Source organism: Shewanella sp. MF08487 (genome assembly GCF_050848685.1).
GTDB lineage: Bacteria > Pseudomonadota > Gammaproteobacteria > Enterobacterales > Shewanellaceae > Shewanella > Shewanella glacialipiscicola.
On the sequence record NZ_JBOZPB010000001.1, the window covers coordinates 230,686 to 288,356 of the forward strand.

At 42.4% G+C, this 57,671-nt stretch carries 53 protein-coding genes and 2 pseudogenes (2 of these 55 only partly in view); 27 read left to right on the forward strand and 28 right to left on the reverse strand.

Annotated features, from left to right (window positions below; translation table 11 throughout):
* The 4 genes from ACRN9H_RS00955 to dapA form a co-directional block, all read right to left on the reverse strand.
* Positions 1-2,296, reverse strand: the 5' portion of a protein-coding gene (locus tag ACRN9H_RS00955; RefSeq protein ID WP_263189011.1) for an efflux RND transporter permease subunit. The gene continues 800 nt to the left of window position 1, outside the view; only the first 2,296 of its 3,096 coding nucleotides appear in the window; the start codon lies at positions 2,294-2,296; its stop codon lies beyond the left edge, outside the window.
* The gene (locus ACRN9H_RS00960) at positions 2,293-3,375 is read right to left on the reverse strand and encodes an efflux RND transporter periplasmic adaptor subunit (protein ID WP_432312062.1); all 1,083 of its coding nucleotides are present in this window, start codon (positions 3,373-3,375) and stop codon (positions 2,293-2,295) included. The genes ACRN9H_RS00955 and ACRN9H_RS00960 overlap by 4 nt, the downstream gene beginning before the upstream one ends.
* A gap of 205 nt (positions 3,376-3,580) precedes the next feature.
* The gene (bamC, locus tag ACRN9H_RS00965; protein ID WP_432312063.1) at positions 3,581-4,678 is read right to left on the reverse strand and encodes an outer membrane protein assembly factor BamC; all 1,098 of its coding nucleotides are present in this window, start codon (positions 4,676-4,678) and stop codon (positions 3,581-3,583) included.
* A 3-nt stretch (positions 4,679-4,681) separates the two neighbouring features.
* A complete protein-coding gene (gene dapA, locus ACRN9H_RS00970) occupies positions 4,682-5,566 on the reverse strand; it encodes a 4-hydroxy-tetrahydrodipicolinate synthase (protein ID WP_432312064.1) in 885 nt (294 codons plus the stop codon).
* 171 nt (positions 5,567-5,737) lie between these two features.
* On the opposite strand from dapA, the gene ACRN9H_RS00975 reads away from it, so the two are divergent.
* Positions 5,738-6,295, forward strand: coding sequence for a glycine cleavage system protein R (locus ACRN9H_RS00975; RefSeq protein ID WP_432312065.1), 558 nt, complete (start codon positions 5,738-5,740; stop codon positions 6,293-6,295).
* A 3-nt stretch (positions 6,296-6,298) separates the two neighbouring features.
* Positions 6,299-6,766: a thioredoxin-dependent thiol peroxidase gene (gene bcp / locus ACRN9H_RS00980; RefSeq protein ID WP_432312066.1), complete on the forward strand. Its 468-nt coding sequence runs from the start codon at positions 6,299-6,301 to the stop codon at positions 6,764-6,766.
* A gap of 257 nt (positions 6,767-7,023) precedes the next feature.
* On the opposite strand, the gene hda is transcribed toward bcp, so the two are convergent.
* Positions 7,024-7,734: a DnaA inactivator Hda gene (gene hda, locus ACRN9H_RS00985; RefSeq protein WP_432312067.1), complete on the reverse strand. Its 711-nt coding sequence runs from the start codon at positions 7,732-7,734 to the stop codon at positions 7,024-7,026.
* Positions 7,735-7,799: 65 nt separating this feature from the next.
* Positions 7,800-8,891, reverse strand: a complete 1,092-nt coding sequence (locus tag ACRN9H_RS00990; protein ID WP_432312126.1) for a DUF2066 domain-containing protein — start codon at positions 8,889-8,891, stop codon at positions 7,800-7,802.
* A gap of 217 nt (positions 8,892-9,108) precedes the next feature.
* Here ACRN9H_RS00990 and ACRN9H_RS00995 point away from each other — a divergent pair, with 217 nt between their 5' ends.
* Entirely contained in the window at positions 9,109-10,347 is a 1,239-nt protein-coding gene (locus ACRN9H_RS00995; protein ID WP_432312068.1) for a uracil-xanthine permease family protein, read from the forward strand.
* A 166-nt stretch (positions 10,348-10,513) separates the two neighbouring features.
* Here the strand turns inward: ACRN9H_RS00995 and grxD are convergent, their stop codons facing one another.
* Entirely contained in the window at positions 10,514-10,846 is a 333-nt protein-coding gene (grxD, locus tag ACRN9H_RS01000; protein WP_432312069.1) for a Grx4 family monothiol glutaredoxin, read from the reverse strand.
* Positions 10,847-11,060: 214 nt separating this feature from the next.
* On the opposite strand from grxD, the gene sodB reads away from it, so the two are divergent.
* The 4 genes from sodB to ACRN9H_RS01020 all read left to right on the forward strand — a co-directional run bounded on the left by sodB (position 11,061) and on the right by ACRN9H_RS01020 (position 16,711).
* A complete protein-coding gene (gene sodB, locus ACRN9H_RS01005) occupies positions 11,061-11,645 on the forward strand; it encodes a superoxide dismutase [Fe] (RefSeq protein ID WP_076499554.1) in 585 nt (194 codons plus the stop codon).
* A 256-nt stretch (positions 11,646-11,901) separates the two neighbouring features.
* Positions 11,902-13,836 carry a PrkA family serine protein kinase gene (locus ACRN9H_RS01010; protein ID WP_432312070.1) on the forward strand — a complete coding sequence of 645 codons (1,935 nt, stop codon included), beginning with the start codon at positions 11,902-11,904 and terminating at the stop codon, positions 13,834-13,836.
* Between the two features lie 66 nt (positions 13,837-13,902).
* Positions 13,903-15,171, forward strand: a complete 1,269-nt coding sequence (locus tag ACRN9H_RS01015) for a YeaH/YhbH family protein (RefSeq protein WP_432312071.1) — start codon at positions 13,903-13,905, stop codon at positions 15,169-15,171.
* A 13-nt stretch (positions 15,172-15,184) separates the two neighbouring features.
* Entirely contained in the window at positions 15,185-16,711 is a 1,527-nt protein-coding gene (locus tag ACRN9H_RS01020) for a SpoVR family protein (protein ID WP_432312072.1), read from the forward strand.
* Between the two features lie 92 nt (positions 16,712-16,803).
* On the opposite strand, the gene fadR is transcribed toward ACRN9H_RS01020, so the two are convergent.
* Positions 16,804-17,520 (reverse strand): fatty acid metabolism transcriptional regulator FadR, encoded by a 717-nt coding sequence (gene fadR / locus ACRN9H_RS01025; RefSeq protein ID WP_432312073.1) that lies wholly within the window; start codon positions 17,518-17,520, stop codon positions 16,804-16,806.
* Between the two features lie 310 nt (positions 17,521-17,830).
* Between fadR and nhaB the strand changes: the two genes are divergently transcribed.
* Together nhaB and dsbB are read left to right on the forward strand one after the other, a co-directional pair.
* Positions 17,831-19,432, forward strand: coding sequence for a sodium/proton antiporter NhaB (gene nhaB / locus ACRN9H_RS01030; RefSeq protein ID WP_432312074.1), 1,602 nt, complete (start codon positions 17,831-17,833; stop codon positions 19,430-19,432).
* A gap of 90 nt (positions 19,433-19,522) precedes the next feature.
* Complete coding sequence (dsbB, locus tag ACRN9H_RS01035) at positions 19,523-20,050, forward strand: disulfide bond formation protein DsbB (RefSeq protein WP_432312075.1); 528 nt, start codon at positions 19,523-19,525, stop codon at positions 20,048-20,050.
* 155 nt (positions 20,051-20,205) lie between these two features.
* Here dsbB and ACRN9H_RS01040 read toward each other — a convergent pair whose 3' ends face one another.
* The 8 genes from ACRN9H_RS01040 to speA form a co-directional block, all read right to left on the reverse strand.
* Positions 20,206-20,598, reverse strand: coding sequence for an STAS/SEC14 domain-containing protein (locus tag ACRN9H_RS01040; RefSeq protein WP_432312076.1), 393 nt, complete (start codon positions 20,596-20,598; stop codon positions 20,206-20,208).
* A 176-nt stretch (positions 20,599-20,774) separates the two neighbouring features.
* Complete coding sequence (locus tag ACRN9H_RS01045; RefSeq protein ID WP_432312077.1) at positions 20,775-21,131, reverse strand: DUF3802 family protein; 357 nt, start codon at positions 21,129-21,131, stop codon at positions 20,775-20,777.
* A 175-nt stretch (positions 21,132-21,306) separates the two neighbouring features.
* A complete protein-coding gene (locus ACRN9H_RS01050) occupies positions 21,307-21,882 on the reverse strand; it encodes a YceI family protein (RefSeq protein WP_432312078.1) in 576 nt (191 codons plus the stop codon).
* A gap of 155 nt (positions 21,883-22,037) precedes the next feature.
* Positions 22,038-22,490, reverse strand: coding sequence for a YaiI/YqxD family protein (locus ACRN9H_RS01055; RefSeq protein WP_220773828.1), 453 nt, complete (start codon positions 22,488-22,490; stop codon positions 22,038-22,040).
* A gap of 63 nt (positions 22,491-22,553) precedes the next feature.
* Positions 22,554-23,192 carry a pyridoxamine 5'-phosphate oxidase gene (gene pdxH, locus ACRN9H_RS01060; protein ID WP_432312079.1) on the reverse strand — a complete coding sequence of 213 codons (639 nt, stop codon included), beginning with the start codon at positions 23,190-23,192 and terminating at the stop codon, positions 22,554-22,556.
* A 251-nt stretch (positions 23,193-23,443) separates the two neighbouring features.
* Positions 23,444-24,340 (reverse strand): agmatinase, encoded by an 897-nt coding sequence (speB, locus tag ACRN9H_RS01065; protein WP_432312127.1) that lies wholly within the window; start codon positions 24,338-24,340, stop codon positions 23,444-23,446.
* A gap of 63 nt (positions 24,341-24,403) precedes the next feature.
* Positions 24,404-25,375, reverse strand: coding sequence for an adenosylmethionine decarboxylase (locus tag ACRN9H_RS01070; protein ID WP_432312128.1), 972 nt, complete (start codon positions 25,373-25,375; stop codon positions 24,404-24,406).
* Positions 25,376-25,503: 128 nt separating this feature from the next.
* Positions 25,504-27,417 carry a biosynthetic arginine decarboxylase gene (gene speA, locus ACRN9H_RS01075; RefSeq protein ID WP_432312080.1) on the reverse strand — a complete coding sequence of 638 codons (1,914 nt, stop codon included), beginning with the start codon at positions 27,415-27,417 and terminating at the stop codon, positions 25,504-25,506.
* Positions 27,418-28,608: 1,191 nt separating this feature from the next.
* Here speA and ACRN9H_RS01080 point away from each other — a divergent pair.
* The 6 genes and pseudogenes from ACRN9H_RS01080 to ACRN9H_RS01105 all read left to right on the forward strand — a co-directional run bounded on the left by ACRN9H_RS01080 (position 28,609) and on the right by ACRN9H_RS01105 (position 32,969).
* Complete coding sequence (locus tag ACRN9H_RS01080; protein WP_432312081.1) at positions 28,609-29,451, forward strand: CvfB family protein; 843 nt, start codon at positions 28,609-28,611, stop codon at positions 29,449-29,451.
* Between the two features lie 133 nt (positions 29,452-29,584).
* The gene (locus tag ACRN9H_RS01085) at positions 29,585-30,259 is read left to right on the forward strand and encodes a YceH family protein (protein WP_432312082.1); all 675 of its coding nucleotides are present in this window, start codon (positions 29,585-29,587) and stop codon (positions 30,257-30,259) included.
* A gap of 155 nt (positions 30,260-30,414) precedes the next feature.
* Positions 30,415-31,245 (forward strand): ABC transporter permease subunit, encoded by an 831-nt coding sequence (locus ACRN9H_RS01090; RefSeq protein ID WP_432312083.1) that lies wholly within the window; start codon positions 30,415-30,417, stop codon positions 31,243-31,245.
* Complete coding sequence (locus tag ACRN9H_RS01095; RefSeq protein ID WP_432312084.1) at positions 31,242-32,153, forward strand: ABC transporter ATP-binding protein; 912 nt, start codon at positions 31,242-31,244, stop codon at positions 32,151-32,153. The genes ACRN9H_RS01090 and ACRN9H_RS01095 overlap by 4 nt, the downstream gene beginning before the upstream one ends.
* Before the next feature lie 217 nt (positions 32,154-32,370).
* On the forward strand, positions 32,371-32,664 hold the full coding sequence (locus ACRN9H_RS01100; protein WP_432312129.1) for an HU family DNA-binding protein: 294 nt from the start codon (positions 32,371-32,373) through the stop codon (positions 32,662-32,664).
* Between the two features lie 121 nt (positions 32,665-32,785).
* Positions 32,786-32,969 (forward strand): annotated as a pseudogene (locus ACRN9H_RS01105) (hypothetical protein).
* Here ACRN9H_RS01105 and ACRN9H_RS01110 read toward each other — a convergent pair.
* Positions 32,966-33,397 (reverse strand): annotated as a pseudogene (locus tag ACRN9H_RS01110) (TonB-dependent receptor); the annotation flags it as partial. The pseudogenes ACRN9H_RS01105 and ACRN9H_RS01110 sit on opposite strands and share 4 nt — an antisense overlap.
* Positions 33,398-34,009: 612 nt before the next feature.
* Here ACRN9H_RS01110 and ACRN9H_RS01115 point away from each other — a divergent pair.
* Positions 34,010-36,862 carry a TonB-dependent receptor domain-containing protein gene (locus ACRN9H_RS01115; RefSeq protein WP_432312085.1) on the forward strand — a complete coding sequence of 951 codons (2,853 nt, stop codon included), beginning with the start codon at positions 34,010-34,012 and terminating at the stop codon, positions 36,860-36,862.
* Positions 36,863-37,028: 166 nt separating this feature from the next.
* Here ACRN9H_RS01115 and ushA read toward each other — a convergent pair whose 3' ends face one another.
* From ushA to ACRN9H_RS01130, 3 genes are all read right to left on the reverse strand, one after another.
* On the reverse strand, positions 37,029-38,756 hold the full coding sequence (ushA, locus tag ACRN9H_RS01120; RefSeq protein ID WP_432312086.1) for a bifunctional UDP-sugar hydrolase/5'-nucleotidase UshA: 1,728 nt from the start codon (positions 38,754-38,756) through the stop codon (positions 37,029-37,031).
* 363 nt (positions 38,757-39,119) lie between these two features.
* Entirely contained in the window at positions 39,120-39,791 is a 672-nt protein-coding gene (locus ACRN9H_RS01125; RefSeq protein ID WP_432312087.1) for an alpha/beta hydrolase, read from the reverse strand.
* Positions 39,792-39,882: 91 nt separating this feature from the next.
* Positions 39,883-40,110 (reverse strand): DUF3389 family protein, encoded by a 228-nt coding sequence (locus ACRN9H_RS01130; protein WP_076499767.1) that lies wholly within the window; start codon positions 40,108-40,110, stop codon positions 39,883-39,885.
* A gap of 252 nt (positions 40,111-40,362) precedes the next feature.
* Between ACRN9H_RS01130 and ACRN9H_RS01135 the strand changes: the two genes are divergently transcribed.
* Positions 40,363-42,306 (forward strand): M1 family metallopeptidase, encoded by a 1,944-nt coding sequence (locus ACRN9H_RS01135; RefSeq protein WP_432312088.1) that lies wholly within the window; start codon positions 40,363-40,365, stop codon positions 42,304-42,306.
* 209 nt (positions 42,307-42,515) lie between these two features.
* On the opposite strand, the gene ACRN9H_RS01140 is transcribed toward ACRN9H_RS01135, so the two are convergent.
* On the reverse strand, positions 42,516-43,004 hold the full coding sequence (locus tag ACRN9H_RS01140; RefSeq protein WP_432312089.1) for an FKBP-type peptidyl-prolyl cis-trans isomerase: 489 nt from the start codon (positions 43,002-43,004) through the stop codon (positions 42,516-42,518).
* 103 nt (positions 43,005-43,107) lie between these two features.
* Positions 43,108-44,403: a lytic murein transglycosylase gene (locus tag ACRN9H_RS01145; protein ID WP_432312090.1), complete on the reverse strand. Its 1,296-nt coding sequence runs from the start codon at positions 44,401-44,403 to the stop codon at positions 43,108-43,110.
* Positions 44,404-44,813: 410 nt separating this feature from the next.
* Between ACRN9H_RS01145 and ACRN9H_RS01150 the strand changes: the two genes are divergently transcribed.
* On the forward strand, positions 44,814-45,173 hold the full coding sequence (locus ACRN9H_RS01150) for a DUF2750 domain-containing protein (protein WP_432312091.1): 360 nt from the start codon (positions 44,814-44,816) through the stop codon (positions 45,171-45,173).
* Positions 45,174-45,224: 51 nt separating this feature from the next.
* Positions 45,225-45,866 carry a hypothetical protein gene (locus tag ACRN9H_RS01155; RefSeq protein ID WP_432312092.1) on the forward strand — a complete coding sequence of 214 codons (642 nt, stop codon included), beginning with the start codon at positions 45,225-45,227 and terminating at the stop codon, positions 45,864-45,866.
* Between the two features lie 180 nt (positions 45,867-46,046).
* Here the strand turns inward: ACRN9H_RS01155 and ACRN9H_RS01160 are convergent, their stop codons facing one another.
* Together ACRN9H_RS01160 and ACRN9H_RS01165 are read right to left on the reverse strand one after the other, a co-directional pair.
* A complete protein-coding gene (locus tag ACRN9H_RS01160; RefSeq protein WP_432312093.1) occupies positions 46,047-46,991 on the reverse strand; it encodes a chemotaxis protein CheV in 945 nt (314 codons plus the stop codon).
* Positions 46,992-47,217: 226 nt separating this feature from the next.
* The gene (locus ACRN9H_RS01165; RefSeq protein ID WP_432312094.1) at positions 47,218-47,832 is read right to left on the reverse strand and encodes a class I SAM-dependent methyltransferase; all 615 of its coding nucleotides are present in this window, start codon (positions 47,830-47,832) and stop codon (positions 47,218-47,220) included.
* Positions 47,833-47,933: 101 nt separating this feature from the next.
* Here ACRN9H_RS01165 and ACRN9H_RS01170 point away from each other — a divergent pair, with 101 nt between their 5' ends.
* From ACRN9H_RS01170 to ACRN9H_RS01190, 5 genes are all read left to right on the forward strand, one after another.
* The gene (locus ACRN9H_RS01170) at positions 47,934-48,485 is read left to right on the forward strand and encodes an LON peptidase substrate-binding domain-containing protein (RefSeq protein WP_432312095.1); all 552 of its coding nucleotides are present in this window, start codon (positions 47,934-47,936) and stop codon (positions 48,483-48,485) included.
* Positions 48,486-48,628: 143 nt separating this feature from the next.
* A complete protein-coding gene (locus ACRN9H_RS01175; protein WP_432312096.1) occupies positions 48,629-49,291 on the forward strand; it encodes a sigma-70 family RNA polymerase sigma factor in 663 nt (220 codons plus the stop codon).
* Positions 49,284-50,006, forward strand: coding sequence for a ChrR family anti-sigma-E factor (locus ACRN9H_RS01180; RefSeq protein WP_432312097.1), 723 nt, complete (start codon positions 49,284-49,286; stop codon positions 50,004-50,006). The genes ACRN9H_RS01175 and ACRN9H_RS01180 overlap by 8 nt, the downstream gene beginning before the upstream one ends.
* 701 nt (positions 50,007-50,707) lie before the next feature.
* Positions 50,708-50,881, forward strand: a complete 174-nt coding sequence (locus ACRN9H_RS01185; protein ID WP_006082106.1) for a hypothetical protein — start codon at positions 50,708-50,710, stop codon at positions 50,879-50,881.
* Between the two features lie 277 nt (positions 50,882-51,158).
* A complete protein-coding gene (locus tag ACRN9H_RS01190; RefSeq protein WP_432312098.1) occupies positions 51,159-51,419 on the forward strand; it encodes a hypothetical protein in 261 nt (86 codons plus the stop codon).
* A gap of 32 nt (positions 51,420-51,451) precedes the next feature.
* Here the strand turns inward: ACRN9H_RS01190 and ACRN9H_RS01195 are convergent, their stop codons facing one another.
* Positions 51,452-52,459: a 1-aminocyclopropane-1-carboxylate deaminase/D-cysteine desulfhydrase gene (locus ACRN9H_RS01195; protein ID WP_432312099.1), complete on the reverse strand. Its 1,008-nt coding sequence runs from the start codon at positions 52,457-52,459 to the stop codon at positions 51,452-51,454.
* A 250-nt stretch (positions 52,460-52,709) separates the two neighbouring features.
* Here ACRN9H_RS01195 and ACRN9H_RS01200 point away from each other — a divergent pair, with 250 nt between their 5' ends.
* Positions 52,710-53,117, forward strand: a complete 408-nt coding sequence (locus ACRN9H_RS01200) for a YccF domain-containing protein (RefSeq protein WP_432312100.1) — start codon at positions 52,710-52,712, stop codon at positions 53,115-53,117.
* Between the two features lie 79 nt (positions 53,118-53,196).
* Here the strand turns inward: ACRN9H_RS01200 and ACRN9H_RS01205 are convergent, their stop codons facing one another.
* From ACRN9H_RS01205 to ACRN9H_RS01215, 3 genes are all read right to left on the reverse strand, one after another.
* Complete coding sequence (locus ACRN9H_RS01205; RefSeq protein WP_432312101.1) at positions 53,197-53,943, reverse strand: substrate-binding periplasmic protein; 747 nt, start codon at positions 53,941-53,943, stop codon at positions 53,197-53,199.
* A gap of 310 nt (positions 53,944-54,253) precedes the next feature.
* Positions 54,254-55,969, reverse strand: a complete 1,716-nt coding sequence (locus ACRN9H_RS01210; protein WP_432312102.1) for an AMP-binding protein — start codon at positions 55,967-55,969, stop codon at positions 54,254-54,256.
* Positions 55,970-56,137: 168 nt separating this feature from the next.
* On the reverse strand, positions 56,138-56,488 hold the full coding sequence (locus ACRN9H_RS01215; protein WP_432312103.1) for a DUF6508 domain-containing protein: 351 nt from the start codon (positions 56,486-56,488) through the stop codon (positions 56,138-56,140).
* Positions 56,489-56,793: 305 nt separating this feature from the next.
* Here ACRN9H_RS01215 and ACRN9H_RS01220 point away from each other — a divergent pair, with 305 nt between their 5' ends.
* Complete coding sequence (locus ACRN9H_RS01220; protein ID WP_432312104.1) at positions 56,794-57,255, forward strand: EVE domain-containing protein; 462 nt, start codon at positions 56,794-56,796, stop codon at positions 57,253-57,255.
* Positions 57,256-57,345: 90 nt separating this feature from the next.
* Positions 57,346-57,671: the 5' portion of a hypothetical protein gene (locus tag ACRN9H_RS01225; RefSeq protein ID WP_432312105.1), read on the forward strand. It continues 70 nt past the right edge of the window; 326 of the gene's 396 nt are visible here — the first part of the coding sequence; it begins with the start codon at positions 57,346-57,348; its stop codon lies beyond the right edge, outside the window.

Genomic DNA, 57,671 nt, shown 5'->3' on the forward strand with positions numbered 1-57,671 from the left:
GATCGGCGGCGGTATTTTGATTATCACGCTCACCCTCAATGATGACATCATATTCTTCACCATCACGCATAAAGGTCGTGACTAAGCGTGAACCGAGCATAGACTCTAACGTACGGCCAATATTTGAAATCGATACACCAAGACTTGCGGCTCTGTCCCTATCAATCACCACTCTAAGCTGAGGCTTAGTTTCTTTATAGTCGTGATCTAAACCCAATAACTTGGGATTCTCCGCTGCCTTTTGCATCATGATATCGCGCCAACGGGCCAGTTCTTCGTAACTGGGGCCGCCAATCACAAACTGCACAGGTTTAGCCACACCGCGGCCAAAGGCTTGGCGCATCACAGGAAACGCTTGTACTCCGGCAAGATTAGCAAGACGTTTATTGATATCGGTTATCACCTCTTTGACTGGACGACGCTGTCCCCAGTCCTCAAGCACAATAACTGCCATACCATTTGAAAAGTCAACCGAGCGCCCAAAACCGCGAGGAGCACGAATGAGCAAGCGTTTAATATCACCCGTTTCGACCAGTGGCATCAAGCGGTTCTCTACTTCGTTCATGTAGGATTCGATGTATTCGTAACTCGCGCCCTGCGGGCCGTTAACCATCAAAAATAACGAGCCTCTATCTTCCTGCGGCGCAAATTCCTGCGGTACTTTCTGCACTAAATAAGCACTACACCCTAACGCGACTAACACCAGAAGCGACATTAATAACGGATGAGCCATGGCAGACTTTAAGGATAATTGATAACGGTTCGATATCTTGGTCATGATGCCATCGACCTTACGTACCAACCAAGAATCCTGCGAGCTTGGCTTGAGTAACTTAGAGCACATCATCGGCGTGAGTGTTAGTGCTACCACGCTTGAAAACAACACTGCGGCACTCATGGTTACAGCAAACTCTTTGAATAACTTACCTAAGTCTCCCTCTAAGAAACTAATCGGCATAAATACCGCCACCAATACTAAGGTGGTCGCGATAACTGCAAAGGCAACTTCACGCGCGCCTAGAAAAGCGGCTTTAAGCGGCGAGTCGCCTTCTTCAATACGCCTATGGATATTTTCTAGCATAACAATCGCATCATCGACCACCATACCGATGGCAAGGATCATCGCCAATAACGTTAAGAGGTTGATGGTATAGCCAAGTGCATACAATACGATAAACGTGCCGAGTAAAGACACTGGCACAGTGATCGCGGGGATCAACATGGCGCGCACACTGCCAAGGAACAGATAAATCACAATAATCACGAGGACCATGGCGGTGAACAGGGTTTGGTAGACCTCTTTAATCGAGGCTTCAATAAATATTGAACTATCGTAGCTGCGCTTTATCGACATGCCCGCAGGTAAAGTGGGATTAATTTTATCGACCAACGCATTCACCGCGCGGGCGACTTCTAAGGTATTAGCCGTTGACTGTTTGGACACGCCTAAACCAATCATGGCCTCTTTGTTTCCGCGGAACATAATCCGCTCTTCTTCAGAGCCAATTTCTACCCGCGCCACATCGCCCAATTTAACTAAGTAACCATCTTCACCTTGAGTGATCACTAAGTTAGCAAAATCTTCAGCGGTGCGGTAACCGCGCTCAAGCCTTACAGTAAACTGGCGCTCTTTTGATTCTATTGAACCGGCGGGTAACTCGACGTTTTCAGCTCGCAGCGCAGCTTCTACATCGGCAACGGTTAAGCTGCGAGACGCTAAAGCCTGTCTGTCAAGCCAAACGCGCATAGCATACACTTTACCGCCACCAATCCGCATCCGTGCCACACCATCAACAACAGAGAAGCGGTCCGACAAATAGCGGTTGGTATAATCTGTCAACTCTAAGGTGGTCATTTTATCTGACACCAAATTGAGCCACATGATCACTTCATCGCCGCCATTGGCTTTTTGCACTTCTGGGGGATCGGCCTCCTCGGGCAAATTGTCGAGTAAACCGGAAATACGATCACGTATATCGTTAGCCGCATCTTCAATATTACGACTAATATCAAACTCTAAGGTTACCGATGAACGGCCATCACTGCTCGATGAGCTCACATGGCGAATACCTTCGACGCCGCTGATCCTGTCTTCTATCAATTGGGTTATTCGACTTTCGACCACAGCAGCACTGGCACCGCGATAGTTAGTGTCGATAGACACCACCGGCGGATCAATGTTTGGGTATTCACGTAGCGGTAATTTACCGAAAGATACTAGACCAAAAGCCACCAGCAACAAGCTGATTACCGAGGCAAATACGGGCCGCTTTACCGAGAGATCTGTCAGTATCATACCCTTGGCTCCGTACTCGTATCCGCAAGATAACTAAACTTTTCAGCAAACTCCGTTTGCACTTTATCTCCAGGATGGACTTTTAGTAAACCACGAATAACCACGTTTTCGCCTAGGGCTAAACCGTCTAATATTTCCACCCAACCACGGGTACGAATACCAATAGTGACTTGTTTGCGCTCAATCACTTTGTCGGCATTAACGCTGTAAACATAGTGACTATTTTGAATCGGGATAATCGCCGACTCTGGCAGCATCAATGCTTCGCGGCTACGTTTGATGAGTTTCACCTTCATCAACATACCCGGTAATAAACGCAGTTCAGGATTAGGAATTTCAGCGCGGACAATTACAGTGCGCGTCGTTGGGTTCACGCGGCTATCAATCGATGTCACGACTCCCTTAAAAATGACATCAGGAAACGTGACCGCTTTGGCTTCAACATCTTTTCCCGGCGCCAAGTCTTGAATAAAACGCTCTGGTACTGAAAAGTCGAGTTTAATCTTAGAGATGTCATCAAGTGTTGTGATCACAGTCCCGGGAGAAACCAAACTACCTACGCTAATTTGTCGTAACCCTAAACGACCATTAAAGGGCGCCAAAATAGTCCGATCATTGAGTGAAGCTTGCGCCTGTTCAAGCTCCGCGCGGGTAGTATCAATAAGAGTTTGTAATCTGTCACGCTCTAGCTCTGCCACAGTGCGACTCGTCACTAATGAACGAATTCGGGCAAACTCACGCTGGTTATCGCTCACCTTAAATTGCGCGGCTTTCACCTTAGCGATTTGCTCGGCGTTTTGCAGTTGAACAAGCAATGCCCCCTTTTTCACTATGTCGCCATCATCAAACTTAAGTGCGGTGACCATGTCGGTCACTTTAGGCGTTATCGTCACCGACTCAAATGCCTTATTGGTGCCAATAGCTTCGACTTCATCACGAATGGATGCCATGACTGCTGTCGCTATGACCACATTGGGCATAATTTTTACCTGGGCCGTCGCGACCTCTTGCGGTTGCAAAGCTTGGTATCCAAACCAAGCTGCCACCACTAGGGTGATTAGTATCATTATTTTTTTCATCGGGCTTCCAGAAATGACTCGCATAGTTAACGACTAGTTTACTCACTCACATCATCGCAGCAATACGTTTTACTTTTTCTTACAAATTACATTGTTATCGCGGAAGGAATTACTAAGAATCTATTAGGTTAAATAAACCGCAAAAAACTCAAAAATGGCCAATAAAAAAGGGCGATAATTCGCCCTTTTTTAATTATAAATAATATTAACGTAGTTTACGTTCTTCTTTCATCAGGTTTGACAGAGACTGATACACATTAGTCACTATTTCATCACTCAATGGTTTATCTTCACCATCACGTAAGAAGATTTTGGTTTCTTCAGGGTTATCGCCATCTTCAAGCAGTAAGCGGTAACTGCCTTCTTTTAGCGCTAACTTATCTTCGCCCCATAACGAACTCCAGAAACCGGAGTTATCGTCAAATTTGATAAAGTACAATCCTTTACTACTGTCCATATCGGCTATTTCAAAGCCCATTTCTGGCAGCACAATACGCAGACGATCCCACACTTGCTTATAAGGGGCTTTAGCAGACCAGTAAGCTTTGCCGTCTTCCGGGGTAACCAGATCGACATTAATACCTAAGGTTTGTTTCAAACGATTAGCTTGAATCGATTGTTCGCGCTTAATACTGATATACGCAATAGCACTGTTGAGCATATCAATCGTATATCTTTGTTTATCTTCACCGTTTAACAATACTTTTTGCGCTTTATCGTCGAAAAACTCTTCGTGTTCAACTAAATGAATAACGATATTCGCGGTGCGACCATGTGGACGCGCTTCAACATCAAAACGATAACGTTGACGCAGCAAATAAACGTTATCAGAACCCCACATGCTCGATTCGATCACTTCACGGCTTTCGATCCAATCGGTTTCTATCGTGCCTTTATCAAAATCACGACTGCGAATGGCAATGCCTTTTTGCGCAAAGAAGCCATCTAAGTTGGTGAAGAGTTCTTGTTTCAAATCAACAGTATTATCAATAGACTCAATCACGATTTTAATATTATCGCTGCCCTCTTCCACACGAGTACCCTCTGCCATCGGCAGTACTTGCAGTGGTGGACGAATATCTAAATCTTTACCATACAGCGTGGCATTGGCTTTAGACCCTAACGCAGGCACATCGAATTCTTTATTGTAGGGCGGTGTTTTTAATCCTGCGGGGATTTTAAGCAAAGGCGTTTGCTCAGCCTGAACATAGTCTTCACTACCGTTTGCTTGGCGACGCTCAAGTGGTGAACTGCACGCTGCAACTACAGCAACTAAGATCAGTGGAGTGACTTTCTTTAACATTAATTATTTAACCTCTATCTGGGCACGAGTCATTGCTTCTATCAACAGACCATGACATTGCTCAGAAAGTTCAGTCAAAGGTAAACGAATATGGCCACATTCAATCAAACCCATGCGTTGGGCAGCCCATTTTACGGGTATTGGATTGGCTTCACAAAAGAGTGTGCTATATAAACCGCGCAGCGGCGTGTCTATCGTAAGAGCAAGCTCTGCGTTGCCCGCAAGTGCGGCATCACACATTGCTTTAAAAGCTTTTGGCGCGATGTTATTCGCAACTGAGATAACGCCGTTACCGCCCAAGAGTAAAAATTCTCTAGCAGTGGCATCATCGCCGCTGTACAGCAGAAAATCATCACCGCACAATTCGCGCAGGCGTTTGACACGGGATAAGTCACCGGTTGCTTCTTTAACGCCAATAATATTGCTCACGCTGACAAGCTGGGCAACAGTTTCTGGCAACATATCTACGGCAGTACGACCTGGCACATTATAAAGAATTTGTGGGGTATCTGTGCTAGCGGCAACCGCTTTATAATGTGCAATCAACCCTTTAGGGGTTGGCTTATTATAATATGGCGTGACGCCAAGCATAGCGGCGACCCCCACCTTAGATAAGGACTTGGTGAGCTCAACGGCTTCAGACGTGGCATTAGCACCATTACCACCAATAACCGGAATTCGGCCTGCTGCAAATTTAACAGTTTGTGAAACCACCGTTACATGCTCAGACATAGGCAGAGTCGCTGACTCGCCAGTGGTACCAACGGCTACAATGGCATCTGTACCTTGGTCAATATGGAATTCGACTAACTTTTCAAGACTTGCAAAATCTACTGAGCCATCACTGTTCATTGGCGTGATTAAGGCTACGATGCTTCCGTTTATCATCTGACTTTCCCCAAGATTTCAGGATTTGCTATGGTACTGATGCCAACCATTAATGACAAGCATTAACGGGGCTCTCAAATTGAATTAGTTATGGTAGCATTACATCCAGCACAAAAACTCAACTTTAACCCTGAGTTTTCGCTCTATGATATCGAAAAGTGAGGAGAATTCATGACCAATTTCCTGGTCGTAACAGCAATGGGGCTCGACCGTCCTGGGCTCGTAGGTAGACTAGCTCGGCTTGCCAGTGACTGTGACTGTGATATCGTCGACAGCCGTATGGCATTATTTGGTAACGAATTTACCCTAATTATGATGTTATCAGGCTCGTGGGTATCTATAACTAAAATAGAAAGCATGCTCCCAAGCCTTGGTGTCGAATTAGAACTGATGACAGTAATGAAGCGTACCTCTAAACATACGCCACAAAATTACCTCTCTCGCCTTGAAGTATGCTTCACAGGTAAAGACCAACGCGGCACCATTAAACGTATCACGCAATTCTTGGCTGACAGATCATTAGATCTCGCAGCAGTCCGCTCCTACTCTGAAGAGCTCCCCGATGGTGAGCAGACTCAAAATGTCTCATTAACCATTAATATTCCTGAAAAAGTTGAACTAGAAAAGCTTGAACAGAGTATCTATCAACTCGCCCAAGATATGACCTTAAATTGTATTATTCGTCGTATGGAAGGCACCGCAATATTAGAATTAGAGGACAGAGGATAAGACATGAATACCTTAACCCCAGGGGCCAAAGCGCCCCAATTCACCCTTAAAGACCAGCATGGCAATTCAGTGTCATTGGCTGATAGCCTTAAGCAAGGCCCTGTTTTAGTGTACTTTTACCCGAAAGCATCCACTCCGGGTTGTACAGTACAAGCGTGCGGACTACGTGATAGCAAAGCCGCGCTCGATAGCCACAATGTGACAGTATTAGGCATTAGCCCAGATCCTGTAGCTAAATTGGCTAAATTTGCTGAAAAACAAGCACTCAACTTCACTTTACTGAGCGATGAAGACCACAGTGTCGCCGACGATTTTGGGGTTTGGGGCACAAAGCAGTTTATGGGCAAAACCTATGACGGCATCCACAGATTAAGTTTTCTTATCAATACTGACGGTACAATAGCCCATGTATTTGATAAGTTTAAAACCAAAGATCATCATGAAGTTGTACTCGCGAAAATTGCAGATTAATTGATTGTACTGATTAAGTGTAATAGCTAAATATGCTGCTTTTATCGGCACTATGATTGGAAGCTTGTATAGAAATGGCGCATCAACGTTGTTCACTTGAATAAATAATCAGCAAACGATAGCGATAAAGGCCCTAAAACGGGCCTTTTTTATGAAAAAATTTCATGTTGCCATTAATAAAAAGCCCGTCTGCATTCAGCATAACGGGCTTTTATATTATTAACGGTTTGATATAGGTTAAAACACTCATCAGACACTTAAAGATGTAACGTCTCTTTAGCAAAGGGGATAGTAAGCTTACGCTGATGCACTAACGAGGCTTTGTCTAATTTATCCAATACATCAAACAAGGTGCGTAAATCCCGCGCCATACGGTTCAGTAAAAAACGCCCGACGTCTTCCGGTAATTGCAGCCCACGCATGGCCGCCCGGCGTTGTAGTGCGGCAAGTTTTTCATCATCCGCCATAGGTTGCAGTTGATAATTAAGCCCCCATTGCATGCGTGAGACAAGATCGGGTAATAGAAATCCTGCATCAACCGGTGATGAACAGCCACTGACCACTAAGGCGCAATTTTTATGTTCTGCCACTCGATTATAAAGATCAAAAATAGCTTCTTCCCATACGGGATGGCCAGCGATGGCGTCAACATCATCAATACACACTAAATCTAGCTGCTCTAAACCTTCCAGCAAGGCTGTTGAAATACTGGCATGTATGCCTAAGGGGATATAAAAACTACGGCGGTCGACTTCATTGGCATGGGCGCAAGCGGCGTGCATTAAATGCGTTCGGCCAGATTTGACTGGTCCCCAAAAATAAATAGCAGCTTCACCATGCCCTTCAGCACTGGCTCTTAGTTTTTGAATAAGCTCATCATTACCCGAAGCCGGATAATAACTATTAAAGGTTTCGTCATCTGGCAAATGCACAGGTAGCGAGAGTTGTAGAGGTGAGTTTAATGGCACTCGGTCTTCTCAATTCAAATTAACACAAGGCAGTGCTAAGTAAACTTAGCACTGCCAATAATATTCTAGGGTAAACGCCACTCATAAACCGGTTTACCCGCCTTATTTGCGACTGGGTTAAACTCGCCTGCACTCACAGGGGCGACCACAGAAATACGCGGCTCTAAACTCAACAAACGTTCTAAATCGGTTTCTGAACCAAACAAATCTAATGAGAATGTCGCGGTATGGCCTTTGATATGCGTTAACGTGGCATTTTTAACTGCACTGAGCTGTTTTAAATACTTTTCAACTTCAACTAATTGCGCCATTTTTTGTATGTTTACAAAGGTAACACTTGCGCCTTGCTGCGCGCCCGTATCAGCAATGGCATATTTGGTAAAATAATATTCCCCTAGCGCCGCCATCATAGCTGTCAATGCCTGGGCCGAACTCTCAGCCGTGCCGTTAAAGGTAAATATAGGTGGCGTTAAAGAATCAACCGTCGCCTTAGTATATAAATTTAAACGATAACGAACTTGGTTACCGGCGGCATCAATCGCCACTAATGCCAGAAAGTCAGCTTGATAACGGCCAGAGACACTTGCCACAATATCGGCAAACATACCCTTAATATCGTTAGGATTAATACCCATCAACTCATCAAGATCGAGAATCGGTAGTAGTACTGGAATACCGCGGGCATCGGAAAAATCACTAAATTGTTTACGTTCAGCTAAGGTCGACGAATCACTTAAAATGACAGTCTCACCCTCACTAGGCATCGCCACCCAAAACAATGTTAGAGGACGCTGAGTTCCCCATACCGGTAATTGTGCCTGACGGAGCAAAGCCACGATGCGACGGTGTTCAAAGCTGGCCGTTAACAACAGCTGACCATTTTGTTCAATGTAGCCATACTGGCTTAGCAAGGTATCAGGATTACGAAGTTGAGACTGAATAAGACTATTATTAAGCGAACGTGACGTACCTGTATTCTTGATAATCACTTGCTCAAGTGCACTCTTTAAGGCTTTATCACGTTCAGCAACCGCCCGAGAAGACACAGGCACATTGGCCTCATCTAATTTACTCACCTCAACAGCGTTAACGCTATGAAGTGTGGATAGACAATATAGAAATGCAATTAAGCTCGACTTCAGTAGGAATTTCAGCATTTTTTGAGTAGTTGAAGTAACGTCAGATAACGTAAATTGTACCATAGTTAACGCCTTAAGCGAGTCTTGACAAAATTTAGCCCTATTTCCATGCCTGATAGGGTATTGAAAAACTAAACAGTGATCCGAGTCGGTAAAGCAGATTATTTTCCACTGCTCAAATCCCAACAAACTGTTATCATCTCGAGGTTTACCCTAAAATTAATGAGAATAATAAATGAGACGACTTGCTATCCCCCTACAGGGCGCACAAATGCTGTTTGTAGCCTTTGGTGCCTTAGTATTAATGCCGCTGCTGACAGGACTTGATACCAGTGTGGCATTGTTTACCGCGGGTATCGGTACCCTACTCTTCCAATTGATTACTAAACGCCAAGTGCCTATCTTCCTCGCATCTTCCTTCGCTTTTATCGCCCCTATATTGTATGGCGTGCAAACTTGGGGCATTCCCTCAACGATGGGTGGTATTATGGCGGCAGGTGTGGTTTACGTCATGCTCGGCGCATTGGTTAAAGTGCGCGGCACTGAGTTTATTCATAAACTGTTACCGCCTGTGGTTGTCGGCCCGGTAATTATTATTATCGGTTTAGGTTTGGCGCCAGTGGCAGTGAATATGGCTTTAGGTAAAAGTGGTGATGGTAGTGTGACCTTAGTTGCCACAAATATAGCCTTATTTATTTCGCTCGCATCACTGTGCACCACTATCGCTGTGGCTATTTTTGCCAAGGGTTTATTAAAAGTAATGCCAATTTTAGCTGGCATTATAGTAGGTTATGGCCTGAGTCTCGCTTTTGGCATTGTTGATTTTGCCGTTGTGACTACTGCAAGTTGGATCGCCATACCTAAATTTGTCACCCCAGAACTAAATTGGTATGCCATCGCTTTTATGATCCCTGTTGCTATAGCACCTGCGGTTGAACACATTGGCGATATTCTGGCGATATCAAATGTTGCTGGTAAAGATTTTATGAAAAAACCAGGCTTACACCGTACTCTGACAGGCGATGGGATTGCGACCATAGCGGCGGCGGCCTTTGGCGGCCCACCAAACACGACTTATTCTGAAGTGACGGGAGCCGTCACATTAACCCGTAATTTCGACCCTAAAATTATGACTTGGACCGCAATTACCGCCATCACTTTAGCCTTTGTTGGCAAACTAGGTGCGCTGATGCAAACTATTCCAGTGCCTGTAATGGGCGGCATTATGTGTTTACTATTTGGCTCAATTGCGGCAGTAGGATTAAGCACATTAATTCGCAATCAGGTTGATTTATCCGAACCGCGTAACTTAAGTATTGTCGGTGTTACTTTAGTATTTGGTATCGGCGGTATGGCATTTGGCATCGGTTCGTTTAGCCTAACGGGTATCAGTTTATGCGGTATTGTGGCTATTGTAATGAACTTAATATTACCCGCGACTAAAGAGCATGTGCACGATACGCCATCGCACTAATAGTCTGTTTAATGGGATATAGGTTTAATAGAATATTGATTGCGCTGATGATTAAAGCGAAACAAAATACAACGGTTTTTCTCAAGTAATAATCAACTGATATTACCAACAAAAAAGCCGCTACGATTCAATCGTAGCGGCTTTTTTATCGAAAATAAGTTAACGCTTATTCTTCAGTTTTATTCTTAGCGGCTGCCGCTGTAATCAGTGGTTGTAATTCACCTTTTTGGAACATTTCTACGATGATATCACAGCCACCAATCAGCTCGCCTTCGATCCATAATTGTGGAAATGTCGGCCAATTAGCAAACTTAGGTAGTTCTGCGCGAATGTCTGGATGCTGAAGAATATCCACGAATGCAAACTGCTCACCACAGTTGATCATTATCTGAGCTACCTGTGACGAGAAGCCACAGCTCGGTAACTTAGGAGAACCTTTCATATAAACAATGATTGGGTTTTCGGTGATCTGCTGTTTAATTTTATCTACTGTTTCCATTTTGATTCCTAAGTAGGATGACATTGACACAATAGCACTATTGTACGACAGCTAGACACAGAACAAAATCCCATAGTTTGTAAGGTTATGCCAACATTTGTTTTTTTGATGCCGCCATCGAGTAAACAATGATTCACATCACAAATTTTATCGGTACAATAGTCACAAGTGAGCACGTTTAAAAACGATAACCTAAGACCATGGAGAGATACTAATGGCTTTCGAATTACCCGCATTACCATATGCAAAGAACGCACTAGAACCACACATTTCTCAAGAAACTATTGAATACCACTACGGCAAGCATCACAATACTTATGTTGTTAAGCTTAACGGCTTAATCGAAGGGACTGATTTTGCTGGTAAATCTTTAGAAGATATCATCAAAACTTCTACAGGTGGTGTATTCAATAACGCAGCTCAAGTGTGGAACCACACTTTCTACTGGAACTGCCTAGCACCTAATGCTGGCGGCGAACCAACAGGCCCAGTTGCTGATGCGATTAAAGCTGCATTTGGCTCATTCGATGCATTCAAAGCACAATTTACTGATTCGGCAGTAAACAACTTCGGTAGCGCTTGGACATGGTTAGTGAAAAAAGCCGATGGCACTGTTGCTATCGTTAACACTAGCAATGCAGCAACACCACTGACTGACAGCACAGTAACGCCAATCATGACAGTTGACGTGTGGGAACACGCTTACTACATCGATTACCGCAACGTGCGTCCTGACTACCTTGCCCACTTCTGGCAGCTAGTTAACTGGGACTTTGTGAATAAAAACTTCACAGCTTAATTTATTTATCTTCATTAAATAAACCCAGAAAAAGAGCCCTCGCGGCTCTTTTTTTATACATTGCGCTCGCCTCCCGCCATTTATTACATTCAATTCAGCTTATAAATAACAAGTGCAATAATTGCGTTTGCAACTATTTGTTGTTGTTTTATTTAGTATTTTTTATCGCAAGTCTTGAATATGTGTCTAAGATTAGAGTAGGAAGCTGGTTAACCAGTTCCGTTCCATGACATCACTGGCGTTTCAGGGGGTTTATATGGGCATTTTCGAGCATTACCAAAAGCGCTATGAGAAAAAACTCGATGAAGAATATTCTTTGCAGGAGTTTTTGGATATCTGTAAAGCAGATCGCAGCGCTTATATGTCAGCATCGGAGCGACTGCTGCTTGCCATTGGCGAAGCAGAAGTGATTGATACCGCAAAGAACTCAACATTAAGCCGTATCTTTTCGAATCGACTCATATCACGTTATCCCGCCTTTAAAGATTTCTTTGGTATGGAAGATGCCATAGAGCAAATAGTGGCTTACCTTAAGCACTCAGCTCAAGGTTTAGAAGAATCAAAACAAATTCTGTATCTACTTGGGCCTGTCGGCGGCGGTAAGTCATCATTAGCCGAAAAACTCAAAGCCCTGATGCAAAAAATACCCATTTATATCCTGAGCGCAAATGGGATACGCAGCCCAGTTAACGACCACCCTTTTAGCCTATTTGATTTAGAGGAAGATGGTCTGCTATTAAAAGATGAATTCAACATCCCTAACCGCTATCTAAAAACGATCATGTCACCTTGGGCGGTAAAACGCTTACATGAATTTGGCGGAGATATTGCTAAATTCCGCGTAGTAAAAGTATTTCCCTCTATTTTAGACCAAGTCGCTATCGCAAAAACGGAGCCTGGGGATGAAAATAACCAAGATATTTCCTCCCTTGTTGGTAAAGTTGATATTCGTCAACTTGAGCACTTCTCTCAAAATGATGCCGATGCTTACGCCTATTCGGGTGCTTTGTGCCGTGCAAATCAAGGCATGATGGAATTTGTCGAAATGTTTAAGGCGCCCATAAAGGTGCTACACCCCTTACTCACTGCCACACAAGAAGGTAACTACAATGGCACGGAGGGCTTATCAGCCCTGCCCTTTAGCGGAATTATTTTAGCGCACTCAAACGAGTCGGAATGGACAACTTTTAAGAATAATAAAAATAATGAGGCGTTTCTCGACCGAGTTTATATCGTTAAAGTGCCCTATTGCTTACGGGTCTCGGAAGAACTGCAAATCTATCAAAAATTGCTGTTCAACTCAGAGTTATCTAAAGCGCCCTGCGCACCGGGAACCTTAGAAACACTGGCACAATTTAGCGTGCTATCCCGTATGAAAGCCCCTGAAAACTCGTCTATTTATTCAAAGATGCGCGTGTATGACGGGGAAAGTTTAAAAGACACCGATCCTAAGGCCAAGTCTTATCAAGAATATCGCGATTATGCGGGTGTTGATGAAGGTATGAATGGCTTATCTACCCGCTTCGCCTTCAAAATTTTATCGCGAGTATTTAATTTCGACCACTCCGAAATAGCTGCGAACCCAGTGCATTTATTTTATGTACTCGAGCGCCAAATTGAACAAGAACAGTTCCCCGGCGATACCGCCGAGCGCTATTTAGAGTTTCTAAAAGGCTATTTAATCCCTAAATATGTCGAATTTATTGGTAAAGAAATCCAAACAGCATATTTAGAGTCTTACTCTGAATATGGTCAAAATATTTTTGATCGCTATGTCATCTATGCCGACTTTTGGATCCAAGATCAAGAATACCGCGACCCTGAAACAGGCCAACTGTTTGATCGCGCAGCCCTTAACGCTGAACTGGAGAAGATTGAGAAGCCTGCGGGGATCAGCAACCCTAAAGATTTTCGTAATGAAATTGTCAACTTTGTACTGCGTGCCCGTGCAAACCATGAGGGTAATAACCCGCTCTGGACTAGTTACGAGAAACTTCGCACTGTGATCGAGAAAAAAATGTTCTCCAACACTGAGGATTTACTGCCCGTTATTTCCTTTAACGCTAAAACTTCGAACGACGATCAGCGTAAACACGATGATTTTGTCAATCGAATGATGGAAAAAGGCTATACCAAAAAACAAGTTCGACTCTTGTCTGAGTGGTACTTACGGGTTCGTAAATCTTCTTAAACTTACGCGAACTCAGTACAGGGCTTTGGTGCTACCAAAGCCTACGCTAAGTTTTAGGAGGTGCGTATGGCGAACTTTATCGATAGACGTTTGAATGCGAAAGGGAAGAGTACGGTAAACCGTCAACGTTTTATCAATCGATATAAACAACAAATTAAAAAAGCCGTTAGCGATGCGGTCACTCGTCGCAGCGTAACGGATGTAGATAAAGGTGAAAAAATCAGTATTCCCACACGGGATATAAGTGAACCACAGTTTCACCAAGGTAAAGGCGGTATTAAGGATAGAGTGCATCCGGGTAATGATCAATTTACCCGCGGCGATAAAATTGACCGCCCACCTGCGGGTTCAGGTGGCGGTTCAGGTAAAGGTGACGCCTCAAATTCGGGGGAAGGCGACGATGATTTTGTGTTCGATATCTCCAAAGATGAATATCTAGAGTTATTATTTGAAGATTTGGAACTGCCTAATCTTCAAAAGAATCGTCTGAATAAATTGGTTGAGTATCAAATCTATCGCGCAGGTTTTACCAATGATGGTGTGCCTGCCAATATCAATATAGTCCGTTCTTTACGTTCATCATTGGCACGCCGTATTGCGATGTCTGCAGGCAAAAAAAAGCGATTAAAGGAGTTAGAACAAGAGCTGGCTGAACGGGAAGATATTCCAGGTACTAAGGCTGAATTAATCCTAGATTTAAAAGCTCAAATTGAAGAATTAAAGCAAAAAATTGCACGAGTGCCGTTTATTGATACCTTCGATTTACGCTTTAATAACTTTTCTAAACGAGAAATTCCTTCTAGCCAAGCGGTAATGTTTTGCCTAATGGATGTCTCAGGCTCTATGGATCAAGCCACTAAGGAAATGGCAAAACGTTTTTATATTTTGTTGTATCTATTTTTAACCCGTACCTATAAAAATCTAGAAGTGGTTTATATCCGCCACCATACACAAGCCAAAGAAGTCGATGAACACGAGTTTTTTTACTCCCAAGAAACCGGCGGTACTATTGTGTCCAGCGCCTTAAAATTAATGCACGAAATTCAACAGGCACGCTACCCCGCCAATGAATGGAATATCTATGCCGCTCAAGCCTCAGATGGCGATAACTGGGCCGACGACTCCCCCACTTGCAAACAATTATTAGAACAAAAAATACTGCCATTAGTGCGTTACTACAGTTACATCGAGATCACCAATCGCGCCCATCAAACACTGTGGCACGAGTATGAATCCCTGCAACGGCAATACGCCAATATTGCCGTACAACATATACGTCAAGCCGAAGATATTTACCCTGTCTTTAGGGAATTATTTAAGAAACAAGCGGTTTAAGGGGGGAAGAAATATGGGAACACTTAAATCAATACCATGGACACCGCTAAGCGATGGCCCAGACTGGAGCTTTGAGTTACTGCAGGACTATCTCAAGGAAATAGAACGGGTAGCCGCACTTTATAAACTCAGTACTTATCCAAATCAAATTGAAGTCATCACCGCCGAACAAATGATGGATGCTTATGCGGGGATAGGCATGCCTATAGGGTATACCCATTGGTCCTTTGGCAAGCGCTTTATTGAAACAGAACAAGGTTATAAGCGCGGCCAAATGGGACTAGCCTACGAAATTGTGATTAATTCAAACCCTTGTATTGCCTATTTGATGGAGGAAAATACCATCACAATGCAAGCATTGGTGATTGCACATGCCTGTTTTGGACATAACAGTTTTTTTAAAAGTAACTATCTATTCAAAACATGGACCGATGCCAGTTCAATTATTGATTATCTGGTGTTTGCTAAAAACTATATTAGCGACTGTGAACAAAAACATGGCGTAGAACAGGTCGAAAGCGTCATAGACTCCTGCCATGCGCTGATGAATTACGGTGTTGATCGCTATAAGCGCCCCTCTAATATTTCATTCAGCGAAGAACAAGCGAGACAAAAGGATCGTGAAGCTTATCTTCAAAGCCAAGTAAACGATTTATGGCGCACTATTCCAAACCAGCACATGGCACAATCTCAGACAAAAACGCGACGTTTTCCTGCTGAGCCACAGGAAAACATCTTATATTTCATCGAGAAAAACGCACCCTTACTAGAACCATGGCAACGAGAGATCATCCGAATAGTGCGTAAAATGGCGCAATACTTTTATCCACAAAAGCAAACTCAAGTAATGAATGAAGGTTGGGCGACATTCTGGCATTACACGATATTGAATCACTTATATGACGATGGCATGGTCACTGACCGCTTTATGATAGAGTTTTTGCAAAGCCATACTGGTGTCATTGCCCAACCAGACTATAACAGTCGTTATTACAGTGGCATTAACCCTTATGCATTAGGTTTTGCCATGTTTACTGATATTCGACGTATTTGTGAAAATCCAACCGATGAGGATAAAGCCTGGTTTCCCGATATTGCCGGCAGTAACTGGATAGATACGTTACATTTTGCTATGCAAAACTTTAAAGATGAAAGCTTTATTAGCCAATATCTCTCACCTAAAGTCATTCGCCAATTTAAATTATTTGGTATCCATGATGATGAGCAACGTAATTATCTGTCAGTATCCGCGATTCATGACCAACAAGGTTATCAAGATATTCGCCAATTATTATCACAGCAATATAACCTGTCAAATATAGAACCCAACATCCAAGTACATAATGTAGAAGTCAATGGTAATAGATCGTTAACGCTACGTTATGTTCCTAATAATGAGATCCCGTTATCGAATAATCATAAAGAGGTATTAAAACATTTACATCGACTATGGGGGTTCACTGTGACTCTCGAGCAAATAAATGAAGACGGAAGTATTATTACCTTAGCATCCTGCCCTGAAACCGTTAAATTGGAATAATATGCACAATAAAGCCGTTATTATAAATATCTTTATAATAACGGCTTTATACATAGCCTACTTCTGTCTTAATGCGATATTATTGATGACTATTAATTATCTTGTGCAATCGAAGCCGGCATATCTTCACGTAATAATAACCACATTTTCCCACTATTCATGCCGTAAGTACGCATCAATGCGGATACATCAAGATAATTTTTCGCCTGTGCCAGTATCTCTAACTCTTTGTAAAAGTTTAACGCTAATAAACGTGCATCAGAACTTGAAAAATAGTAGCGTCCGACTCTGCTATATAGACCTTTAAAGCCATTTAAAATCAACACGTAAAGTGGATTGCCAGATGAGAAAGCTAAGGTGTGATGCAATAAATAGTCAAATTCGGCATAGGATTCTGCCGTATCTTCTAACTGATGAATTTTGGCGAGTACGTCTACCGCAGTATCAGGATTATAACGCAGCGCACCGCGGAAATAGATGGCACTCACGTTAGTTCTAGCCGATAACAATTGATCAACTAACACCGGAAATCCTTCAGGATTGAGATCGGCAATAGTCTCAAGAATATTCAAACCAGAGGTTTCCCAGAAGTTATTAACTCGAGTCGGTTTACCATGTTGAATTTTCAACCACCCATCACGAGCTAAGCGCTGCAACACTTCGCGTAAGGTGGTACGAGTCACGCCAATCAACTCTGAGAGTTCACGTTCAGCCGGTAAAATGGATCCAGGGGGAAACTTATTGTCCCATATGGATCTCACAATATACTTCTCTGCAAAACTTGCAGGTCCTTTGGCATTGATTATCATCAGCCACTTATCCAGTTGTTGTGTACCTTAATGGTCACTGATCATACCAGAGCCGGAAAAAATGGAAACCATTCACTTAAATTCATCACGTGACCACAGTGTAAAGGTCACATAACTGTTCAAAAAAACAACCAATATCAAGCTAGAATTAATCATTTTGCCGAGTAGCTCCGCTTTTTGAAATGTGATCAATAGTATATCGTTACATTAGCTTTCTCTTTAAGCTAGACTGCTTTCACAAACACAGGTATTAATTAAGCTATTAATACCCATTAGTGCAATTTTTAACATCATGAGAAGGAAGGCGGCCATGCCCGTGACAATGAGTCAGGCGTTTATTGGAAACTTCTTAGGAAATTCTCCTAAATGGTACAAGATCGCGATACTGTCATTTTTAATTATTAACCCAATACTCTTTTTCTATGTAGACCCCTTTGTCGCTGGTTGGGTGTTGGTACTTGAATTTATTTTTACCCTAGCCATGGCATTAAAATGTTATCCATTGCAGCCCGGTGGTTTATTAGCAATTGAAGCCGTCGCAATAGGTATGACTTCGGCAAGTCAAGTGCTGCACGAAATAGAAGCAAACTTAGAAGTATTATTGTTACTGGTCTTTATGGTGGCCGGTATTTATTTTATGAAGCAGTTATTGTTATTTGGCTTCACAAAAATTATTACTAAAGTACGTTCTAAAATTTTAGTGTCATTGATGTTTTGCTTAGCCTCAGCATTTCTATCCGCCTTCTTAGACGCACTCACCGTTATTGCCGTGATTATTGCTGTTGGAGTTGGTTTTTATTCTATTTATCATAAAGTGGCCTCAGGCAAAGATTTTAGTGCCGATCACGATCATACCTCTGAAGGTAAAAACGCAAACGGTGACGATCAGTTAAACGAACAAGAACTTGATGCTTTCCGTGGATTTTTGCGTAATCTGCTAATGCATGCGGGCGTGGGTACTGCACTTGGCGGCGTATGTACTATGGTTGGTGAGCCACAAAACTTAATTATTGCCGCTCAAGCAAATTGGCAGTTCGGCGAATTCGCCATTCGCATGTCCCCCGTAACCGTTCCTGTATTACTGGCTGGTATATTGACCTGTTTCTTAGTCGAAAAATTCCATATTTTTGGTTATGGCGCGAAGCTTCCTAATGCCGTACATAAAATCCTATGCGATTACGCTGCGCATGAGGATTCACGCCGCACCAATAAAGACAATATGAAGTTGATCGTACAAGCCTTAGTGGGTGTATGGTTAATTGCAGGCTTGGCCTTACATTTAGCCTCTGTTGGCTTAATTGGTCTTTCAGTGATTATTTTAACCACCGCTTTTAACGGCGTAACCGATGAACATGCACTCGGTAAAGCCTTCGAAGAAGCATTACCTTTTACCGCCTTATTAGCCGTATTCTTTGCCGTGGTTGGGGTTATTATTGACCAACATTTATTTGCCCCCGTTATCCAGTGGGCGCTGAGCTATCAAGGCAATACCCAGTTAGTGATTTTCTATATCGCTAACGGTCTTTTGTCTATGGTGAGCGATAACGTCTTTGTCGGTACTGTGTATATCAACGAGGTAAAAGCGGCATTGATCAGTGGTCAAATTAGCCGTGATCAGTTTGATTTACTGGCAGTGGCGATTAATACAGGAACAAACCTACCTTCAGTAGCAACACCGAATGGCCAGGCGGCATTTTTATTCCTATTAACCTCTGCTCTGGCGCCACTTATCCGTTTATCCTACGGAAGAATGGTATGGATGGCATTACCCTACACTATTGTTCTCTCCCTCGTCGGAGTGATGGCAATCGAAACCGGTTTCCTTGAACAAGCCACTCAGTATTTTTATGATTCGCAACTAATTATGCATCACAGTACCCAAGAAGTACTGAGGTCTACGAGTAGCCACTAATTTTGTTGATTGACTGAACTTTATTTAATAAGTAGAGTCTAAAAAACGCCCCCATCTTTGAGGGCGTTTTTGCTAATACGGAGTTCCATTTTGACTGTACTGACGCGCTTTGCCCATTCCCGTTCGTCTTGGTTTATTCTTGGTGGCACAGCCCTTGGATTAGAACTAACCGCATTGTATTTTCAGCATGTAATGAAACTCGACCCTTGCGTCATGTGTATTTACCAAAGGCTGGCCGTTTTTGGTCTGTTGGTCGCAGGCCTTATCGGTATGACAGCGCCAAAATATCGCATTATTCGCCTTTTAGCAGCGTTACTCTGGGCGGTGAGTGCAACTTGGGGACTCAAATTAGCCTTATCGCTTGTGGATATGCAAACTAATCCATCCCCTTTCTCAACGTGCTCATTTTTACCTGAGTTTCCAGCTTGGATGCCACTGCATGAATGGTTTCCTTCGATAATGCTTCCTACGGGGATGTGTACTGATACTCAGTGGGGCTTTATGGGCGTAACAATGGCCGAATGGATGGTCGTAGTCTTCAGTGGTTTTTTGGTCGCTTGGCTGCTGTTTATCGTGCCGATTGTAAGTGGTTCTACGAAACCTTCTCTGTACAAATAATAACATTCTGCTTGCTGAACGGGGAAACCCAAGCGCGTTATCTTAGCGAACATGATCATTTAGGCTAGAGCGTTTTAAAAGTCCACACTACAATAACATAAAGGACAGGGCACACCATTCATGTGCCCTGTCCTTTATTCGTTATGACGTCATAATCAACTAAGGGGACTACAAGAACTAAGAGGTGATTGGTCTAACCATGCTTTAGCTTGTATATGCTCATTGCTGGTAAATACTTTTACGGGACACGGTAACATGCAGGCGAGCGTATTGACCATAGTGCTCATTCTGGCGCCATCGACTAGCATCACTACTCTTGAAAAATCACTTAAATGGAATAAACCTAAAACTGCATCATCCCATAAGGCTCCAACAGATATGCCCTCAAATTCTGACGAAAACTCATACCACAGTCGAATACAGGCATGGTCTTGCAACTTGGTTTCAATCGCGGGAATAAGATAGCTTTCAACATCCTCGCGGCTAACACGACCCGATGCCACAATAACCAATATGTCATCAGCATGACCCAAAGCGACTGTTAGCATTGAGGACTCCTTAGCAATCTTTGCGTCTAAAAATAGTTAACGCCATTAAAAAAAGATGCTCAAGCAATAATATAAATGCGAAAAAGGCTAGAGTGGTAACGGTTTTTAAGACTCACAGCGGCAATGCAAGATGAATAAATATATTGAAACTCATCATCACTAACGCATTGTCAAAACTAGGCGATGACTTGTAATTTAGCGATTTCTTGATCGAACAAATTTTTAATCAAACTGGAAAACTCGGTTATAAATAAGGTCTGTGCTGGCGTTGCCTTGTAATTAGCCACTAAAGCTAAGATTTCTTCTAGATCGTAAACGATGGCATCAACTTCACGGATAATGATATTACGCTGTGCGAATGATAATGACGGATTTTGACCGCACACCATAATAATCTGCGCCGATAATTGCTCTTCAAACAACTCCATCACAGTATCATCGGAAATGACCTGTGAACTCGGCGTTTCAAATAAGCCTAGATGTTCAGTTAAATACTGGATCAAATGTATATAACCATCTTTATCTGTAACCATTCTTAACCCTTAAAACTCATTAACTTAGAATATAGCACTATGCTATTAATACCATATTTATCAATATCAAAGAAGCCGATAATTCGGCTTCTTATCGAGCCACCACTGACACTTATTGCTAACTCTATCTCATATTAACGGGTCAACATCGTGATCTACGCCAATATTGTGAAAATTACTGAGTCAAGGTTAGTACAAATGACACTGGTACGGCTTGGCTAATACTCGATAAACCCGCAATTTCACGCAATTTATCCACTCCAGCAACAAGGTCAAACTCATTAGCGTTGACTATTACAGGCTGAAAACTGCTGACTTGCAGTTTATTATCCGTAATTTTAGTGATTAACACTGAAAAAGTCTTAGTTTGAGTCTTACCATGCAGTGAGATTTTACCCTCAATATCCGCTATTTTACTTTCGCCAACGCTCAGTTCTTTGACCAACTTATTATCAACTTGCGACGACAACTTGAGCTCAGGATATAAAGACACTTCAAATAACAAGCTCTGCATCCGCTCGTCGCGAATATCAATGCCGGTTGCCACACCGATTAGCGGGATAGATAACTCAAATTGTCCATTATCTTTAAGCTGGCCTTTGAGTTGTTTAAAGTGATGAACCTCAGCAATATCTCCTTTCTTTATCGAAATAAAACTGACTCGGGAATCCTGTTCGACCACTTGCCATTGAGCAAAGCAGCTAAAGCTGGCAATAGCAGATAAAGCCACTATTCCTATCCATTTTTTCATCGTCTCAGTCCTCTAAAAGTGAGTTTAAAAGTCATGCAGTAAAGTAAATCGACAAGCCTAGCGGATAACAATACTACTCAGTCAAATGTGTTCCACACCACCTAACTGTCGCTAAAGATACTCTTTTTATCCATTAGCGACCAGTAAACTATGATTCATATTCGCACTAGCCATTTATCTAAACTATTGGCAAAAGCCTGTTTATCCGCTTGAGAAAAGGTATCCGGACCACCGGTATGCACACCAGAACCCCGCAAGTCTTCCATAAAATCGCGCATCGTCAGTTTTTGTTTTATATTATCGACCGTATAGAGCTCGCCGCGAGGATTGAGTGCCAACGCCCCCTTTTCAATGATCAACGCCGCCAAAGGAATATCTGCGGTAATCACTAAATGCGTTGGTTCAACATGATCAACAATATATTGATCCGCCACATCAAAACCCGCACCCACGCGAATTTGGCTGATATAGGGCGATGGCGGTATACGGATCATTTGATTGGCCACCAGCACCAGCGGTAAGGCTTTGCGCTCAGCCGCCCGAAACAGCATTTCTTTAATGGGATTGGGACAAGCGTCGGCATCGACCCAAATTTTATAATCACTCAATGTTATTTACTCAATACGTTAATGCTGACTGACAGTGGAGTATCACATTTGGTTTTACCTAAACTATGGCGCTAAACGATCAATATTCCACTCGGTTTGATGAAGGGTGTAAATAAAACGATCATGCAACCGATGCTCCCCGCCCTGCCAAAATTCGATACTTGAGGGACGCACTAAATAGCCCCCCCAAAAACTGGGTAAAGGCACATCGCCTTTGGCGAACTTGGCCTTCATTTCGAAGAACTTCCCCTCAAGCACTTGTCTGGCGCTCAATTTACTTGACTGCTGCGACACCCAAGCGGCAATTTGGCTATCCTTGGGGCGAGTTAAAAAGTATTTAAGCACTTCGGCAGTCGAAAGCGCCTGCGCTTCACCTAATACTGATACCTGACGCTCTAAAGGATGCCAAGGAAAATGCAAACTAATTTTATTGTTCGCGGCGATTTGCTGGGCTTTGCGGCTACCTAAGTTAGTAAAAAACACGAAACCTGTATCATCAAAACGCTTAAGTAGCACAATCCGCTGAAAGGGTTGGCCGTGTTCATCTACCGTCGCTACGCACATGGCGGTTGGATCGCTAAGCTCTGCATCCCTTGCCTGCGCCATCCACAGTTCAAATAAATCCATCGGATTTTGCGGTAAATCGGCACGTCTTAAGCCGCCTTTAGCATACTCGCGGCGGATATCACTCAGATCTGTCATCGGGTTTCCTTAAGTAAACGGGCAGTCCAATCGTGACAATAACCTTAATTACACCCAAAGGTCATCGCATCAATGGCATAAGTTTATCATGCATAATAAAAAAGCTTAGCCTTTCTCAGTATCAATAACCCATAAAAATGTTAATAAAAAAGCCAAGACATACGCCTTGGCTTTTATCATTAACTTTAGCGCGAACATCGACTTATTGATAAATACCCATAGCAGCGATTAATAGTAACCGTTCAGCTTAGTTACTTTTTAACTAAGCCTTTGCCTACGGCCCACACGTGCAGCATTTCAAGGCCCAGCGTTGCGCCGGCTAATGCCGTAATGTCGGCAGAATCATAAGCGGGCGCGACTTCCACCACATCCATACCCACAATGTTCATACCGTGTAAACCCCGGATGATTTTCATCGCTTTATCGCTAGTTAAACCGCCACAGACAGGCGTGCCAGTGCCAGGTGCGAATGCGGGATCTAAACAATCGATATCAAAGGTCACGTATAACGGCATATCGCCTACCCGAGCGCGAATTTGTGCCACTATGTCATCGGCAGTTAAATCATTAGCTATCGCGCCATCAATCACTTGATAAGCGTGGTTTTCACGATCGTACTCGGTTCGAATACCCACTTGCACTGAATGCGCAGGGGCGATAAGCCCTTCACGGGGTGCATGGTAGAACATAGTGCCGTGATCGTACTTGCTACCTTGGCTGTAAGTATCTGTATGTGCATAAAAATGTAATAATGCCATTTTATCGTATTTTTTATAGTGGGCGCGCAGCAAGGGCTGCGTCACAAAGTGATCGCCGAAGCTTAACTGAGTCTTGCCCGCATCGAGTATTTGAGTAGCAAAGGTTTCTAAACGCTGGGTAAAATCTTCAGCATCATCACAGTCAAATACTAAGTCGCCCGCATCAACAATTTTAATACTTTTGCTTAGGCTAAAATCCCAAGGCCAACGCGTATCTTCCCACGCTAAGTTAACCGATGCACGACGAATTGCTTCTGGCCCCATACGGCCGACAGACCGTCCTATCGTTGCCATATCAAATGGCAAACCAATCACAACAATGTCAGCATCACTTTCCAGTGGTTTGAAGTTCAGCGGCTGTCGTAAATAAGCAAACGCATTGGAATACAGTTAATAATCTGGTTTATCAGCAATCGTAGCCATACATATTCCCAAAAAGCAAACGCCAAAAATTTACATAAGTTCAGGGATCAGCACTTCAGTTTGCAGCTGTTGATAGTGACTAAAACCGATATGATAACCTTGCTCGGTCGTTAATGAACCATGTCCTAAGCGTACATGGGCAGGAAACCCCAGCGTTGAATCGTCGGTATTAAAACGGATAATGTCCCAACTCACGGGGGAAAACAGCGTTAATAATCGCCCCAACAAACTCTGAGAATACCGTGCTAAATCAAGATTGGTTTCAAAGCTCACGTAAGAGCTTGCGCACGCATTGTCGCTCTGTGGCGTAATGTGCAAAGTAACATAATATTTGCCCCACAGACCGTTCATCGAAAAGCCTGACGGAGTAAATAGATGCGCATCTATCTCAAATTCAGGGAATAAATGCTTAAATCCCAACACGCTGCAAAGCTCATCACAACTGTGTGGACCACCATTAAGATAGTCGGCAAGCTCGCCACGAATGTGGTACATCAATAGCTCACTCGTGCAGTCATCTTGTGCTGCTTGATAATGGCTATCCGAGCAGAAAAAATAATGATGGTGACTGTCTAAATGCCCCACTCGACATGCCTTGCCTACAATACGTTGCCGCAATTGCTTAATATCATGAGTAAAACTGCTGGTTTGCAAATGTGCTTGGTATTCGTTTTTGCGCTGGTAACTCACCAGTGCCATTGAGGATGAACCAAGCGCATCAATAAAATAACAGGCAGCGTTCACTAAGGTGCTAGTGCCACAGGTAAGCATAAGGAATCTGTCATGCCACACAAACAAGCTGGATTCACTCAATAAATAGGCATCACACTCGGTATTACTGATATGCGACAGTATCTCTGCATGGGCGCAGTTGACTAAGGCTGACCAAAAGCTCACATCGAGTTTGCGTAAATTCGGTGCAGACGCCGTCACGATGATCTCAAGCTTTTTTTCTGAGCCTTCAAAAAACGTCAAATCCTTAACCCCATTCACCGTTGATATTGAGAGCTTACCCTTGTTATCTCTCGCCATTAAAGTAAAACAGCTCCATGGGCGATAAATATTAATAAGCTAGAAAGCAAAAATCAGCCTAAGTGACCTTAGACTGATTTATGTTAACACACTAAATCTTAAGAAAAATCTTCTAAGTAAGTGTAGCCTTTGAGGCCCAATTGCAGTTCTTCTAAAATTTGTGCGCGTTCATCTTCGGCAATATGCTGATTAACTAACTCTTCATAGGTGCGCATAAAGGCCACCGCATCTAAGTTAACGTAACGCAATACGTCGGCAACCGTGTCACCTTCTAATACCGATTCAATGTTAGTCACACCGTTCTCTTCGATGCGAACAACCGCTGAGTTAGTATCACCAAACAAGTTATGCATATCGCCCAAGATTTCTTGGTATGCACCCACAAGGAAGAAACCGATCAGATACGGACTATCGGCGCTCCACGCTGGCACTGGTAGTGTGGTTTCAATCCCTTGACCATCTACGTATTGATCAACAATACCGTCAGAGTCACAGGTAATATCGAGCATCACAGCACGGCGCTCAGGGGCTTTATCTAAACCTGATAACGGCAATACAGGGAACACTTGATCAATACCCCAAGCATCGGGTAATGACTGGAATAATGAGAAGTTAACAAAAAACTTATCGGCTAACTTTTCATTGAGTTCATCAATAATCGGTCTGTGATAACGGTTTTTCGGACTCAATAACCCTTGCACTTCATGGCAAACCCGCAGGTTAGCCTGCTCAGCCCAAGCACGCTCAGCCAAAGTTAATTGACCTAAAGCGAATAATGAATGTGCTTCTTGTAAGTCACTTTGGCTATCGTGGTAAATCTCAATCAAAGCGCGTTGGTCAGCGCGGCCGCTGATCTCAGACCATGAATGCCACATGTTATGTAATAACTGCGGTGATTCTTCTGCTGGCGCTTGAATGTTCTCAGGCTGATAAGCTTCAGTACCGATAACATCAGTGATCAATACCGCGTGATGCGCGGTTAAGTAACGGCCAGACTCTGAAATAATACGTGGCATAGGCTGCTCGTATTCATTACAGATATCAGTCAATACATTAACAATATTGTTAGCGTATTCAGTCAGACCATAGTTCATTGAGTTATTACTTTGGCTACGTGTGCCATCGTAATCCACCGCTAAACCACCACCGACGTCAAAGCAATTAACGCTCGCACCTAATTTACGTAATTCACAGTAAAAACGACCCGCTTCACTCACACCTTGGCGAATATCGCGGATGTTGGCAATTTGTGAACCTAAGTGGAAATGTAACAACTGCAACGAATCCAGCATGTCATTTTGCTTAAGTTGCTCAACAACCAGCAAAATTTGCGCAGCAGATAGACCAAACTTAGACTTCTCGCCGCCGCTCGCCTGCCATTTGCCTTTGCCTTGGAACGCTAAACGTGCACGCAGACCTAAACGCGGTGTTACACCAAGACGTTTAGATTCCGCTAACACCATTTTCAGTTCAGACAGTTTTTCTAAAACGATATAAACCTTATGGCCCAGCTTTTCACCAATCAGTGCTAAGCGGATATATTCGTTATCTTTGTAACCATTACAGACAATGACTGAACTGGCTTTTTGCGCCATGGCTAAAACAGCCATCAGCTCAGGCTTACTGCCGGCTTCTAAGCCCAGTTGTGGTACTTCTTTTGATGCCTGACTCGCAAGTATCTCTTCTACCACAGTTTGCTGTTGGTTTACTTTAATTGGGTAAACCAGCAAATAGTCCGCCTGATACTCATATTTTTGTATCGCTTGGTCAAATGCCTGGCACAAACTGTTCACTCTGTGGTGCAGAATTTGCGGAAAACGAACTAGCACGGGTAAAGCGACGCCCGCTTTAACCATGTCTTTAGCTAGCTCATTTAAGCCAATCTTGTAATCAGGATTTTGAGGATCCGGTGATACTGTCACTTCACCTTGATCGCTAATCCCATAAAAACCTTGGCTCCAGTGAGTAACATTGTACCCAGCACGAGCATCATCAATAGACCAATCATTCATTATTATTTAGCCCGTCTAGTAAAAAATGGGTTAAACGGTTATGGCTTAATAGCACAACCGCCCGTTCGACAAACCCAGGCAAAGGAAAACCTTACCTGACATACACGAAGGTGGATTTCACCTTCTACTTAATGCCGCAACGTCACGTTAGTGTAAGTGACATTGCCGCGATTTTCATTCATAGCGCAAGAGACAACACATCTTCGCGCATTGCATCGTATCATATTGAAGAAAAAGCTTATTCCCTTACCCCAGTAAAGCTATCTTTACTTGCCCTGCTTGCTTTTATCTTCAGGCGAAAGGCGTCAATAACGCTAAAAAGCCGAATAAAGTCCTGAGTCATATCCTTAAAACATCAAGCTAATAAGCAACTTAAAGACGTTCGAAAGAAGTTAAGACCTTCAGAAACCGATAACACAAGTAGAAAACGAAAACCGATAACACTGAACTAGCAAAAACGCCAAACCAGCTTATCTCTAGGCAAGATTATTTTAACAGGGGACTATTGGCTTCTTCGCGGCCAGAATTGATGCGGATCAACGTGAGATGCTTAAGGCCAGTATCATCATATGGCACAACAATCGAGCGTTGGCATTGTGATACTTTTAGGTAAAGTGCAAAAAATGGAGACTTGTGCATTAGCTAATAAAAACCCTCTTAACCCCATGTAATTTGATATATTATTAATTACACGGTTAATGACGACTGAACCATAAAACTTTATTACTCACGTAATATATGTCGTGTCTGCAACGAGCAATATCGTTGAACGGCGCAATTAAACCGCGCTATGTCTTAGAATGCAAGTAACAATCTCATTTAATCTTTTACATTAAAATATAATAAACACTCACGCAACAAACCCTAGATACACCACACCATTACTACATTATTTATCAGCAACTTACTAAGCACTACTCAGTACAAGCCTGTTCAATATTTTTTAATGGCACTTGTAACAATTTCTGATATTCCCCCTTACAAATAGCCCTAGATTTTGTGTGTAAATCCGCAGTGATTAATAAAGCGTTTATAGCACACCCAACATCACCGCTGGACTTAAGCCAAATCTGCGCGGATTAACCGCCTAAATAGGCTAAGATAAAACCTAAAAACAATAATGCTGCAGTTTCAGCAGCAAAACATATATAATCGCAGCCGAATCACATTTCATTATGCACAGAGAGATACATGGTACAGATAGGTAAAACCTGCAAACTTGAGGTTGTAAAACAAGTCAGCTTTGGCGTGTATTTAAACGCACACGAATTAGGGCAAGTACTGCTGCCAAACAAAGTCACCCCTAAGGACTGCCAAGTCGGTGATATGCTTGACGTGTTTCTGTATCTAGATTCCGAAGATATCGTGATTGCCACCACGCGGCGCCCACTGGCGCAGGTCGGCGAATTCGCTTACTTAAAAGCCGTTGCAACCGGTCCTTATGGCGCCTTTTTAGACTGGGGATTAGATAAAGACTTATTATTGCCCTTTGGTGAGCAACACAAACCTATCGAAGAAGGCCGTTCTTATCTGGTCTTTGTACACGCAAACCGCGCTGATGAGCGCATTATGGCCTCATCAAAAATCGATAAATTCCTCGATAAAACTGAGCCAGACTATACCGTGGGTCAGCAAGTTGATTTATATATTGGCGGCACCACTGACTTAGGCTACAAAGCCATTATTAATCATGCCCATTGGGGCGTGATTTTTGAAAATGAAGTATTCCAAAAACTGCGTTTTGGCCAAAGAGTCAAAGGCTTTATCAAACAAGTGCGCAAGGATGGGAAAATCGATCTTGTGCTGCAACAAGGCAGTAAAGAAGAGTTAGATAAACACGCCCACATTATCTTAATTAAACTCAAACAAGCTGGCGGCTTTTTACCCCTGACCGATAAAACCGATGCTGAAATCATTTACGATCAGCTTGGCATGAGTAAAAAAGCCTTCAAAAAAGCAATTGGCGGTCTATTTAAAAGTAGCCGACTGAGTATAGATAATGATGGTTTGCGTTTAACTGAAACGGCAGAATAATTAACTCTATTCAGCACTTAGCATCAAAGTTGTACAGTTTACCGCCACTAAGGCAGGGTTAGACTGACAACTCCTAGGATATTAAGCATGGCTCTGTTATAAACAAAGCCATGCTTTTTTCTTTGGAGCTTATATGGAACTCACGTTACACGAAGCCAGAGTCATCGGATGCCTGCTTGAGAAAGAAATCACCACCCCTGAGCAATATCCACTCTCGCTAAACTCATTGACCTTAGCCTGCAATCAAAAAACCAGCCGCGAGCCGGTACTCGAACTCAGCGAAACCCAAGTACAAATTGCCCTCGATTCACTTAATAAGAAACGTTTACTTAGCGAACAATCAGGATTTGGCAGTCGTGTAGTTAAATACAAGCACAGATTCTGCAATACCGAATTCAGCGAATTGCAACTATCACCCGCCGCACTCGCCATCGTCTGTTTACTATTATTACGTGGACCACAAACACCCGGAGAATTACGCACCCGCAGCAATCGTTTGCACGAGTTTAAAGACGTCGTCGAAGTAGAAGATTGCATCCGCAAATTGATGAATAGTGAGAAACCTTTCTTAACACAATTGCCCAGAGAAGCCGGCCGCCGCGAATCCCGTTATGTGGAATTGTTCTCAGTCGCTTCTGCGCAGTTCGAAAGTGCGAGCTCATCATTTCATGTAACGACAAGCAGCACCCTAGCCCATGAGCCTGTCGATATTGAGCCGCCAGCGTTAGTAAAAAGGGTGACCGAGCTTGAGCGGCAAGTCACCGAGCTGACACAAAAACTCGATGAATTAATCGCCTCGTTGAGCTAAGTATTGTAAAAACATGTGCCATTGCCATTTAAGTGGAATAGCACTGATAGGCAGCATCATTGTCTACCTAAGCATGTCTATCTATGCGTAGGTACCCAAGGGGGAGCGATTTAACCTCTCCCACATTGTAGCGCCAAGAATAATAGAGAAAGCATATGACTCATAATCCACCTAGCATTTTCAACAACATGCTTCTCATCGCCATGTTTGAACTGCGTAAGTTTTTATTCAACACCCGAGGGATCATTGCCTTAATTGCCTTTGGTTTAGTCTGGGGCGTATTACTGCTTTATCCCATTCAAAGCGCATCGGCCATGTTGTTACAACCTAATGTGAAAGATATCATTGATAGCTTATTTGGCATAAATACCCTCAATGTGCTCTTTAAGTGGCCAGTGGCCGAAATGGCCGTATTTTGGTGTTTTGCGTTGTACTTGTTCCCGATGTTCAGCATTTTAATCGCAGCAGATCAGTTCTCCTCGGATAAAACCCGCGGTACACTGCGATTTTTAACCATACGCACGAGTCGTGATAGCTTATTGTTCGGCCGTTTTCTCGGCCAGATTTTAATCCAGAGCTTGCTGATCCTATTAACGATTATCGCCACAATCGCCCTCGCGCTCAGCCGTGATAGTCAACTCTTGTTGCCAGCATTAACCTCTGGCGCCTTAGTCGGCCTTAACCTCATCATAGTGATCTTGCCCTATACGGCAGTGATGACCTTGTTGTCTTTATATGCGCGCACGGCGCGCCAAGCAATGGTGTTTGCCACTATTTTATGGACGGTGATTTCTATTGCTATCATGATACTAAGCAGTCAAGCGAGCGTACTGGCACAGCTACAATGGGTGTTACCCGGCGCTCAGCTGTCGGACATGCTCAATACTAATGGCCTTTACAGCTTAGTCTACGCCCCCATTCCACTGATACAAACCGCTGCGGCCCTCTTGCTCGGCAGAATTTATATGCAAAGGAGCTCGCTATGAGTCTGATCCAATGCCAAGGACTGTCGCAACTTTACGGCAGTAAAAAAGCGCTGAATAATGTTAACTTTAGCCTAGAAGCGGGAGCGCCTATCGCGCTTGTCGGTCCAAATGGTGCAGGTAAAACTACCCTCTTTAGTCTGTTATGCGGCTATTTATCTCCAAGTGCTGGCAGCATAACCATACTCGGTGAAGCGCCTAACAGCCCTAAACTACTGGGTAAAATCGCCGCGCTACCGCAAGATGCAGCACTGGATCCTAACCTGACGATTGTGAGTCAACTCAGTTTTTTTGCGCAACTACAAGGTATGAGTGCTGAACAAGCCAAACATGAAGCGATTCGCGTATTGGCTCTAGTCGATTTAGCCGATGTTGCAGATCAAAAACCACCGAGTCTAAGCCACGGCATGAGTAAACGGGTATCGATTGCACAGGCGTTAATAGGCTCGCCCGAGTTAGTGTTATTGGATGAGCCGACAGCGGGACTCGATCCTGCTAACGCAAAAAAAGTCCGTGAACTGGTCAAAGCTTTATCGCCCACCACTACCTTTATGATCAGTTCCCATAATCTCGATGAGCTCGAAAAGCTATGCGATCAAGTGTTGTATTTAGATAAGGGCCAGCTAAGCCAAGCTGTATCTATGTATGCATCGACCGGTAGCGATTACCTCACCTTAACCATGCAAAGCTGCGACAGTGAGTTACTGCAAGCGGAAGTGGTGAAACTAGCAGGAGTGATGAACGTTAGCTCAAAACAGAGCAATGTGTTTATTATCCAGCTGGCCATTGATGAGGATAAATCTAAGGATAGCGATATTGAAATACGTCTATTTAGACTCTTCAACCAGCATAAATGGCAGTATAAAATGCTACTTAAAGGTCGCACATTAGAAGAAACCCTATTTTCGTAGGTTAAACACTTATCGCTTAAGCGCAGTACGCTTTGCGTTTAAGCGATAACGCCTAAAATAAAAACCTGAAACCAACAATGTTTACGACAAACTATAAACATCAATTATCTTACGCATTACAAACCTGCCAATAAATCACCAGTCACACACTCTGCGCTCGCTATAACTTCCAATATGACAATGTGCTTGTTATAACTTGCCCACGATTGAACCTAAGCTGACTTCAGAGGTTTGTATGAACAAAGCACAACTTATCCGACGTATTGCCGCCGAGTTAAACGCCTCGCAAACGAGCATTAAACCTGTGGTTGAGCAGATATTGCAACAGATCCACATCGCCTTAAGCGAAGGCGAAAAAATCTTCCTGCCACAATTTGGCACTTTTGAGCTGAGATACCATTTAGCTAAAACGGGCCGTAATCCGCAAACGGGTGAGGCCATTGAAATTGACGGTTACAATCAACCAAGCTTTAAAGCCTCAAGCGCATTAAAGCGGCAAATAAATAGCTAAACATGAAGACAGTATATGTAACCTTAACTCGGGATAAGCTCTGCGTCTCTAAAGGTTACTTTTCCCTTTATCTGCGTTAACTTTGCTACTAATAACCCGCGCTTAGGTACGCAAACTTGCCTTGCGCTTTATACTGTGTTTAAGACTTTCGACAAAGTTTCAATCCTTCGCCTTGTCTAAAGCGCTTTGCACTCCAGCTGAATGAACAGATATTTAATACGATTGGTATAAATGGATACCCTATTTTTTGCAAAAAAACCTCCGCAAGCGGAGGTTTGGGTTATCCAGGGAGGTGGATAACTTAAAACTTTTGGTTTAGTCTCAGGTAATAGGTCCTACCTAATACATCATATAAACCCACGTTCACATCGCGATAATCTGCATAGCTATAGTAGTTTGGTGTTTCAGCATCAAACACATTATTAACCCCGACAGTGATAGAGCCGTTATAAGCATGGCTGTAAGCCAGTTGGATATTATGTTTAAAGTAATTAGAGTAATCGACATAACGGTCAGTTTCTTCTAACTCATTGTAATAGCTCGCAGATTGACTACCGATATACACAACCGTCCATGCGGCGGAGAAATCATCATATTTCCAACTTGTAGCGAAGTTACCGCGCCAGTCTGGGGTGTCAGTCAGACCTGCATAATCAATCATTTCAGCATCAGCATTAGCTTGCTTTTTAAAGTCAAGTACATGGGTCAAATCCAGTTTGAAATTGAAATTACCCAGTTTGAAACCTGCAGTATTATGTTTTTCTAAAAATATCAGAGTTAACAAAGCATCATCAAAGTACATATTTTATATAAAATAGAATCCACTCCTAATAGCACTAATAGCACTAATAGCACTAATAGCACTAATAGCATATTACATGCACATAATATGCACTAAATACCCTCAAAAACATAGAGCCAGAAACATTTGTAAATATAATGTTTCAACTCGTAAAGTCACATCAAGCGCAGAGTGAGACAGATTTTATTTTATCGAAACAGGCTAACTTGTACCAATTGACATTAAGTATTAACACAAGACTGATACAAACTACCTCAAAATGTTTTTTGTAATTAAATATGTTCATAAATGTAGATTTATTATTAAAAACAAATAGTGGCGAATAACAAAATTTAAATATACACTTAATTATTAATTACTTAGAGAACTCATGCGCGAAAGAAAGAAATAACCAAGACAAATTCAAATCAACGTAAATATATTAAAATTCATCCTGAAAAATAAACTATTGAATTTTGTGATGCATTAATGTTAATTATGTTGTGTTGAGAGTTATTTTATCTCACATAAAAATATAATTAATAGAAATTTAATAGGTAATTAATGATGAATAATTCAGGAATATCTAAATCTGTGCGCTACTCGCTAATTGCTAGCGCTTGCTCAGCCATTTTAGCAACAGCAGGAGCTGCAGCCGAAACTCCGAAAATTGATACCGCTAATGTCGAGAAAATAACAGTTACAGGCTCACGAATTGTGCGCGAAGGTGCATTCGCACCAACGCCTGTAACAGTGATTACTGGTGAAGAATTATTGTCTACCGGTGTAACCAACATCGGTGAAGCATTAAACCAACTACCAGCGCTAGGTAACACCTTCTCACTCGCTAACTCAGGTCGTTTTATTGGCACATCAGGCTTAAACATGCTTGATTTACGTAATATGGGCACTGACAGGACATTAGTGTTAGTAGATGGCCGTCGTCATGTTGCCAGTTCTTCAGGCACTTCATCTGTAGACATTAACACTATCCCGAGTGTGTGGATTGATAAGGTAGAAGTGATAACAGGCGGCGCATCCGCTATTTACGGCGCTGACGCGGTCACAGGTGTGGTTAACTTTATCCTGAAAAAGAATGTCACTGGTCTAGATGTATCCGCCACAATCGGTGAAGCAGAAGAAGCGTCATTTAATAAAAAACGTTTCTCTATTTCTTATGGTTCAGATTTCGCCGAAGGTCAAGGTAACGTCGCAGCCGCATTTGAATACAGCGGCCAAAATCAGCTAAAAGCATTCGATAGAGATCAAACCTCAACATCGTTTGCCTCTATCACTAACCTAGATCGCCCCAATGGCGATGATAACGACCCATCCAACCCAGATAAAATTCTCACGCCTAATGCTGGCCATTATCGCATTAGTAATGCAGGTACGTTTAACTTGGGCAATGGTTGGAAAACCTTTAATGCCGATGGTTCAATGAAAGATGTGAATTTAGGTACTAATTATGACGGTAGCTATTGCACTGATTGTGATTACACTAACTTAAATGAATTTGTCGAATTACAGCCTGAATTTAATCGTTATAACTTTAACGTTAAATCTAACTATCGCTTTTCAGACAACGTAAACGGGTATGCTGAAGCTAAATATGTCCGCAGTGAATCTCAGGGTATATCCCAACCTGCATTTTTCTTCTTCAACCCAGTCAACACCGTCAGTATTGATAATGCTTTCATGCAAAATGATATGCGTGATTTAATGAATCAAGAAGGTGTATCTGAAGTTTCTGTTAACCGTTTCATGACGGACTTAGGCTTACGCTTAGAAGATGATACCCGCGAAACTCAGCGTTATGTTTTAGGCTTAGAAGGTAGTGTACTTGAAGACTGGTCATACGATGTATTTGCCACTTATGGTCAAACTGACTTAAAACGTGTTAACCGTAATAACCTTGTTTACGCTAATTATGAAAACTCACTCGACTCAATTCTTGTTGATGGCGTGGCGGTTTGTCGTGACGAAATCGCTCGTGCTGAAGGCTGTGTTCCTGTCAATATTTTTGGTAACGGTAAAGCCAGCCAAGAAGCTCGCGACTACATAAACACGACTTCAATAGGTAACGCTGTCATTAAACAAACCGTGTTAGGCGGTTCTATGACAAACTCAGCATTGTTTGATTTACCTGCTGGTGCAGTAGGTTTCTCGGCCGGTGTTGAATACCGTAAAGAAGAAAGCGAAGTGTTTGAACCACAAAATGCCGAGGGCACTTTCTTTAACGTATTAGGTGAAGATAAAGGCGAGTTCGACGTTAAAGAAGTGTTTGCCGAAGTAAGTGTTCCACTACTATCTGACTTACCACTAATAAAGCAACTAGATGCTGAGCTAGCGATCCGTTTTGCTGATTACAGCACGATTGGTAATGCCACAACCTGGAAGGCTGGCTTGAGCTGGGAAGTGAACGATAATATACGTGTTCGCTCAACCTATTCAGAGGCTATCCGCGCGCCAAACATTAGCGAGTTATTTGGTGCGCCAAGCCAAAACTTCTTTAGTGTCGATGATTCTTGTAAGTCATCAGAGCTAGATGGTTTAGCCAATGCTGACCAACGCCGCCAAAACTGTGCCGCTTTAGGTATTCCAGCAGGCTTTGACTCAGATTATGATTCAGCCACACTTCCTGGCTACAGTGGTGGCAATGTAGAGCTTAAAGCTGAAGAATCAACTAGTTATACTATTGGCGCCATTTACAGCCCGAGCTTTATTGAAGGCTTAGTATTCAGTATCGATTACTGGAATATTCAAATTGACGAAGCTATCAGCGGCATTAGTGCACAAGATATTGTCAACAGATGTGTCGACTCTCCAAGTGGTGTTAATAACGAATATTGTGCATTGTTAACGCGCGACCCAACCACGCACGAAATCACTAATATTAACCAATATTCGCTCAATATTGCCGCCTTAGAGGCCGCTGGTATTGACTTTGATATCGGCTATAACTTTGATCTATTTGGCGGAGAGTTAAGAACCAACCTTATTGCAACTCAGCTACTCGATCGTAAAGATTACTCATTCCAAGATGAGCCAGATATCTACGAGGATTATGTCGGTGTTGCTGGCACGCCAGAATGGCAAGCTAACCTGACATTAAATTACTCTATGGAAAACTGGGGGGCCATGTGGAGAACCCGTTATATTCAAGGTGTTAACTTATATACTGATACTGAACTAGAACTGAATGCCAACCCAAATAGTCTATTATCCTACCCTGACTACTATATTAGTGATGCCGCCATTAGCTACAACTTCGATAATGGTATATCACTTAAATTTGGTGTAGATAACCTATTTGATGAGGATTTACCTTTTGGAGCAACTGGTACTACAGCAGGCTCAGCAGCATATGACAACGTAGGTCGTTTCTATTACACCACCTTTAGCTTTGCTATATAACCGCAACTCCTTGTAACGCGATCAACATAGTAAAAATAGTAAAAGCCCTACTCCTCAAAGAATAGGGCTTTTTATTGCGTTAGGATGTTACCCAAAAGACTAGGCATTAGAAGTTAACAATATCAACACCATTTCCCATCGCGATTATCACTCGTTTGTGATTTAGCTACTTAGTGCTAATTTTGCAACCTTCTACGCTTTCAGAGTTTTGATAAACGATATCGCCTACTGGATTATAATCCGCGGCAGTAATCATTTGTTTCTCTTTTAAGAAGCTATACAACAAGTCAGCATCAACATAACCCGTTTGAATTGGGCTTTCTAGCTTAGGATAACCGTCGCCACCCGCTGCGTTAAAGCTAGGTACAGTAAACTTATATGTGGCTGTAGGACTAAAATCTTTACCACCAATATCGCTAATAGTCGCGGTTTTAGCCACACAGTCGATAGTCATTTTAACACCTGTGATTTGTGCATAACCACCTGAACCAATTTCAAGACTTGCTACTGCACCTAAATAAGTTGCGACTTCAGTACCGGTCATTTCGTTCAGGGTCACCATGTTACCGAATGGCTGAACGGTCAGCACGTCACGATAACTAATATTACCTGGTTGGATAGAAGCACGAACGCCACCAGAGTTCATCACACCAAAATCAGCCGCCACTTTAGCACTTTGAGCCATAGCTAACATACGGCCTAAGTTCGTTTGCTTATTACGCACACTTGCACGTTCGCCATCTAACAGGGCATCCGTTGTCGCGATCACTTCGCCTAACTTATCTTGACCTTTTTCTTGATAGTAAGACAGCAGCTCTTTTAATTCAGTATCAGGTTCAATTTTAGCACCGGCTAAATCGGCAGTCTTCTTACCTGCATCATCCAGTTTGCGCATGTTAACAGGTACAAGTTTGTAGCTCGCTAAATGTAGTTCACCGTTAAAGTATTCAAAATCTGCACGACCAACGTATTTACCCCATTCATGGGCTTGCATGATCCAAGTCCCATTTTGTTTATCTGGTGCACAATCATCACCCGGTTTAAAGGCGGCATAGGCTTTGTTGTCAGAATCTGGCTCCATACACACTGGGTTTTGTGAGTGACCACCGATAACGACTTGTAAATCGCCTTCTTTTAGTGCGCGAGCCATAGCAACATCACCAGGAGCATTACTACCATTTTGTCCATCGGCATAGTGACCCATGTGCGTAGTCGCAAAAATAATGTCTGCCGCTTTGGCATCTTTAATTTCTTTAATAACTTTAGCCACTTCTACTTTAGGATCAGTAAAAACTAAATCACTAACATACTCAGGATTACCGATTTTAATCGTGTCTTCGGTGGTCAAACCTATCACCGCGACTCTCAATCCATTCATATCAAATACTTTATAGGCTTCAAAATAACGTTCGCCTTGAGTACCATCAGCATTTTTACGGTAAATATTGGCTGCTAACATAGGAAATTCAGCGAGACGACGTTGCATATCTAAAATAGACAATGGATTATCGAACTCATGGTTACCCACTGCCATAGCGTCGTAACCAATTTTATTCATACCCGTAAAATCAGGGATTGCGTCTTGTAAATCTGACTCAGGTACACCGGTGTTAATATCACCGCCAGAAAGCAGTAAAGTTTGCCCGCCATTCTTACTCACTTCTGTACGAATACTGTCAATTAGCGTTTTACGTGCCGCCATGCCGTACTCGCCATCACTATTTTCCCAAAAACGGCCATGGTTATCGTTAGTGTGTAAAATCGTAAAAGTCGTACAGGCGCTGCCGGCTTCGGCACAGGTCGTTGCAACGCTATTGTCATCATCACTATTACAACCCGCCAGTGCCGTTAAAACAGCAGTGGCAACCAGCCCTTTAATAAGCATATTTCTCATTAGATCAACCCTTATATTTTAATTATTTTATCATATGATTTTTTTACTGAACTCCATCAAGTTCAGCGTCAAGGATAATAACAAATAATAAAGATAGAATGTGTCAATTTTATTAAAAACTTGATATTAGAATGAGATTTTATGCATTATTTTAGATGGGTTTGTTTTATACAGAAAATAAGCTTTACTTTTAATTTTTATACATTCTGATAACGTAATAAAAAAACAACAAAGATTGATTAAAGTTATTTACTATTAGTTGCTTAGCAAAAAAAACACAATAAGACGATTGTCCCGCTAGCAAAACAAGCATGTGGAAAAACAACTTTACCGCATGCTGCTTTTATCAGCTATTAGATATGCCTACATTTTAAATTGCTGTTGTAACCAGTTAGAAATTTCTTTTAATTGCACAGGGATCACGGAATGCGGCATAGGATAGGTTTGCCATACAACATTATACCCGCCCGCAATTAAAGCGGTATGAGCTAGGTTCCCTGCAGATAATGGCACGACATCATCCTGTAAACCGTGTTGCTGTAATATGGGTGTATCACGATTGGCCGCGCTTAGTTCAGCCGGTAACACATCGCCTGTCGGTAAATAGCAAGATAATGCCATTATGCCCGCTAATGGTTCAGGGAAACGTAGTCCACAAAATAAACTCATTACTCCGCCCTGACTGAATCCCGCTAAAACAATACGCTGACTCGCAATACCCATTGCGATTTGCTCATTAATTAATGCGGCAACCCTTTTTTCCGACTCTAGTACGCCTTGCATATCGGCTCTGTCGTGTAAATCCATGCTCTTAATATCGTACCAAGCGCGCATCACATAGCCACCATTGATGGTCACGGCTTGCTCTGGTGCATGGGGGAAAATAAAGCGGATAGCATGATCGGCCGGTAAACCCAGAGCAGGTACAATGGGGGCAAATCCAGCGCCTGAATCCCCTAATCCATGTAACCAAATGACCACGGCCGTAGCAGGCACTTTAGATTCAACCACTATACGTTCAAGAGAAACTGACATACTAAAAAATTCCCAATTGGATAAAAACATTCATCAACTAAAAATGATGATAAATCGTTACGTTAAACACGCAATATTACTCTCGCGTACTTTATTCCGCGTCCATTCCCAGTACATTTTGAATCGCCCGTAACTGGGCATTTGAGTCTAATACTAGGCTCCAACGCACACCGCCACCATCGGCAATTAACATAGGTGGCTGACGTCTCAAACTAATATCTTCCGCACTCACTTGCAGTACGATACTGGCAACATTGAGCCGTACTTGCACTTCGAACTCAGTGACGATTAACTTACCCTGTGAAAAATCTAGCACCATTTTTATAACCGTCCTATGTGAAAACGCCGCCATCATAACAAACTTGCTGTACTTTACCGACGCCATTTTCCTGTCTGTAGCTGCGTCATTAAAGTTTGATTACATTTTAGCTAACAGTGAAGTAACAAATCGTGTGTATTATCAGGTAAACTTTTGCGCTATATAGCGTGGGCGAATAGAAACCAACCTCTATTGAGGTTTTTTATCGTCCTAAACTCGAACTAAAATACTTAATCATTAGGCTGTTAAATAATGCTTTCACTTCGCCATCCCCTCCTTAGCAGTGCGTTACTGTTTGCCCTGCAACTACTCCCCAATGCTTACGCAAATAACACTCCTAATGCCTTAACCTCCAAGCTTGCTGCCACATTAGTGCAAACAGAAATACAGCAGAACCAAGATGCACTGACTTATGCCAATTACACTGAGGTCAGCGTGAGTCATGTCGAGCTTGCCCTTGCCGTCGATTTTAAGCAAAGCCGCTTATCCGGCGAAGTTATCCTCGATTTGGCTTGGCATAAAGCAGGTAAAACACTCATCTTAGATACCCGAGATTTAACTATAAATAGCGTGACTGCTTTGGATAACGCGGGTAAATGGCAAAGTATCCCCTTCACCTTAGCTAAAAAAGATGAAGTTAGAGGTGCGGCGCTGACTATCAATTTTACTGAACAAAATACTCAAAAGATTAAAATAAATTACCATACATCAGATAATCCTTCTGGCATTCAATGGTTAACCCCAGAGCAAACCCAAGGTAAACAGTTGCCTTTTATGTTCAGTCAGAGTCAGGCGATTCATGCTCGCAGCTGGATCCCACTGCAAGATACGCCTGCCGTGCGCCAAACCTATAGCGCAACGATTACCGCCGATAAAGCCATTACTGTGGTGATGAGCGCCGATCGCAAAACCCTGTCTAACACTCAAACCCAGTTCACTATGCCGCAGGCGATTCCAGCTTATTTAATTGCCATTGCGGCCGGGCATTTAACGTTCGCACCCTTAAATGATATCTCTGGTGTTTGGGCTGAACCTGAACTTATTGATAAGGCGAGTCAAGAATTTGCCGACACGCCTAAAATGATAGAAATCGCCGCTAAGCGTTATGGCGATTACCGTTGGGGACGTTATGATTTGCTCATTCTGCCACCAAGCTTCCCCTTCGGTGGGATGGAAAACCCACGTCTTTCATTTATTACTCCTACGGTTATCGCGGGCGATAAAAGCTTAGTCAGCCTCATCGCCCACGAACTTGCGCACTCGTGGTCGGGTAATTTAGTCACCAATGCCACATGGCGCGATCTCTGGCTTAATGAAGGCTTTACGACCTATGTAGAGAATCGCATTATGGAAGATCTCTATGGCCGCGATCGAGCATTAATGGAGCAAACGATCAGTTACTCTGGGCTCCTTGCCGAATTAGCCGAGCTAAGCCCTCATGATTCTGTACTGCATTTAGACCTTAGTGGGCGCTCGCCCGATGAGGCTTTTAGCGGTGTCCCCTACGTTAAAGGCCAGTTATTTTTAGTCTTTCTTGAACAGAAATTTGGCCGCGAACACTTCGATGCCTTTGTAAAAAATTATTTTAATCACTTTGCGTTTCAAAGTATTACCACAGCGCAGTTCCGTGAGTATTTGTCTTTAAATTTACTCCAAAAATACCCTAAAATTGTCAGCGAAGCCGAAGTCGACACTTGGATTGAAGGCGAAGGTTTACCGTCATTTTTAGTACCACCAAACTCCCATGCTTTTGACGATATTGACGCCCAAAGACAAGCTTGGCTTGAAGGAAAACTCAGCACAAATGAGTTAAAAACCAGCACTTGGTCAGTTCACCAGTGGTTAAGATTCATTAATGAAATGCCAAGAATTAATCTTAACCAAACTAAACTTGCCGAGCTGGATAAGGCGTTCCATTTTACCGGTACCGGCAACAGTGAAATCGCTTTTGCATGGTATTCACTCGCATTAGATAATGGCTATTACGCAGTTTTACCTGCATTAAAACAGCACTTAACCAATATTGGCCGCATGCGTTTAGTTGTGCCTTTATACCAAAAGCTTGCCAGCACCGAACAATATGACTGGGCTAAAAGCGTCTATTTCAATGCTCGCCCCGGTTATCATCCACAAACTCAAGCAAGCCTCGATGCCATGTTTGCAGGCACACCACTCCAGCACGAACATAGCCATTAACGTTGTTAAAGTGCCATTAGCGTTAGAAAGAACTATTAGTGATATATGACGTTATTAGCCATTTCGATAACAGTTAAGAGTTAAAACCCATAAAACAAAAAGCCCAAACCTAAGTTTGGGCTTTTACTGTTCAATCTTTACACTCGACTTATTCAACTAATATCAAACTTATACTGCGTTAGATATGAGCCAAGTTCAAAGCTTAAAAACTAGTGGTGATGACCACCTGCGCCATGTGCATGACCATGGGCAATTTCTTCATTGCTCGCGTCACGGGCACCGACAACTTCGATATCAAATGTCAGTTCGCGGCCTGCTAATGGATGGTTAACATCCACAGTTGCCATAAACTTACCCACTTTAACGATAGTCACTTGGCGTTGACCTTGGTCTGTATTGACCACGGCAGCCATACCCGGTTTCCATACGCTTGCACCGACTAAATGTTTAACCGATACGCGTTGGTGCGCATCAGCATCAGCAACACGTTCACCGTAGGTGTCTGCTGCAGGTAGCGTTACGGTAAATTTCTCGCCAATCGCTTTACCATTAATGGCGTTTTCTACGCCTGGCATCATGTTGTCATGGCCATGTAAGTAGGCAATTGGATCACGACCTTCGTTACTCTCGATCACATCGCCTTTCTCGTCACGCAGTGTGTAGTTAAACTGCACAACCATATCGTCTTTTATGCTCATCGAATATCCTTTGATTTTCTTCGATTTCAATTGTGGGCCGAGCTTAACAAAACTGGGCTTTTCACTCCACTTTTTTATCCTCTCACATGCCGGTGCACTTAAATTACAGCGTTAACCCTAATGCAGCAAAGACCTCTGGACTTGGAAAACCATCGGCGATCATATTTTTACTACGCTGAAACGCTTGAATGCCCGCTGTAGAGTTACGCCCCAATACGCCATCGGGCTTGCCCACATCAAAACCGGCCTCATTGAGTTTGGCTTGCAGTTGCTTAACTTGTTCGCGGCTTAAACGTGGCTGTTCAGGTGGGCTTACGGTTAACGCAGGGCCACCATTAATCCGGTCAGCCAAATGACCCACTGTAATGGCATAAAACTCAGAGCGATTCCAACGCATGATCACATTAAAATTCTCATAACCTAAAAATGCGGGGCCGGTATGACCCGCAGGTAAATACAGCGCCGCTTGAATATCAACGATAGGCAAAGGTTGACCATTTGCTTGCGTCACATTAAGTGCGGCCCATTGCGATAACGGCAAAGGTTGTTTAGCACCTAAATAGTTGTAGCTATAGTTTTTGGGTAATAGGACTTCACGGCCCCAGCGTTGGTTACGCTGCCAGCCTAAATGTTGTAAAAAGTTCGCTGCTGAAGTAAGCGCATCAGTAGTGCTATTCCATAAATCGGCTTTACCATCGCCATCCGCATCGACAGCATATTTAGCATAGGCAGACGGCATAAATTGGGTGTGTCCCATGGCGCCAGCCCATGAACCCACCATACTGTCATCGTCAAACTGATATTTTTCCTTCAGTTTTAAAGCTTGCATTAATTCTATGGTGAAATAAGTGCTACGACGTGGCTCACAGGCCAAAGTCGCCAGAGAATTGAGCACTGACATTTTGCCTTTATAAGAGCCATAGTTAGTTTCAAGTCCCCAGAAAGATAAAATATATTGCGATGGCACACCGTATTCTTGGGCGAGTTTATCGAGTAAAACCTGATGTTTTTGCAATAATCGGCGACCTTCGTTAACGCGCCATTCCGTTGCGCGTTTACTAAAATAATTATCGAAGGTTTGGCTAAATTCGGGTTGTTGTTGATCAAGCTCAATCACCCGCGGAACAAATTGTAAATTGGCGATGGTCGAATTAATGGTGGTCTCTGACAATCCTTCAGTACGTGCACGTGCTTGCAGCCTAGCTAAACACACAGGGAACGCTTCTTCATTCAATTGTACGCTAGCACTGATATCGGGCAGTTGATTGGTTTCAGTAGTATTTGTCGTTACGTTAGCGTTGGCACTCACCGTCGGCGCACTCGCACTAGAACAAGCGCTCAAACTGACGCAAGCAGCAATACTCGCAAACAGATAAGTTAACCCTTTAATTTTAATCAAATCAATAACTCCAATACTTGATTTTATAACCTTCAGTGTGTTGTGACTGCAACACAACAATTTACCTTTATTAAGGTGATATGGCCTTAGAGAGATATTCGTCTTGGCTAACCGAATCAAAGGTGAGCTATGAGCCACCATTTGTAATCGCCAATAACAGAGACAATTTCCACATAAAGCGCTTTTGAAACAGCATCAGGCAGATAAATCTACCAGCCTATATGTACTCTCGCTAATAATCCTGACCCATAGCGAGGCGTAACACAATCCTTATCACGCTAAATACCTTATACCATAGGTATATTGCTCAGTTATCAAACAGCAGAAAAATCTTAATAAAGAATCCCTTGGTATCGCAGCATGTTACCGTATAATGGGTTTGTTAACAGCACACATCAAAGAGACCTATCATGACTGAAATCAATACGGCTTTGGCTGGCTTTATCGAAAATGTAAAACAACATCAGACGCTCTGGGGTCTAATGGATGAAACTGGCGAAGGCTGGGTCGTTTGTGACTCTTCAGAATTTGAAGACACAGATGTGATGCCATTATGGTCAAGCGAAGCGACAGCAAAATCCCATTGCAGCGATGAATGGCAAGACTACCAGCCCGTCTCAATCTCATTAGAAGAGTTTCTAGAGTATTGGGTTTCTGATCTCAACGATGATGGTGTATTGATCGGTGTCGATTGGCAAACTGACGAAGATTGTCTTGAGCTTGACCCTATTGTTTTAGCGAAAGATTTGGTTGATGTTGAAGAAGTATAATCACTTTAATACACCATTGATAACATCAAGGATTGAGGCACTCAATCCTTGATGTCTGCTATCCCACTGATTGATATCCCCTTCGATAAACGCTATACCTGTTGGTTTTGTGGCGAACCTAGCCATCAACACTTCGAATACATTCACCATGCACATACGCCGCATCCTTCTTTAGCGGTGCCTGCTTGTAGTGAATGCCTGCGATTAGCCAAACAACATACACTGAGTTCAATTTGGGATTGCCGCATGGCGGTTAAAGATGCGCTAATGCGTATCTATGCAAAACATCTCGCCATTGGAATTAATTGGACCGAAGCAGAACTTGCCGAGTCTGAGTTTTCCTGCAAAGTATTTGAAGGCTTTAAGAAAAGTGCTTGGATGATGTATCAAATTGCCCGCGACCGTATTAATGCGCCCAGTTGGCCATTGGTATTAGAAGGCGAAGAAATTGACGACCAAGGCTACAATGCTGGATTTGAATTCGATGGAGTGACCTTCAACTCTGTCAATGCCGCCATTCAGTACTATTCAACCCAATTCACCTTAGACCCACAGTTTTTTGCCGAACTTGTGCGCCTCGTCGGCAGAGCAAGATTCAACTACGCCTTAAGGCTCGCCCGTATTCATATTGCAGCAGCTAAAGAAATGAAACGCCAAGTATTACAAGATGTAGAGGCCGACTTAAGCCTATAATTGAAATACCTGCAATTGAAATACCTGCAATTGAAATACCTATAATCGACCTACGATTAAGAATGGATAATATAAGCTTTGGTTGAAATAGCATTGGCAGACCGGCAATGCCTGAATAACGATTAAAAAACTAGCGCCATCAACGACCATTTTAAAGTCAATCATTGATGGCTTACATTATTAGTGATTAATAATTTGTCTTAATCTTTCTTGTACTACTTCCACTAGCAAATCTGGCTGGAATTTAGAAATAAACTTATCACAACCGACTTTTTCAACCATCGCATGGTTAAAACTGCCACTTAAAGAAGTGTTAAGGGTGATATACAAATCTGCCATCGCTTTATCGCTACGCACTTCAGAGGTAAGTTTATAACCGTCCATCTCAGGCATTTCAGCGTCAGTAATCATCATTAATAATTCTTTTGAGACTTGTTTACCTTCATCACGCCATTTTTGTAATAGTGTTAATGCTTGCAGGCCATCGGAGGCTTCAATAATTTCGATACCCAGTTGCCCTAAGGTGTCACGCACTTGGCGTCTCGCGGTTGAAGAATCATCTACGATAAGAATTTTTCTTCCTGGCATTTCATGGGCTAAGGTTTCGTCGAGTACCCCTTCAGATAAACTAACATCATAGTGAATAATCTCTGCCAGCACTTTTTCTACATCAATAATCGACACTAACTGTGAGCGGCCTTGATGTTCGATACGTGTAATCGCCGTCAGATAATTATTACGACCAGCCATTTTAGGCGGCGGTAAAATATCGCTCCAAGTCATATTAATAATATGCTCAACTTTACCGACTAAAAAGCCCTGCACACTGCGGTTATACTCAGTAATAATCATGTTGGCATTATCATCTGGCGGCATAGGTCTAAACCCGATGGCCGAACGTAAATCAATTACAGGAATAGAAATCCCCCGAATATTGGCAACACCGGAAATATGTGGATGGCTACCTGGCATGGCATTGAGCGGTGGAAGTTTGACGACTTCTTTAACTTTAAAAACGTTAATAGCAAATAATTGTGTCGAATTAATACTAAAAAGTAATAACTCGAGTCGGTTTTCCCCCACGAGTTTGGTTCTTTGATCTACGCTTGCAAGTATATTTGCCATAGTGCTGCTTCTCTACTATTGAGGAAAGCCTTCCCCACATGCCATGAATTAATCCGAATTATAGCGGTAAACTCATATGAGGAACTATGCTAAAGGTCTATTTTATATAAAAATGTCTTTTCTACGGCAAAACGCGATCCTCACTGCGTAAATATCCATTCAGGTATCCACGAAAGCGCCTAGAAAAGCGTATCGAACCTCACCCCATCACTCTTAACGCGATAAATTAACGTAATATTTTCTGGGCTAACACCATACCCGCAAAATTAAAGGCATTTCTCTCGCGTACAATCTCAAATCCAGCCTGGCGCATCACAGTGAGTAATTCACTGTGATTAAAGCGATTTTGCTGAGGATGCTCAAATAGACGCCGACTGAGAGGGTTACAAATTGCGGCGCGGTACAAATCCTCCACCACAAAATAACCGTTTGGTTTCAGTACTCTTACGACTTCCTTGATGGCCGCTTGCCAATCTGGAATATGGTGAAATACGGCAAAATCGAACACTATGTCAAACTCGCTATTAGCAAACGGTAAACGAGTGGCATCCGCAACCGAAAAACTCAGCCCTTTTACCCCCTGCGGCCGAGCTTGCCAACGGGATTGGGCAGCGGCAACCATTTCAGCATCAATATCCACGGCCGTAATATGACCTGCACCAAAATGCTCACGGATCAATTGAATACCGTTACCAAACCCGCAGCCTATTTCTAATGCACGCTCACAAGAAGGCATAGGTTTGGGCATCATCGAGGTTAATAAGGGTGCTTCAACATGATTTTGTAGCCAAAAACGTAATGGATGCTGCACCAGTTTTTTTTCAAATGGATTTAATTTCATGCCATCCTCTAAATATAGACAAACTATTGTTGAATAATTTTACTGATCAAACTGCCACTATGGTACGTAATGATAGGAACATAAGTTCACCAGAGGCCACAATGAAATTACCTCTTTTCCCCTTACCTATCTGTTTATTACCCGAAGGTTATACACAACTACGGATATTTGAACCTAGATACAAACGTTTAGTCGCCGAATCGTTAAAGTCAGGCCAAGGCTTTGGTTTGTGTATGCTCGAAGAGGATAACAAAACCATACAGCCCATTGGCACCTTAGTACATGTTATTGATTTTGAAACCTTAGCCGATGGGCTGTTAGGCGTCAGCATTCAAGGTTCAAAACGCTTTAAACTTAATGAAATCAGTATCGAAAGTGATGGTTTAAAACGCGGAGATGTCAGCTTAATCGACAATTGGCCTACCGCACCTATTGCAAGTGACGAACGTTACCTCAGCCAGATGTTACAAAATATCCTCAAAGAATATCCGCAACATCTCAAACATTATCAAGCGGAACAGTTTGATGACATTGCTTGGGTATGCCAACGCTGGTTAGAAATATTACCGGTGCAAGCCTCTGAAAAATATAGTTGCATTAATACATCTGATCACATCATGACCCGAGATCTATTACGTACTGTGATTAAATAATCCTGTGAGTGATCCTTTACGTAATCCATGCCGTATTGATTGGAAGTTTGACAGCAAAGGCAGGTGTAAACGCTTACCGAGCCTCTGAATATTGTCGTTATTGATATCAAACTCAGCATTAGCCACTGGGATACGAGCGAAAAATGGAAAATATTCAATCACAAAGCAGGCAAAATCGGTATCATGGACCCATTACGTCTCTGACTAACGCGGCTATGGACAACGACACTCCTGCTCACACAAACTTAGAGTCACAAGTAGATGCTTTGGCGATGTTAATACTGCAAGTCGCAGATAACAGAGACAAAGCCGCTTTTGGACAACTATTCCAGCATTTTATGCCCAAGATCCGCGCTTTTGGTTTGCAAAGATTAAATCAACAAGGCTTGGCTATGGATTTGGTTCAAGAAACCATGACCAGTGTTTGGACCAAGGCTCATCTGTATAATGCAGAAAAAGGAGCGGTGACCACTTGGGTGTTTACCATAATGCGCAATCAATGTTTTGATATGTTAAGACGGGTGCAACACAACAGAGAAGATACCTTCGGCGATGATATTTGGCCTTTGTGTGATGCGACCTCAGAATACGATATACAGCCCGATCATAAACTAACGGCTCAACTCCTGAAGCATCTAGATGCCCTCCCTCTAGCACAAAAGCAAGTCGTGCAAGGTATCTATATGCAAGAACTCACTCAACAAGAACTTGCTGACGCCTTAAAAGTGCCTATTGGTACGATAAAGTCGCGTTTAAGGCTAGGACTGGAAAAGTTGAAAAGTTTTTTGGAGATACACAATGATTAAACATCATCCCACTCAAGACCTACTCGTCAACCATGCCAGTGGTGATTTACCTTTATCAATGGCGATGGCAGTGTCGGCACACTGTTCTTTATGTGAAACCTGTAGAGAACAACTTGCACTGTTAACAGCAAAAGCCGCAGATTTAGCATTAACTCAACCTAAAACTCACAGCGTGAATAGCGAGGAATACACGAATTCCAATCAGTATGAGCATGATGGAACAAAAACGTTTGCCACTCAAAATTCCACTCTGGATATTGAAGCTATGATGGCACATATCATGGCTCAGCCAGTTGCGACAAATATACCGAATAATGCGCCGTTAGCGGTTCAGATAAAGCAACAGCATTACACTGTACCGTCGGCATTTAGACAGCATTTAACCCGTCCATGGCAAATTTTGGGTAAAGTCAGTCGTATGCGTTTTGATGTCGATGAAATGGGTACCCGTGCCAGTTTGCTGCATATTGATGCCCAAGGTGAAATTCCCCAACATACCCATAGAGGTTATGAATTAACGCTATTATTGGCAGGTGAGTTTTCAGATCTCAATGGCAACTATGTGCCAGGAGATTTTATTGTACTCGACGGCCAACATCAACATTCACCGAAAACCGTCAACGGATGCCTATGCTACACAGTATTAGATGCACCACTGCATTTTACTAAAGGCATAAGTAAACTGCTTAATCCAATCGGTGAACTGATTTATTAAGTGATTAAGCGTTGTAAACAACTACATCGCAATAGATAAGCAAATAGCGAACTCGTTTCACAGATAATGATTAATCTCATTTGAACACTCTATTCAAATGAGATTTTTATTTTCCCGATATGAATAAAGCCATCCTATGAACCTTAGCCAATGAAGATTACAAATAAAAAACACCACGAAAAATATTTTTTGTCTTTTAAATCAAAGTAATAACTAAGTTTTATTTACTTAAAGTCAACATAAACAAAAAATAATGACATTTCTGTATAATTAAACTTGCATAAGCCTTTTTAATTGATATACTGCAGCACGTTTTGAGATACACCTTGTTGTTTACCTTTTTAACCCAGCCTGATATTTAGCAATCAGAGTTCGGTCCTCATAAAGAAAGCCTACTACAAGCAAAACCCCCTAAGCTCAGTTGTTCGATACCATAAAATCATGTGGTTATGTATGTGAACTTACCCCTCTATTAGCTGTCATAGTCTTGTCATTAAACTATGTTCAACTGCTAGAATTAAGATATTCCATGGCATAATTCGTAGCGTGAATTATTTATCGATTAAGCATCTCTTGATTAATGAATCAAAGATGGGGTAACCTCGATACTCAATAGAACAAATCTTTCGCACATCGCTAAGGATATTTTATAGTAACAACTATCTCACCTATGGGTGAATTAACAAAAAGGAGTGTGGCATATGTCATACAAAATTAATGGACATGAAATTACAGTAAACTTCCCTGTAGATTCAATCTCAGTAAATAAAACATCAATTGCTTTTACCGATAGACAAGGTAAAAACAGACAAACTTTTTCTAAGCGCACAGAAGCCATTAGCTTTATGAAATGGTTATTGTCAGCTAATAAATAAGTTAAAGTTCTCAGTACCGCAGTAACTGTTTACTTAAGTGTATTTAATATCGGTTTCCATTCTTTTCGCAACACCGAGCACTTCAGTAAATTGATAGCCGAATGTCACGAACACGCTATCCTTTTTATGTCACTATGACAAAATCATTTGGTTCAGGCTGTATCTCTCTCACACAGATACCTGCCGAACCAAGTGAAAATATCAGACTTAGATCACACATCCTCATTCAAGCATCCACTAATATTCCCGCGTATGCCCAGAATCACAGGAAAACTCTATGTCAAAACCTACGGCACGTATTGCCATGCAAGCCATGATTGGTAATATCAAAGACAAAATCCCCCTCGATTTAGAAGAAGCACAAATCTGCCAAGGTGAGTGTCTGGGATGCTCAAAAAAAATGTTAGAAATGCTCGATACTGAAATTAGCGATTGGCAATATAGCGATACTGAACCTGGCTTAAAAGATTTAAAAAACCTGCAAAATATCAGTGAACGTACTTATAAAATTCTTAAAAGAAATCGTTTAGTCCCTTAATCTCTAATAATAATGATGACGCTGTTTATTATTTAAATAACCTTTCTATCATATTTACGTTGATAACGCGGTAGCATAGTGGCATTCCCCAGTAAGCCACCTTGATGTAAATACATCAACGGGCCTCGCTCACCTTGCTGTAAGTAATCCTCAAGTACAATAAATCCCAAAGGATCGTAGAGTAATTCAAACTCAATCCCTGAGGCACACACTCGCTGCCACATGGCATAAAATTCAGCATAGAGTTTTCCAAAATGATATTTCTTACCGGTATTAATAATTTGTGGATGTTCGCTAATATCGGGATTCAGCATCGAAAATTGCATACGTAAATAATCATCTCCGCCAACAACGGCGCACGTCATCACCCGAATATGAGTCTGTTGACGAATAAAATACTGATTTAAAAATACCGCGGTGGTGCCTGTACCCGAAGGTAAAAATACCGTTAAGTCTTCCAACTTACTGGCTTGAGCAAACTGTATTATCTCTTTGGCTAATATACTCACGCCATATTCAGCATAAGCACAACGTCCCCCTTCGGGTATAAAGAGTGCTGCAGGCTCATTTACGAGTACCTTTGTCTCGATATAATCTTGGCAACTTACACGCGCGTCTATGCCTTTATCTACGAGTGATAACCTAGCATTAGTGAGTGAGTCTGTACAAAGTTCAGCTTGTGAAGTCAGGGCAGAATTTTGCACCATGAACTCACTTAAATCGATAATATGGGCGCCATTAACCAATGCTGCAGCATAATTCCCTGTGGGATGCTTAATAATTTGGCTAGCAATATGATCAACATAAAAGTCACACTGCCAACCTTTTAGTTTTGCCAGTGCAGATAAGGAATACAGTGAGTTTGCTAAGGGAGATCCATGACCTATCACTTTATTGATACCAACGAAGTCATGTTCTAAAAAATAAGCAAATTTACGCGCCTTGTTGCCACTAAATTCTGGATGCAGTAAATCATCACGCTTGAGAAAAATCTCTCGGTCAGCAAAAGAAAAAATATCGACTGGGGTATTAGCAAACATAAGACACTCAAACAATGTGATATTCAGGCTTTGTATGCCATGAAAGTTATGGCTAGTGTAATTATGCGTCGAAAAAATGCAATATTTCACGACATGTTAGTGAGAAAGACCAAAAACTTCGGAATGTATATCTATAATTCATTGATTTAATGATACTTAATAGTTGGCATAATTCTCGCTTTATCTTAACTCATAATTGATTTATCTGCGCTCACTATGCGATTTACAAGATAAAAATAAGGAATTTTCGATGGCATTATTACGCTTAATATTTAACATTGCTTGGTTTGTGCTGGGCGGATTTGTGATGGGACTAGCATGGTGGTTCGTTGGGATCCTATGTTTTATGAGCATTATTGGTATACCCTTTGGCCGCGCTTGCTTTGTTATCGGTGAAATGGCCTTCTGGCCCTTTGGTCAAGAACAAGTTAATCGTCGTCATTTAACAGGCCGAGACGATTTGGGTACAGGCACCCTCGGTATGCTAGGTAATATTATTTGGTTTTTACTATTTGGTATCTGGTTAGCCATCGGCCACCTAGCCCATGCTTTAGCCTGTTTTGTCACCATTATTGGTATTCCTTTTGGGATCCAACATCTTAAACTGGCTTTACTTAGCCTTACGCCCATTGGCCAAACCGTAGTCGCAAAAGTCTGATACATCAACTTATTAACTGTTTATACGTTGTTACCCACGCAATTCATTCTTAAGAGTGGATTGCGTCTTATATTGAAAACTAATGCTGGTTATAGAACGCTGCTTCAATGACTTTATCTACATCTATTTGCGCTAATCCTTGATCAAAAATGTCTCGCCAGCGATGCCCCTCTTCGGTATTACGAAAAGCAATATAAAGCTGTTTATTTGCAAGAATATGCCGATTAATTTGCAACTTATCCGCCAAAGGTCGTAAAGATTTCTGTTTGAGTAAATAATGTAATACGTTCACATCCATCACCGCGGCATCGATACGCCCAGCGGCCACTTTTTTGATATTGTGCTCATCAGATGTGACCGTTTCAATTGATTGAGCTCCTGATAAAATCATAGAGTCAAGGGATTGAATATTTACATAATTCTTTACTACACCTAAGGTGTAACGGTTAAGATCTTCAACAACGTCCCAACTCATTGGATATAATCTTTGCTCTACCAACCCCAAAGGGCTGACACCAATCGACTTAGAAAAAATAAATTTGTCATTCTCATAGTAATATTCAGGAAAATAACCTTGGTAATCAGAGTGAGGCATTGAAGCTAATTTAACCGTTCGGCTCCAAGGATAAAAATCTACCTCCAGTTGATGCCCCATCACTTTTAATGCCGCTCGCGCTACGGCAATACTCGCGCCCTGCTCCACAAGTAGTTCACCAGAATAAGGCGGCCACAGTAAAGATGTTAGCTTTAGCGTATCCGCTTTCGTTGTACTAACCCCTATCAAAACGGGGCAACATAGCATCACGATTAAACACCATCGCACCATACGCAACTCCTTCTTCAGCTCAAAATTAGCAATATAAACTATCGATAATTGGTTTTGATTTAATGAGTTGAGATTTTTTACTCGGGTTATAAGTATAGTCATGAAGTTAAAGAAGGGACATGAAGATCACTAATAATATTACCTATAATATTACCTAGGACTAACTGTGAGGATTTAGCTATAAATGATGATTACGTTGACCCCTGATTTTAAAGAGTCAGTTGAGCAAAAACATAAGCCGCATTATGCGGCTTATAACATCAGTACCCTGTGATTATTAGCGAGCCTATGTCACCCGAGTGAAACTCTTCTAGCCATTAATATCTTGATATAACTCTTGATACATTAGCTCACGCATTTTGAATTTTTGAATTTTACCCGTCACTGTCATAGGATACTGCTCAACGAATTTGATATAGCGCGGTACCTTGAAGTAAGCAAACTTCTCGGTGAGGAAATGACGAATATCAGCTTCCGTTATTGTCGATCCTGCGCGCACTTTAATCCAAGCACACACTTCTTCACCGTATTTATCGCTTTGTACCCCAAAAACCGCCGCATCTTGCACATCTTTATGGGTGTAAAGTTTCTCCTCAATCTCACGGGGATAAATATTTTCGCCGCCGCGGATAATCATATCTTTAATGCGGCCAACAATTTGTACGTAACCCTGTTCATCCATTTGCCCAATATCACCCGAGTGTAGCCAACCAGCACTGTCTATTGTTGCTGCTGTTTTTACGGCATCGTTCCAATAACACTGCATAATGCAATATCCACGACTACACACTTCACCAGGCTGACCAATGGGTAATACTTCACCAAATTCATCGACAATTTTCACTTCAGTATGAGGCAAAGCACGGCCAACGGTGAGGACTCGTTTTTCAACTGGTGAATCCATTTCGGTAATATGATTGAGCGGGCTGCATTCAGTTTGACCATAACCTATCAACACTTGTTGCATATGCATGAGATTTTGCACGCGGCGCATGACTTCTTCAGGACACGTTGCTCCAGCCATAACACCAGTACGTAATGAACGTAAACCAAATTTTGCAAAATCAGGGTGTTCAAGCTCTGCAATAAACATCGTGGGGACGCCGTGTAGGGCCGTACAACACTCTAACTCAATCACCTGCAAGGTTGTCAGCGGATCAAAGGATTCACCAGGAAAAACTGCCGCAGCGCCTTTGGCCAAACACACTAAACTCCCCAGCACCATACCAAAGCAGTGATACAAAGGCACAGGAATGCACAGCTTATCGTTAGAGGTAAACTTCATCGCCTCTGCGACTAAATAGCCATTATTCAAAATGTTATGATGGGATAAGGTCGCGCCTTTCGGGCTGCCTGTGGTGCCAGAGGTAAACTGAATATTAATAGCATCGTATGGGCTTAACTCTTTACCGATACGTTCAAGTGCCGCCTTATCATCAGCGCTCACATCGACGAGCAAATCATTAAAATTAAGCATCCCAACAGACTTATCTACACCCATGCGGATCACAAACTCAAGTTCAGGTAAGGCACTTGCCTGTAATTTACCTGCGGAACAAGAGGTTAGCTCAGGCGCTAATTCATAGAGCATCTCAAGATAATTACTGGATTTAAACTTATCGGCACAAATTACCGCGCGGCAACCCACGTTACTGAGCGCGTACTGCAATTCTTCTGAGCGATAAGCAGGATTAATACACACCATAATGGCGCCAATTTTAGCGGTCGCATATTGAGTTAAGCACCATTCAATATTATTAGGTGACCAAATACCGACTCTATCTCCGGCTTTAATACCCAGTTTTAATAACCCTGTGGCCAGCGCTTCAATTTGTGCAAGGTATTGACGGTAATTCCAGCGAATATGCTGATGATGAACGACGACCGCTAATTGCTCAGGATAAGCCTCGGCGATGTGGTCAAGGTATTGACCTATGGTTTTTTCTACAAGTTTAGGTAATGAAGCGCCATGAAACTCACTAACGTTAAGCGGGCTGGTAACTTTACTGCGAGTAGGAACTGACATTAAGGCCTCCGTGCATTTATTATTATGATTAGCAGATTTAAACTAACCAATGCATGGAGTATGTCACAAGTAAAAAAACTCATTATTAGACTAAAGAGTAAGACAAACCATAGAAATACAATATCTTAACATCTACGATTAATCAGTAATCAACGCCAGCAGCAGGCTCTATTTAAAGACATTAAGGCTCTGCAATCGCTCAATAATTGCCAGTAAGATCCCTTGGCGACGCATATTTTCTAGCACCCCGGGGCTAAATGCCTCTAATCGTGTCATTGCGGTTAACAGCAATTGGCACTGCACAATCGTCGCATCACGAATATAGTCAGGTTTGGCGACCAAGTAGCTATTGTTGTACCAATAATCCCAATTAAAATTGACTAATAGCCAACCTTGCGTTGTCAGGTCATGAATAAATTCCAGCATGCGACCATGGCTTATATTGGCGTCACCCGCGGTAAAATCCTGGCGATATTTAGTATATAAACCGCAATCAGCCACTCTTGTTGACGTTCCCATAACGACCTCATGAATTCTGGTTACCATCGACCTTTAACAAAACATCAGCTTGATGCTTACCCTTTGTAAATACCTTCGCATGATGGCTACACATTAGTGGACCTACATAAGTTAAGCGGCACAAAGGCGGCCTAACCATAATCAATGCACCCAAGTTAAACCCTGTTATCTGAACCGCAACTTAATCGCATTCACATAAGCCACAGTGCACTGAGTGAGCGCACTTAACTGTGGCAGGGCATTAAATTAAGATAAACTCACACGATTCAGACGCTTTACTGATAATTGATATAGAAGGATACAAGATGAATTACTGGCTTATGAAATCGGAACCAGACGAATTCAGCATAGATGATCTTATCGCTTGCCCGAACCAAACGGAGGCTTGGCACGGTATACGTAACTATCAAGCACGTAATTTTATGCGCGATGTGATGCAGATTGGCGACCAAGCATTTTTTTACCATTCAAGCTGCAAAGTGCCCGGTATTGTTGGTATTGCCGAAGTGGTTACGCATGCATATCCTGATAGTTCCGCCTTTGACCCTAATTCTAAATATTTCGATCCTAAATCTGATCCCGCTCAACCAAGATGGGTAAGCGTTGATATTCGCTTTGTAGATAAATTTAATGACATTATTCCCTTAAGCTTAATAAAAACACTCCCACAATTAGCTGACATGTATTTAGTGTCTAAGGGCTCCCGGCTCAGTATTCAACCTGTAACAGCTGAACAATGGCAAGCAGTGCTCATGCTTACTCGTTGAATTAAGCGCCGTTACTCAGAAACGTTCAGCTAGGGTTCATTTTAAATACACTATTGTCACCGCATTAAATCAATGTATTTGGAACCACACATGAATAAATTAACTGCTGTTATTATCACAGGACTCGTGCTCAGCTTAATGACGTCTATCACTGCCTTTGCTAAAGATGACCATAAGCATAAGCATTACAGTGGCCATAAACACTACTATGATGATGATGATGACCATAAGCATAAACACAAACACGACAATGGGCATGGGCATAAACACTACAAAAAAGTCTATCACGGTAAGCCCCTCCCTCCCGGTTGGTATAAAAGACTTCATCGTGGTGATGTGCTCGAATATGATATTTATCATCGCGGCCACATTGTAGAGCCCTTAAACAGAGATGGCATTGTGAGAATTCAAGTTGA

Bases quoted from the DNA above. Each gene is read 5' to 3' on its own strand.
- ACRN9H_RS00960 (WP_432312062.1), bottom strand. From the start codon at position 3,375: ATGAAAAAAATAATGATACTAATCACCCTAGTGGTGGCAGCTTGGTTT.
- bamC (WP_432312063.1), bottom strand. From the start codon at position 4,678: ATGTTAAAGAAAGTCACTCCACTGATCTTAGTTGCTGTAGTTGCAGCG.
- dapA (WP_432312064.1), bottom strand. From the start codon at position 5,566: ATGATAAACGGAAGCATCGTAGCCTTAATCACGCCAATGAACAGTGAT.
- ACRN9H_RS00975 (WP_432312065.1), top strand. From the start codon at position 5,738: ATGACCAATTTCCTGGTCGTAACAGCAATGGGGCTCGACCGTCCTGGG.
- bcp (WP_432312066.1), top strand. From the start codon at position 6,299: ATGAATACCTTAACCCCAGGGGCCAAAGCGCCCCAATTCACCCTTAAA.
- ACRN9H_RS00990 (WP_432312126.1), bottom strand. From the start codon at position 8,891: ATGCTGAAATTCCTACTGAAGTCGAGCTTAATTGCATTTCTATATTGT.
- ACRN9H_RS00995 (WP_432312068.1), top strand. From the start codon at position 9,109: ATGAGACGACTTGCTATCCCCCTACAGGGCGCACAAATGCTGTTTGTA.
- grxD (WP_432312069.1), bottom strand. From the start codon at position 10,846: ATGGAAACAGTAGATAAAATTAAACAGCAGATCACCGAAAACCCAATC.
- sodB (WP_076499554.1), top strand. From the start codon at position 11,061: ATGGCTTTCGAATTACCCGCATTACCATATGCAAAGAACGCACTAGAA.
- ACRN9H_RS01010 (WP_432312070.1), top strand. From the start codon at position 11,902: ATGGGCATTTTCGAGCATTACCAAAAGCGCTATGAGAAAAAACTCGAT.
- ACRN9H_RS01015 (WP_432312071.1), top strand. From the start codon at position 13,903: ATGGCGAACTTTATCGATAGACGTTTGAATGCGAAAGGGAAGAGTACG.
- ACRN9H_RS01020 (WP_432312072.1), top strand. From the start codon at position 15,185: ATGGGAACACTTAAATCAATACCATGGACACCGCTAAGCGATGGCCCA.
- fadR (WP_432312073.1), bottom strand. From the start codon at position 17,520: ATGATAATCAATGCCAAAGGACCTGCAAGTTTTGCAGAGAAGTATATT.
- nhaB (WP_432312074.1), top strand. From the start codon at position 17,831: ATGCCCGTGACAATGAGTCAGGCGTTTATTGGAAACTTCTTAGGAAAT.
- ACRN9H_RS01040 (WP_432312076.1), bottom strand. From the start codon at position 20,598: ATGCTAACAGTCGCTTTGGGTCATGCTGATGACATATTGGTTATTGTG.
- ACRN9H_RS01045 (WP_432312077.1), bottom strand. From the start codon at position 21,131: ATGGTTACAGATAAAGATGGTTATATACATTTGATCCAGTATTTAACT.
- ACRN9H_RS01050 (WP_432312078.1), bottom strand. From the start codon at position 21,882: ATGAAAAAATGGATAGGAATAGTGGCTTTATCTGCTATTGCCAGCTTT.
- pdxH (WP_432312079.1), bottom strand. From the start codon at position 23,192: ATGACAGATCTGAGTGATATCCGCCGCGAGTATGCTAAAGGCGGCTTA.
- speA (WP_432312080.1), bottom strand. From the start codon at position 27,417: ATGAATGATTGGTCTATTGATGATGCTCGTGCTGGGTACAATGTTACT.
- ACRN9H_RS01080 (WP_432312081.1), top strand. From the start codon at position 28,609: ATGGTACAGATAGGTAAAACCTGCAAACTTGAGGTTGTAAAACAAGTC.
- ACRN9H_RS01085 (WP_432312082.1), top strand. From the start codon at position 29,585: ATGGAACTCACGTTACACGAAGCCAGAGTCATCGGATGCCTGCTTGAG.
- ACRN9H_RS01090 (WP_432312083.1), top strand. From the start codon at position 30,415: ATGACTCATAATCCACCTAGCATTTTCAACAACATGCTTCTCATCGCC.
- ACRN9H_RS01095 (WP_432312084.1), top strand. From the start codon at position 31,242: ATGAGTCTGATCCAATGCCAAGGACTGTCGCAACTTTACGGCAGTAAA.
- ACRN9H_RS01115 (WP_432312085.1), top strand. From the start codon at position 34,010: ATGATGAATAATTCAGGAATATCTAAATCTGTGCGCTACTCGCTAATT.
- ushA (WP_432312086.1), bottom strand. From the start codon at position 38,756: ATGAGAAATATGCTTATTAAAGGGCTGGTTGCCACTGCTGTTTTAACG.
- ACRN9H_RS01125 (WP_432312087.1), bottom strand. From the start codon at position 39,791: ATGTCAGTTTCTCTTGAACGTATAGTGGTTGAATCTAAAGTGCCTGCT.
- ACRN9H_RS01130 (WP_076499767.1), bottom strand. From the start codon at position 40,110: ATGGTGCTAGATTTTTCACAGGGTAAGTTAATCGTCACTGAGTTCGAA.
- ACRN9H_RS01135 (WP_432312088.1), top strand. From the start codon at position 40,363: ATGCTTTCACTTCGCCATCCCCTCCTTAGCAGTGCGTTACTGTTTGCC.
- ACRN9H_RS01140 (WP_432312089.1), bottom strand. From the start codon at position 43,004: ATGAGCATAAAAGACGATATGGTTGTGCAGTTTAACTACACACTGCGT.
- ACRN9H_RS01150 (WP_432312091.1), top strand. From the start codon at position 44,814: ATGACTGAAATCAATACGGCTTTGGCTGGCTTTATCGAAAATGTAAAA.
- ACRN9H_RS01155 (WP_432312092.1), top strand. From the start codon at position 45,225: ATGTCTGCTATCCCACTGATTGATATCCCCTTCGATAAACGCTATACC.
- ACRN9H_RS01160 (WP_432312093.1), bottom strand. From the start codon at position 46,991: ATGGCAAATATACTTGCAAGCGTAGATCAAAGAACCAAACTCGTGGGG.
- ACRN9H_RS01165 (WP_432312094.1), bottom strand. From the start codon at position 47,832: ATGAAATTAAATCCATTTGAAAAAAAACTGGTGCAGCATCCATTACGT.
- ACRN9H_RS01170 (WP_432312095.1), top strand. From the start codon at position 47,934: ATGAAATTACCTCTTTTCCCCTTACCTATCTGTTTATTACCCGAAGGT.
- ACRN9H_RS01175 (WP_432312096.1), top strand. From the start codon at position 48,629: ATGGAAAATATTCAATCACAAAGCAGGCAAAATCGGTATCATGGACCC.
- ACRN9H_RS01180 (WP_432312097.1), top strand. From the start codon at position 49,284: ATGATTAAACATCATCCCACTCAAGACCTACTCGTCAACCATGCCAGT.
- ACRN9H_RS01185 (WP_006082106.1), top strand. From the start codon at position 50,708: ATGTCATACAAAATTAATGGACATGAAATTACAGTAAACTTCCCTGTA.
- ACRN9H_RS01190 (WP_432312098.1), top strand. From the start codon at position 51,159: ATGTCAAAACCTACGGCACGTATTGCCATGCAAGCCATGATTGGTAAT.
- ACRN9H_RS01195 (WP_432312099.1), bottom strand. From the start codon at position 52,459: ATGTTTGCTAATACCCCAGTCGATATTTTTTCTTTTGCTGACCGAGAG.
- ACRN9H_RS01200 (WP_432312100.1), top strand. From the start codon at position 52,710: ATGGCATTATTACGCTTAATATTTAACATTGCTTGGTTTGTGCTGGGC.
- ACRN9H_RS01205 (WP_432312101.1), bottom strand. From the start codon at position 53,943: ATGGTGCGATGGTGTTTAATCGTGATGCTATGTTGCCCCGTTTTGATA.
- ACRN9H_RS01210 (WP_432312102.1), bottom strand. From the start codon at position 55,969: ATGTCAGTTCCTACTCGCAGTAAAGTTACCAGCCCGCTTAACGTTAGT.
- ACRN9H_RS01215 (WP_432312103.1), bottom strand. From the start codon at position 56,488: ATGGGAACGTCAACAAGAGTGGCTGATTGCGGTTTATATACTAAATAT.
- ACRN9H_RS01220 (WP_432312104.1), top strand. From the start codon at position 56,794: ATGAATTACTGGCTTATGAAATCGGAACCAGACGAATTCAGCATAGAT.